This window comes from Microcoleus sp. Pol17C6, from assembly GCF_036701145.1.
Classification (GTDB): domain Bacteria; phylum Cyanobacteriota; class Cyanobacteriia; order Cyanobacteriales; family Microcoleaceae; genus Microcoleus.
In genome coordinates this window covers 157,477-198,145 of the sequence record NZ_JAUBQH010000004.1, presented here as the reverse complement: position 1 = coordinate 198,145, position 40,669 = coordinate 157,477, and the positions used below count along the sequence as shown (strand labels likewise).

Genomic DNA, 40,669 nt, shown 5'->3' with positions numbered 1-40,669 from the left:
TTTTGGCTGGCATACATTCTAACTAATGAGCGCTTATTTTATATTTATATTATACAATCTAGCTGCGTATCAGCTTAACTATAAGCCCAACCTAGAGGGGTTAGGTGGATTGAACAGCCATGAAAACGAAGAAAAAAAAGATAAAATTGTTAACAAAGCTGTTAAAAATCGAGAAATAAAAGTAATTTTATATCGCCCGTAGGAAGGAATTAGAATCATTTTACAGGTGGCATAAATTGTCAGTAAATTAACTTTACACAGGGTAAAAAAAGTCATAAATTACATCAACATTCTCTATACCTAGTCAAAAAATTACCTGGGAAATAAGCTGTTCAGCATCTAAAACGCATATTGTATGGTATACTATAATAATTTTAATATAAAATTAATGCCTACTAAAAACTTCCTCAGTTCTGAAACAAAGGAAACTCTGCAACAAGCATCAAAAGACCATGAGCATCCAGATATTCGACAAAGAGCGTTAGTATTTTTATTACTAAATAACGGAAGCTCACAAGCTCAAACTGCTGAAGTAATTGGATGTTCTCTCCGAAAAGTTGCCTATTGGAGTGTTCACGGTGATCCTGAAAATTTAGACAGTTTTAAAGATAACAGGATGAAGGGTAATTACCGAAAAGCTACAGATAAATACATTAATTCTCTTTTAGAAACACTTGAAGTAGACCCGGAAAAATATGGTTATGAGTTCGGAAGATGGACAACAGCTAGACTTGCAATATATCTAGGAGAACAGACGGTAATTGAGCTGAGTAGTAACCAAGTAAGAAGAATTTTAAAATCAAAAAACTATGTTTAGCTTTGGGCTAAATACAGCTTGAAGGATAAGCAAGATGCCGTATAAAGGGGTTTATTAAAAGATAAATTAGTTGAGTATCTAAAAATAGAAAAAGCATCTCCAGACCTTTTACAGGTATGGTTTTGGGACGAGAGTGGATTTAGTTGAAGAGTGATTAGAAGGAAAAGCTGGTGTAAAAAAAGAACTCGAATTAACCTTCATAGGAGAGCGACTAAAAGGCCGTATTAATGTGATGGATGGAGTGAGATATTCAGACAAAAAAAGATGGGTAGATTTTATTCCCTCTGGAAATTATGCTAATTTTTATGCTGTGCTGAAAAATTTTTATGGAGATTTAAAAGCCGAGTGGATATTGCAAGGAAATTTAGTGGAAGATTTTCAAGATAAAGGCTGTAAGTTTATGATAATTTTGGACAACGCTAGTTTTCATAAAAAAGCAGAGACTTTGCAGAAAATAGCCTCAGAAATGCCCAATCTCATCATAGAGTTTTTGCCCAAATATAGCCCTGACTATAACCTAGTTGAATTAGTATGGCATTCTGCCAAGGAATATGTTGCCAATAGATTATTTGAATACATTGAAAAACTAGAATTAGTGTTACATAAACTTTTAAATGAAGGAGTAGTAATTATGAAATGGAACAGAAAAATAAAAAATAAAGGTAACGCGAGTTAATGCAGTTTAGATGTCGAACAGCTTATCCCCTATTTTGTTAGGTAGCCACTAACAGAGTAAAGCGGGGGTCCAAGGCAGCCTACTGGTAGCCCAACCTGGTAAATGTCGAGCAATAGTTCATGTGTAGCGAAAGCAAAGATGTGGGTGAATCATCGTTATATTGAAGTGGTCTAATGGCTGATTAACACCATGCCAAAAGGCAAGGATATGGCATAGGCGATTTTAACTTCTTCCTATAAGCACTGCCCAGAAACCCAGTGGATAGCATCACACTAAAAACTCTACCAATTTGTATTTGGAACGAAGTAACTATCATGTATTCTGGAGAAGAACAGGTGGATCACCCAGTAAGTAGCTAACGAAGAGTACATGAGATAGGGAGTGTATCAGACGCTAATGCTCTATTGTAATGACAGAGATACGCAGACAGATGCCCGGTAACTTCAAAGATGGGAACTATCGTAGCAATGAATAAGTCTACAACGCGAGACAACCGGACGCTGGAATGGAATCAAATCAATGGGCGCCAAGCCGAAAAATTGAAATTCAAGTCGCAAAAACGTATCTATCGAACAAGTGAACATGGTGATGTTAAAGCAGTTGGTAAGCTTCAAAAGAGCTTGATTAATTCATGGTATAATAAGGTTCTAGCGGTACGACGGGTTACACAAGACTATGCTGGTAAACGTAAAGCCGGAATGGATGGTATTAAATTACTAACCCGGAAGCAACGAATTAAGCTAGTAAATGAGCTCAAAACAACTGGTAAAGCACAATCTACACGTAGGGTAATGATTCCAAAACTAGGAACTAATGAGTCAAGACTATTACGCATACCCACAATGTACGACCGCGCCTTAGAATCAGTTGTAAAAGCACCGCTTAAGCCAGAATGGGAGGCATCATTCGAGCCCAACTCCTATGGTTTTCGACGAGGAAGATCATGTCACGATGCGATAGGATCAATCTTTAACAGTATCAGATATAAAGCCAAATATGTGCTATATGCTGATATTGCCAAATGCTTTGACCCCATTAATCACAAAGCGTTACTTGACAAAATAAATACTTATTCACGACTCCGATAACAAATTAAGTCGTGGCTTAAAAGTGGCCTGTTAGACCAAGGTAAAATTTTTTCTACCAAGGAAGCTAAGCCACCCGGAGGGGTTATTTCCCCGCTGCTGGCTAACATGGCCCTACACGGAATGGAAGAAAGGATTAAGCAATATGCGGAAACGCTAACAAAAGGGTACTCACGAATCAATAAAAAAGAGAAACAATGTTCCCTAAGTTTAACCCGATACGACGATGATTTTGTGATAATGTACAAAGACATTGACGTAATACTCACCTGTCAGAAGATAATTGCCTACTGGTGGAGTGATATTGCCTTAGAGTAGAAACCAAATCCAACAAAATTAACCCACCTTCTCAACAAATATAATGGAAATGTTGGGTTTTAGTTTTTAGGATTCCATATACAACAGTATCCCGTAGGTAACTATAGAGATGCCAAAACTACAAATGGAAAGCCACTAGGTTTCAAGACAATAATCACCCCGTCCCAACCAAAAAATTCAGGCTCATCTCGTAAAAAGAGCTGAAGTAATAGATTGCTATAAACACTCCCCTCTATCTGTCTTAATTAAGAGGTAAAATGCAATCATCCGGGGATTGTCAGACTATTACTCAGCATTAGTAAGTAAGAAAATCTTCCAAAAATTAGATAATCTTGCTGATCACAAGCTAAGAGGATGGGCAAAAGGACGAGAAAAAGGTAACATCAACAAAGACAAATACTGGCGAACAGTAGGCGAACTAAATTGGTGTGTCAGCACAGAAATAGGTTTTGAGTGAGTCCAATATGCAACAACGAATATCGTAAGGCACGTAAACGTAAAAGGCAATTCAACACCCTATAATAGTCAGTAGATTTACTGAAGTAAACGACTTGGAGAATACCATGACACACCAACAATAGTAGGAATACTCATTAAGAAATAAAAAGGTAAATGTAGCCACTGTGGTTTGTACTTTACACCTACAGACATTGTAGAAGTTGACCATATCTAACCCACCTCCCTAGGTGGCAAAGATAAATTTAAAAACCTCCAACTTCTACATAAACACTGTCACGACACAAAAACGGAAAAAGACGGTTCCTTCCACAAGAACCATGATTAAAACCCGTTTTGAATTGTACCCATAACAAGGGTGAAGATATCAAGGATCCGGATGAGGCGAAAGTTTCAGGTCGGGTTCTGAAGTAGAGGTAGGTGGAGAAATGCCCCTATCGAATCTAACAGCTAGCATAAATTTTGCCGCTAACCATCCCTGGGTGCAATTAATCGAATTAGAAGATGATCATTCTGTGGGAACTTTCCTAGCGGAAAGGTGGGAAGCGATTCAAAATTTTTGCCAATTCAAAAATTAAAACCTGACCAACTTTCAAGTCTTAACAATCAAATGACTGAACAAGATCGATCGACTCGCACCTTAGCCGTTGACATTGGCGGAAGTGGCATCAAAGTTATGGTTTTGGACAATGAAGGCGAACCCCAAACGGAACGCAGCCGTGTAGAAACGCCTCAACCACCGAAACCGGAACCCGTACTAGAGGCGATCGCCTCTTTAGCGAGCGGACAAGGGGAATTTGACCGAGTATCCGTCGGCTTCCCAGGCGTCGTGCGTCTAGGCGTCATCAAAACCGCAGTGAATTTAGATCCGTCTTGGATAGATTTTGACTTACAAACTACCCTCAAAGATCGCTTGGGAAAACCTGTGCGAGTGGCTAACGATGCGGATATTCAAGGATTGGGAGCAATTGCTGGGACGGGGGTAGAATTAGTAATTACCCTGGGTACAGGTTTCGGTTCTGCCTTATTTGTCGATGGTATCTTGGTACCCAATTTAGAATTAGGACATCACCCGTTTCGCAAAGGGGAAACTTACGAACAGCAATTAGGGCGATCGGCATTAGATACAGTCGGTTCCAAAAGATGGAATCGCCGTCTAGAAAAAGCGCTCACCTCTGTGCAAAATCTCTTTAACTGCGATCGCATTTACATCGGCGGTGGCAATACTAAAAAGATAGCTTTTGAGTTACCGCCACAGGTTAAAATAGTACCAAATGTGAGCGGTTTATTGGGCGGGATTGCTTTGTGGCGTGATTGAGTAAACTTGGTGGCAAAAATTCCCATCAATATCAAAGAAACCGGATTTTTTGCTCGGATTAAAGGAAATAATCCACTCTTTAGGTAAAAAACCCGGTTTCTGAATCCACGACGGTTGATTTGGTTTTTGGCTTGTGTGATGGTCGTTTAAAAAATTATTCGCCCATCGGATCGCGGTAGCGTTTAGGTTCATCCTTGCGAAACAGATTAGCCAAACCGAGTATGCCCAACAAACCCAAAGCACCCCAATGATTGTTGTCGTTTTTGCTTTCTTGAAAGGGAGTTCTGTCGAGAACGACTCCATTAGAATCAGTATTGTTTTGGGTCGGAGCTGACTCGGTTTGAGCTGAGGCAGGCATAGCTGAAGGGAGAATAGCCAAACTCAAAGCTATGAGGGTAGCGGCGGCATTTTTAGAGATCTCTGACGGCTTGACTTTCATACTTGGTTTCCACATATTAGCAGTTACTTTCTAAGAATAATCAATTGGGCGCGCCCCCGGCATCAATCGAGCGACAGAAACTAAATCCCCCTCTCCTCTTGCTTTCGAGATAGAAGACGCTCTATGCTAAGTTCAGATGCTTCTAAGCAGATTATCTAAAATAAAAAGTCGTAAACTATACCATGCTTCCCTTTATCCGAAAAGATTTAGCCGAACTTACCGCATACACTCCCCATCCGGGCGGCACATCAGGAGAACCAGCGCATTCGGAAAGTGCGATCGATCGCCTTGATACCAACGAATGCCCCTACGAGTTGCCAGAGGAATTAAAAAAAAAGCTAGCTTGGACTTACCAGCAATTAATTGAGACAAATCGCTATCCCGACGGAGGACACGCAGCCCTCAAAGAGGATCTCGCCGAATACGTCAATGAATCCCTAAATGTCCCCGCCCTTAACAAGGGGGGGCTAGGGGGGGTTACACTGCCCAAAACCGCCATTACAGCCGACAATATTTCTGTGGGCAACGGTTCCGACGAACTAATTAGATCCATCTTAATAGCTACTTGTTTAGGCGGTACTGGCTCTATTTTGGTTGCGAATCCTACCTTTTCGATGTATGGAATAATTGCCCAAACCCTCGGCATTCCCGTTGTGAGTGTTCCGCGAAAAGAGGAGAATTTTGAAATCGATATCGAGGCGGCTAAAAAGGCGATCGCCCAAAATCAAAATCCCCCCGTGCGCGCCGTCTTTGTCGTTCATCCCAATTCTCCCACAGCCAATGCTTTGACACCAGATGAAATAGAATGGTTGTCAAATTTACCCGAAGAGATATTAGTAGTAATTGACGAAGCCTATTTTGAATTCAGCCAAAATACTTTAGCAGACCAATTGCACAATCACCCGAATTGGATAATTTTACGCACATTTTCCAAAGCATTTCGGTTAGCGTCAATGAGAGTCGGATATGCGATCGCCCATCGCGAACTGGCAGCCGCCTTAGAAAAAATTCGCCTCCCCTACAACCTCCCCAGTTTCTCGCAAACCGCAGCCGAGTTTGCCCTAGCGCAGCGGCAGTTATTGCTGGCAGTAATTCCCGAAATTATAGCAGAGAGATCGCAATTAATTGCAGCGCTAACTCAGCATCAAAAATTGCAAGTTTGGCCGAGTGCGGCTAACTTCGTCTACCTGCGGGTGAAAGCTGGCGATCGTAATTTAGCAGAAACTGAACACAAACAAATCATGCAGCAGCTAAAAGAGCGAGGTACTTTAATTCGCCATACTGGGGGAGGTTTGCGAATTACGGTGGGTAGCCCGGAGGAAAATCAGCGAACAGTCGATCGAATAGGAGAAATTTTTGACAACTCATAATATTCTGTCTCCAGTTTCTGCTTAACACAAAAATAACTTTGGAGAAGGTATATATGCTTCAAGGAAAGGTTTTACGGGTTGCTCGTCCAACGGATTGCCTCGATCGAGTTGTTCATTTCTACACAGAGGGTTTAGGGCTGCAAATCCTCGATCGTTTTGAAAACCATGAAGGTTTTGACGGAGTAATGGTTGGGATGCCAGGAGAAAGCCACCACTTTGAATTCATCCATCAACGGGGACATATTGTAGGTGGCGCTCCAACTCAAGACAATCTTATCGTCTTTTACCTTCCTAACCAACAAGAATGGCAGCAGGCTGTTGAGCGAATGAAAGCAATGGGATTTGATCCTGTAAACTCCTACAATCCTTACTGGGACAAAGATGGAGTGACCTTTGAAGACCCAGATGGCTATCGAGTCGTTTTGCAGAATGCCGAGTGGAGCTTGTAGCAGCCCGATCGCAGCCTAAGGTATCTACACCAATTTATAACTGATCATTTCCTTGCCGTGCCGCCCGAATGGTTTGGGGAAATACGCCTACTAAAAGTGCCAAAGCTTCATCGGGAATTTGTGCCACTATTTCCGAATCCAAATATTGTTCAAACTGAGTTAAAACCATTTGTGCGCGTTCCAAAGCTGTAGGCTTTGCCGTTAACTGTTCCATTAACCGCACCCACTGCCGCCGAATTCCAAAAGCTTTCTGTATTTCTTCGGGAGATTGAGGGCAAACCAAACAAAAATCGCCCACGGGAATCGCCTGCTGAGAGTCAACATCAAAAACGCCCCCAACGGCAGCCCCAGGTCCGGCAAACTCCGCGTGGAAGCGTTTAATCAAAATTAGGCCGTTCCGGCGACGGCTATCTACCATCAACAGCTTACCGCTGTTGATTTCTGCGAGAATGTCAGAGGAGTGGGGGTATTCTGTCAAATCTGTGCCAAGGTTTCGATGTCGCAAGTCCGGGCCAGCAGAAAGGCCGGCGCGGACAATATAATTAGAGGTAATATTAGAGCTGGATGAAGTATCAATTTTTTTCTCATCCCGCTGCCGATCGAGATTATTCATTTAAAGTTATAAATTAATACTGTCACAAGGTGGTAGTTTGAGCGCGATCGAATATCAAATGCAAGTAGAACAAGCAGTAGACACCCTGAAAGCGGATCTCCCGACGCTTTTTGAAAAAGACATCTCCTACGACATCTACACAAAAGATGTTTATTTTCAAGACCCGGTTAACAAATTTAAAGGAAAAATTAACTATCGCATTATCTTTTGGACTCTTCGATTTCACGGGCAGCTATTCTTTAACGAGATTTACTTCGACCTGCACGACGTAGGTCAGACAGCCCATGATACTATTGTGGCAAATTGGACTGTTCGCGGGAAACTGCGGGTTCCCTGGAAAGCTCGGATTTTTTTTAACGGCTACTCTACTTATAAACTGGATAAAGACGGCTTAATTTACGAACATATCGACACCTGGGACAGAGAGCCCGGAGAGATTTTAAAGCAGTTTTTCCGCAAGGGGGATGAGGCGACCCAAGTATAAGCCAAAAAGGTCGATCGCGCCGAGATCAGGGCCAGCCACCCAATTAACTTATAATGGCTAAAATAATCATCATCCCTCCGATTCATTTTCTGCTATTTGTAAATTGCTAAAATGATTGTCGCCTCTGATTCATTTTCTGCTATTTGCACTCCTGAAAAACATCATGGCTGATATTGTCCAGACTGCCACCAATGCCAGCTCTTTCAAAACCCTCGTGACTGTTATTGAAGCGGCTGGTTTGTTAGATTTATTGCAAAGTCCGGGACCTTATACCGTCTTAGCACCAACTGATGAGGCATTTGCCAAAATTCGTACGAACACTATTACCTCTTGGCTGGAAGACATACCCAAGCTCAAGAAAATTCTGACTTATCACATTCTGTTTGGCGAGGTACTAAGTGAGAATTTGCTTGAGTTAAGTTCTGCTGAAACAGTGGAAGGTTCTGTAGTGGGAATTGATACTTCTGACGGCATTAAAGTGAATGATGCTAAAGTTCTCACTTCAGATATTCTTGCCGACAATGGCGTCATTCATATGATTGATGCGGTGCTAATACCAACATTGCTTGCAGCATAACCAAACTTGTGACATCTCTAAATTTAGTAGGGTGCTTATGGGCGCACCTGACATTTTAAACTAGAGAACTTACGCAAGTGTTACAATTAGTAAGGTGCGTCATAACCCAAACCATAGCTCATCCGTCCATAACTCGGTCGGACGCACCCTACAAGTCGATTTGATCGTGACACTTGCGTAATTGCTGAACTAATTATCCGAACCTAAAATCAATCCTGAGCGCGCCGGCAGCATCAATTCTAAAAGCCGATTTTCCCCGTCACCTTTCCAAACAAACTCGCCTTTCCCAAACAGCAATTTCTCGTGAGGAGATTTCAAATTAGCTGCCTCAAAGCTAATATTAGCTTCTTCGGTCGCGACATTGATCGCAACAACTATTTCCTCATCCCCCAAAATTCTGGCAAAAACGTAAACCGTTCCTTCAGCAAACAGAACTTGGTACGATCCAGTGCGGAGGGCCGCGTATTTGTGCCGCAAAGCTATCAACTGCTTATGATAATCTAAAACATCAAGTTCCCAGCGAGATTGTAAGGGAAAACCGCGGCGAGAATCGGGGTCTAGAGCACCGGGTAAACCAACTTCATCGCCGTAGTAAATGCTAGGAGCTCCCGGAAAAGTTAACAGCAGCAAAGTAGCGAGTTCGACGCTAGCTTTATCGCCCCCAGCAATTGACAGCAACCTCGCTGTATCGTGACTAGCCAACAAATTAAGTTGAGTTAGCTGTATCGGCCACGGGTAGAGTTCCAAAACGTGCTGAATTTTGTCGCCGTACTCTTTAGCAAAAAGCGGCGGATAGGGATGGTAAGAACGACCTTCAATTTGAGCTAAATCAACTCTATCGCCCGCTGTAAAAGCAATAGTCGGCGCAGCAAAAAGATAATTCATTACTCCGTCAAATTGACTGCCGTCGAGCCATTCTCTCGCATCTTCCCAAACTTCGCCAACAATATAAGCTTCGGGATTAATGGCTTTAACTCGGTCTCTAAATTCTTGCCAAAATCCAGGGGTTTTAATTTCAAAAGGAACGTCCAGCCGCCAGCCATCAATGCCGAATTTTATCCAATATTCGGCGATTTCCATGATGTATTCTCGCACTTCTGGATTATCGTGATTGAATTCAGGAAGTGCTCGATTTCCATCCCAACCGGCATAATTAGCAGGAAAATTGCCGTCGTAGGCAGATAGGGGCCAGCCTTCAATTTTAAACCAATCTACCCAAGGAGAATGGGGGCCGTTTTCGAGGATGTCGTGAAAGAAGAAAAAGCCGCGGCTAGCGTGGTTGAATACGCCGTCGAGGACGATTTTGATGTTGCGATCGTGAGCGGCGTCTAGAAGCTCTTTAAAAGCCGGATTGCCACCCAACATCGGATCGACTTGATAGTAGTCGTGGGTGTGGTAGCGGTGATTGCTGGCCGACTGAAATATGGGGGTAAAATAAATTGCGTTAATGCCTAAGTCTTGCAAGTAGTCTAGCTGTTCCATCACGCCCCACAAGTCGCCGCCTTTGTAGCCTTGCAGGGTGGGGATTTCGTGCCATTCTTCCCACATGAAGTTTTGCAGCAGGCGTTTGCGAGGCTGTTTGCTTTTGGCGAAGCGATCGGGGAATATTTGGTAGAATACCGCGTGTTTAACCCAGTCTGGCGTTTGAATTTGCATACACTTTTTTTAGCTTTTAGGGGTTAGGCTACAGTAGCAGATGTTTGTTGCGGATCTAGCTTTTGGTAGAGAATAGACATTTTATCCCATTTGGTCGATCGACAAATTGTAAAATATTACACAAATTTGCGGTCAATCTTAAAATAGAAAACTGACTCTACCTAGAAGAAATTTATCGTCCCGACGGGGGGCGCTTCCTGAGTGCTGTGGAGTCGGACAAACTCAAATAACAAAAACGCCCGCAAAAAAAACCGGCTCAAACTCAAGCAGAACCAGAGCGCGAAGAAGGGCCCATACAGAGCGTCAGCGCCCGTGGTGGCGCGATCGACCTGCCTTGAAAAAGAACAACAGCGCCATGAGCCTCGATTGATAAATTGTGAAAACGGGGAATTTACCCAAAAGACTTATTATTAACAGCCCAAACCCCGAACCTTATTCTTTCCTTAAACTGCCTTTATTTATTGAAGGGTATTTTAAGTCACAACTCAAAACTTTTTTAAATATCCATTCTGGATAGATGGGTATTTTAACTCACAACTCAAAACTCCTAACTCCAGTCCCGGACGCACTCCAACTCTTCTAAACCGGGTTTTTTAACTGTTATTGAGGATTTGAAGAAGTATTTGGATTAAACAACCCGGTTTCTGTGTAGGCGACTCAACTGATAACTCAAAACTCAAAACTTCCTTGCTCCCCCCCCTTGTCAAGAAGCCCTCACCATCCGACACTGTACTTGGAGAGTTAATCGACCCTAGGGAGAAAGTTCCTTGAAAAAAGTCTTAGCCATCATCCTCGGTGGCGGTGTAGGCACCCGCCTTTACCCCCTAACCAAACTGCGAGCCAAACCCGCAGTTCCCCTCGCAGGCAAATATCGCCTCATCGATATTCCTGTCAGCAACTGCATAAACTCGGAAATAGTCAAAATCTACGTCCTCACCCAATTCAACTCGGCATCCCTCAACCGTCACATCTCTCGCACCTACCAGTTTTCCGGCTTCACCGAGGGATTTGTTGAGGTACTCGCCGCCCAGCAAACTCAGGAAAACCCCAACTGGTTTCAAGGGACAGCCGACGCAGTTCGCCAATATCTCTCGCTGCTAGAACAGTGGGACGTTGATGAATACTTGATTCTTTCGGGCGATCACCTCTATCGCATGGACTACCAGAAGTTTGTGCAGAGACACCGCGAAACCAACGCGGATATCACCCTCTCGGTTTTGCCAATGGACGAGAAGCGGGCCTCGGATTTTGGTTTGATGAAAATCGACGACACCGGCCGCATTGTTTCTTTCAGCGAAAAGCCAAAAGGCGATGCGCTCAAACAAATGCAGGTGGATACTACTACACTGGGACTAACAGCGCAGCAGGCTCAGGAAAGTCCTTACATTGCTTCGATGGGGATTTACGTCTTCAAAAGAGAAGTTCTGATTAAACTCCTGAAAGAATCTCCAAATCAAACTGATTTTGGTAAAGAGATAATTCCGAATTCTGCAAAAGACCACAACGTTCAAGCTTATTTGTTTGACGATTACTGGGAAGATATCGGAACCATTGAGGCTTTTTACGAGGCTAACTTGGCTCTGACAAAACAGCCTAAGCCGCCTTTCAGTTTCTACGATGAAAAGGCGCCGATTTATACTCGCCCGCGTTTCTTGCCGCCGACTAAGCTTTTAAATACTCACGTGACTGAATCGATTATTGCTGAAGGCTGCATTCTCAAAGAGTGCCGGATCGACCATTCTGTGTTGGGAGTTCGATCGCGCATTGAAGCTGGATGTACGATTCAAGACACCCTGGTCCTGGGTGCTGACTTCTACGAACCCGACGCCGAACGGCATTCGAGTTTGGACAGCGGCGGCGTCGCCCTCGGTATCGGTGCAGATACTACAATTCGCCGCGCGATTGTGGATAAAAATGCCCGCATTGGCCGCAATGTTCAAATAATTAATAAAGACCGAGTGGAAGAAGCAAACCGCGAAAACCAAGGTTTTTACATCCGCAGCGGCATTATCGTAGTCCTGAAAAATGCCACGATTCCTGATGGAACTATCATTTAGTTATTAGTCATTAGTCATTAGTCGTCAGTCATTAGTTTTTTAAGTTAAAATCTGTTACCTGCTTTTCAAGTGACTGATTATAAATAATGAAATTAGTGACAGATCACCAATGACCGATGACTGATGACTGATGACAAAATTCATTCTTTTTTTGTTGATTATTAATTTCCACCGCTGATGCGAGGTTGTCGAAATACTTGGCTTTATTCAAAGGCTCGCGCATTATTAATAAGCGACCTTCTCTGTTACTGTCTGCCGTGATACAGATATGTCCGCTCGCCTGCGTCTGGCGAATAGCTTCTGATTCTTGTATTTGCGCTGGTAGCACGACTGGCAAATGCGCTGCCCGTTTCTGAGTAAAACAGAACTCTCGGAACTATCTTTCCAATCGTCGCAGCAGCCACAAGGCCAACTTAGCAAATAATTCATAATGTTAGCACCCTAGTAGCGTTAAAAGCTTATCGCTCTACTATCCTATCTTAATGTTTTATACAAGTGTGTGATGTAGCTAACAGACAGCGGAGAAATTCTGTTATATTACTGGGATTTAAATCTCTTCAAAGGTTGTAAAAATAAAATTTTATAGGACGGGTCTGGGGTTAATAAAAAATATCTAGAAATTTTGTGGGATAACGGCGCAATTTAGGGTATTATATAGTCACAATTTAGACATCAGATTGGATCGAACTTGCTGATGAAAACCTGCTAAGATTTGGATGGGGTGATAAAGCTCAGATCGAGAAGTTAGATCGCACCGCGCCCCGGAAAAAAAGACCAAAAAGATCGATCGTCCGCGCCAGTCAACCCTCCTGGTCTCCCGCCCGCAACAGCAGCAGCTTTCCCCGCCTCATCTCAACCGGGCTGCTGCCTCTCGACAGCCCTAAGCCTCATAACTCCCCACAAAGTTTTCGTCGCAGGAGTTTCCCCGTCTCACAGCTCACAGGTATAGCAAGGGCATCTAGGGTAAGGACGTTCTTAATTGATGAAAGCATTGTTTTTGCTGTCGAATCCCAAAAGCATTTCTAGAGGCGGCTGCTCTGGCTCCCTTCAGCACGAGAGATCCGAATGCTATAAAATCTTAAACAGCAGCGGAGTGCGGAAATTGCGATCGAACGCCAAGCAACAACCGAACTCGATCGAGTCCAAACCTTTGATAACCTATAATTTGAATGAGATGCCGCAGGCACTTCGGCTCCTGGCATTATACTAATGCGCCATCCTGCGGCTAATTTGGGATTTATTCTTTCTAACAACTAACAACTAACAAATAACAACTAATAAAGAGGGGATTGCTTAATGGCTGCAACAGATTTTAAAGACTATTACGCTATTTTGGGACTCAACAAAACTGCCAGTTCTGACGAAATTAAAAAAACTTTCCGCAAACTAGCCCGCAAATATCACCCGGACATGAACCCCGGCAACAAAGAAGCCGAAGCTCGTTTTAAAGAAGTAAACGAAGCTTACGAAGTGCTCTCAGACCCTGAAAAACGCAAAAAATACGACCAATACGGTCAATACTGGAAGCAAGCTGCCACCACTCCAGGCGGATGGCCGGGGGGGGGCAGTACGAATGTAGACTTTGGCGGGGTTGACTTCAGCGAGTACGGCAGTTTTGACGAATTTATCAATGCCTTGCTAGGCCGCGCAGGTAGTAGTCCCGGTAGTGCCCGCAATGCCAAGTGGAATTACAGCAACTACCGCAGCACCAGCGGCGGGCCCACAGGTTTTGGCGGATTTGAAGATTTCGCGGGGTACGAAAACCGCACCGCAGGAAGCTCTCTCGACACCGAGGTCGCCATTTCCCTGACTCTGGGGGAAGCATTTCGGGGAACTTCCAAGCGAGTCGCCACGGGGGAAGTTTCAATTCCAGCCGGAGTGAAAACCGGCAGTAAAATTCGGATAAAAGGCAAAGGTCAAGTTGACCCCTACACGAAGCAGCAGGGAGATTTGTACCTAAAATTAGAAGTTTTGCCTCACGCTTTCTTCCAGTTTGAGGGAGAAAATTTGGTCTGCGAAGTGCCTATAACTCCCGATGAAGCGGTGTTGGGAGCTTCCATTGAAGTGCCGGCGCCTGAAGGTATGATCACTGTGAAATTTCCAGCCGGGATTCGTTCGGGTCAGTCTTTGCGGTTGCGGGGCAAAGGATGGCCGAAACCCAAGAAAGACGAGCGGACTGATTTGTTAGTAAAAATTGCGATCGTGCCACCGAAAGAACTCACCACTGTCGAACGCGAGTGCTACGAGAAAATCCAAGCAAACCGTACTTTTAATCCTCGCAGTAATCTCAATCAGATGGTGCTTTGAAAAAGCGTGCATTTCTCGGGCGCAAATAAGATTCTTTCTTCACTATTTCCTCGGGACACAGCATTGTTGTGTCCCTACTGTATGCAAGCGCGCTCTCATTTGAAAAATACCCTGTTAATAACTCAACTTTTCTTCGCCCGTAATTTGCACTTTCCAACCTTCTCAAGACTCTTCGCTAGCTCTTAGCTGAGTAGGTTGACTACCTTGTTTGAGGTTGATGGTAATTTTTTTAGCTCCTTTGTTCTCCAGATCTCGGATGTAGCCGGTCGATCTGTCAGAAGCTTCCTGTCTGCTGTCATAGGGCCCAAAGTAATAGGTACCCTTGGGCGAATCTGTATCCACTTCTACCCACCATTCGTCGCGTCGAGTGCTGCTAGCAGGTTGAGCTAGCACCCAAAAAGCCGTGAAAAACATACCCAACATAGAGATTTCAAACATATTTACCTCGGGGAATACTTAAGTAGTTTTTACTATTCTCAATTTATCAAGGCAACGGGAGCGATCGGCTCGTCCTCAGTGCTGATTTGATCCCGATAATTTTGGGCAGTTAATGCTGGCTAAACTCTGCATTTTGGTGGAGAAGATGCCGACTTTGAAGCCACCACTACAAATACAAAGTCCGCCCGGTAAGGACTAGGACAAGACGATGCTTAATATTATTGTTGAGGCTTCAGTTAATGAAAAATTCAAACAGAACTTACACACTCTTGACGCTCAGAAACCGCGTTGCTTAACCCATACCCCTCGCTATAGACCGAGTATTTTCGTCAAAAAACCCGGTTTCTGCCCCCTGGAGTATCAAAATTCTTAAGCCGCGATACCCTCTGAAAATTCACTATCGCAAATCGTGAGTTCCGAAGGCTGACAGCGTTTGATGCGGATACTAACCCTTTTAGCTCCCTCGCTTTCCAAGTCTTCGATGTAGCCTGGAGTATTGCTTGAGGCTTCTTTGTCGGTGTCGAAGGGGCCAAAATAGTAGGTACAGTGGGGCAAATCGGTGACAATTTCTACCCACCATTTCTCAGACCGGCGGTGGCTTGGCCCGGCAAACACGGACAAGACTGCGACGTAGATACAAAATAAATAAAATCCGAGCATCTTTATTCTTGAGGGAGGTTTAATTTATTATTTAAATCTATCAAAATAATTTGTCCGATCGAATCAACCTCAGTGCTGATTTTGCCTCGATCGACTTTAGATGCGAGATTTTAGATATTAGATTTTTCTTCCCATCTAAAACCTAAAGCAAAACCCGCCGGTGCGGGTTGTTTGCTAACTGAAAAATGCTCTTTTTCCGAACTAGATGGCTGGGCAAACCTCAGCCTGCTGAGGTTTAGCGCTTGCCTTTGGGGAACTGTTCGATACCAGCCCAACCGTAGAAAACCAGCTCGTCGTTCTGAACTCGGCAGCGGTCTACTCGCAGTTGAGTGCCTTCTAAGGCAAATTTGTCTAAGTCTAGCAAGTTATTTACGTGGGCAATTATAGCTTGGCCCAAGTCTACTGCTTGCTCGTCACCGCCGTAAGTAACGCTGACAAATTGGATTTTGCGTCTGTCTTCTACTTGCAATTGAGCAGTAATATCTATTTTGACCGGTTCGCTGGCATCGCCTACGGTAATTTCGGACTGAAGCCGAATTGATTTGTCAGTTCCGAAGCTGACTTCAGTGTTTTGAAAGTGCAGAGATTGCTCTTGGTACTTCAGCTTCTGGAGTTTTTCAACTACAAAAGGTGTATTGAATGAGGTGGTTAAATCCGATCGACTTAAGACTACTCGCATATTTGCCTGGGTAGGCTGCCGCAATTTCACTTGACCTGCAAAAATCGCTCCAAAATCAATGGAGAGTGCTTGCAGGTAGAGTTCCATCACTTCTATGCGAAGGCCGTTGTACATCAACATACCTTTGCCAACGAAGTCGAAACCGTCGATGCTTCCCTGCAAGAGTTTGGCTACTGGTTCGACTCGGATGTTGGCCTCGGCCTTTTCAGAACGCTTGAATAAGGCTGCGATCGCAGCTCCTGCTACTTTACTAACAAGGCGATCGCCACTTTGACCTTGAAAGGATGTACCGCTAAACAAAGCTGCTACCATTTATTCGTTTGCTCATCTACAGTCGCCATTATAACCTCATATTAAGAAATGTAAAAATCGCTTGTGCTTATTCACCTCATAAGCAGATCTTGTTTTTTGTCTGTCTTCAAAACAACATTGTTGAAATTTAAACGCTCAGGGGGGTGCCTTGGAGACAGGCGCGATCGAGCAAAGCTCCATCCCAAAGGGTTTTTTCCATCATGGCGCAAAGCAAATTAGCTCCCGTCAGGTTAGCGCCCCGCAGTACGGCTCCATTCAGGATCGCTTCTTCCAAGTCAGCTCCTGACAAATCAGCGCCGGACAAATTGGCATGGCTCAAATCGGCACCAAGCAAAATTGCCCTAGCCAAAGCAGCGCCCCGCAAATCTGCGCCGCGAAAATCGACACCGCTCAAATCCAAATTGCCGATGGATGCCGCCGTCAAAAAAGCACCCCCAAAACTTGCGTCGCGGACTAAAGCGTTAGCGAAGGAAGCGCCCCGCAAATCGGCATTGCGAAAATCTGCGCCTCGCAAGTCAGCGCCGCTCAAGTCAGCGCCGCGGAGGTTGGCTCGCAATACTGCCCGCTGCAAGTTAGCGCCGGCGAGATTAGCTCCACTCAAGTTGGCTTGAGACAAGTTAGCACCCGCGAGATCCGCTCCCGCTAAGTCTTTGCCGGCTAAATCAGTGCCGACCAACATCAAAATTTTGCCTTTGCGTATGGCTTCGAGGTCATTAGTCATTAGTCAGTTGTCAGTTGTTGGTTGTCAGTTGTTGGTTAACAGTCAACAGTCAACAGTCAACAGTCAACAGTCAACAGTCAACAGTCAACAGTCGAGTTATTTTATAATGCCGGAGCGGCCGAGGTCGTTCGATCGCCCTCCTCCAACCACACGTTAGGCAGTTGGCTCGGGCGAGTTGGTAACTCCATCAAACCCATTTCTGTCAGTCTGACGACGTTGCTGAGAGTTTCCAGCAAAGCCGGATCGAAGCGAGTGCCCGACAGTTCGCGGCACTCTTCCAAAGCTTCGCTCAAACTCAAAGCCGGACGATCGCCACGCGGTTGAGTCAGTTCTTGAAAATAAGCGACCAACCCCAAAATCCGCGAAGTCATCGGTATCGCTTCGGCTCGCAAACCCTCTGGCCTGCCGCTGCCGTCCCAATATTCGAGTTTATGCTTGACAATTTCCGCTACGGGTGCTAATTCCGGCATTGCTTGCAGCAGTTGGGAACCAATGAAACTGCGATCACGCCAAAACGAGAAAGTTGCTTCGTCAAAAGCATCGGGAGTGCGATCGAACACCTCATTCGGGGCCGAAACTAAGCCGACTCGAAATAGCAATCCAGCCAGCCGCAGCCTCCGCAACTGCAAAGCCGGCAAATCCAGCATTTGACCCAAAGTTTCCGACAAAGCCGCCACCTGCAAAGACGCTGTAGGATTTGAGGTATCGCGTTCGTCCACGCGCTGGGCCATTCGCAGAAAAGCTTGAAGTTTGTTAGCGTTCAAATTGCGGCTGACGCGCAAAGCTTGACCTTCCAATTCCCACAACTCGCGGGTTTGGCGGTTAATTGCTACCATTTGCTGCTGAGAACTTTGCAGGTAAGTGACTATCCGCGATACCACGCCACTAATGTCTGCCAAGGGCGGGCCTTTGGTAGCCAGGATTTCGTGGTACATTTCCAGCAAACTGTCGGCCAAGGGAGAGTTGTAATATCGCGTCTGTTCTATAAAAATTTCCGCAGCAGCCGACACCAAAGACTGGTCGAACGACCACAAACCGTAGAACTTTCGTTCTGTATCTACTTCAGGCTTGCCCTCGGGCAAGTATTCCTGGTCTGAAAGTTCGCGACAAAGCACCATTGCTTTGTATGTCGGGGCGAGGATGATTAAATTCCATTCTTGGATTATGGGGTCGTTCTCATCGAGATTTATTAAAGATACATTTTCTAATTGCCCGGTTTTGTGGGTAGCGAAACCGCTGTCGGCTACTGCACCTATGACAACGCGCCGAGAGGCATTAGCAATATCTAGGTAGCGATCGGCTTCCTGTAAATACCATTTACCCTGCTGAAACGTCACCAAAACTAAGGGTTGGAGTTCGCTCTTGTCCCCGCCACTGGTTTGCAAAATGTGGTCTTCTAGGGCGTGACATAGGGCTACTAGGGTGTTTTTGAAGTATACCCCGTAGCTAGAAGGCAGTTTTCCGTCGGGAAGTGTAGCTTGTAGTCTAGCGAGAGTTGATTCTGAATTCATTGCAAAAAGCGGTGCCGGCTCTTACTTATTGTAGCGGGCGATCGAACTTCTCGAAAAGACTTTTGGCAAAAATCCGAGTTTTTGATTTTTCACCGCTTCGCAACCGAGTCAATGTAGAGTGCGCCGAAGAGTACCTGATTAATTTTAGTAATTTTCTGAAAACCCTCTGTCTTTGGCTGAGTTTTTTTTCAGACGATAAACCTGCCGGGAGGAAGACGGTAAATAACTTAGGTATTAACTACTATTTTTTAAACAAGATTATTAGGAATTCTGAGCGTGCTTCAACAAAATAGAAGTTTAGGGGAACAGGCGATCGACAAAGTGGCCGAGATTGCTATTGCTAGCAAATTAGACGAATCCGAAACTTTGTCTGTGACAGTTAACACCGATCCGATTCAGCTCGCGCAGGGTTCAGTAGAGGCCGTTGCCGTGGAGGGCAAAGGATTGGTAATGCAACAAGATTTGCGCGTGAAAGAATTGCAAATCCACGTCAAGGATATTGCTGTAAATCCCCTCACCGCTATGTTTGGCAAAATTGAACTGAACGGGCCTGCCTTCGGTGGCGCGCGCGCAGTTTTAACAGAAAGCGATATCAACCGCGCTTTTAATTCCGAATACATCAGCAGGAAACTGAAAAACTTAAAAATTACTGTTGAGGGGCAACAGCAGACAATAGACGTTAAAACTATTGAGTGCCAATTGCTAGCCGGAAAAATAGCTTTAAATGCTGAGGTATTGGTGCGGGAAACTGCCTCAACAGAAAAAATTTATTTTACAGCAAAACCTCAGATCGCAGCGGACGGTTGGGCAATTTCTCTTCAGGATGTCGAGTATCCTGAAAACAAGGAATTTTCGCCGGAGTTAACTGAAGCTTTGGCGGACAAAGCTGGTGAAGTTTTAAACTTGCGAAATTTTGAAATTGAGGGAATGTCCCTGCGGGTTCAGCAGCTAAATGTGGAAGCTGGTTTGCTGACTTTGCAAGCTGAAGCGAAAGTAGAACAATTCCCTAATTAGGAGGTTCTAGGGTGTGTCAGAAACAAAAAAGCTCTTCAATTCCAGCAACTATTGGAACTGAGGCACCCTACCATTATGCTTTGCTTTGGAAAAAACTCCGCAGTTTATGAAATCCCTCTAAAGTTATAAAAGAGTCGATAGCAACCCGCACCAAAATATCACCGCCGTTAGAGGCAGGCATGGGGAGTTTACTTTTACTCTTAACAAGTGGTAGTAAAAAATCGGAAAAATTTTGTGAAGACTGTAACTGCTTTTTTTAAAAGACTACGTATCGGTCAATTTTTGACTGTATTGATGGCAGGTGTGCTGCTGTTTACCAGCACCGCTTGCAATTCTGGCGATGTTCGAGGTGCTCGGCCTGACAATCCTCCCGTTCAAGCTGGAGGAATGAATAATCCTCACAAGGGTGGCGGTGATGGATACACGAATTATAAAACATCCACCGATCCTAAAGTAAATCAGTCGCCTGCTCAAGCAGAAAAGAATCGGGCTGATTTGTCGCTCGTGGGCGATCGTCTCCTGGCCTCGACTACCGCTGAATCTAATTCCTCAAAACTGCTTTATCCTGGTTCTGCACCGATGGAAACTGACAAGTTCGACCTCGAACTCGGCGGAGATAAAACTCTGTTAGAAGCGCCAGACGGACAGCCGGCTAAGGCTCAACCCGTATTCGACCGCAGCGATCCCGATGCCAATATTTTAGAGAGAGTAGGCGCAGCATTTAAGGATGCTTCTGGTTTCCTAAAAGATAGCGCTGAAGATGCCAAGGAAAGTTCCGTTACGAAACTCAATCCGCTGCAAAAATAAGCTAGCAGAACCAAAAACTATGTAGGGGCTGTCTGAAATTAGCCCCTCCATAAATAATATAATTTCTTGAAACCAGATAAACGCTTGTAGAGCTGCTACCTGCTCTACAAAATTTACACTTTTTATGCTTTTTTGATAGGATGCAGAGCAATATGTTTTACATTTTCGGGGATTTCGGCGGCGAATTCCCAACAGTATTTCTGGTAAATTTCAATCATGTTGAATAAATCTCAAACATATTGAGCAACATGCACTATTTTATGATAAATTAAACTGACTGGGTTGTTAATTTCGTGAGCGACTCCAGCGACTAACTGTGCTAAACTCGACATTTGTTCGGAGTGAATTAGCTGACAATGCCAACGAAAGTTCCGTTACAAAACTTAAATTTTAAAATTATTTTACAGTTCAATAAAAAAACCCAAACACTTTTAGGCGTAAAGAAGGATTGTAATGATGGATAAAATACCCGATCGCTCCCACATGATTGGAAAGCTTTTTATAAAATGACCGAGTTTTTATTACAATAGCGAGAGTTCATTGGCATCAGGGTGGTATTGAATCTTTCTATATCAGAAGTTTTGCCCTGATCTCTCCCGACACATTGGTGTCGCTTGCGAGGGAAAACTTTTTCCTATCGCCCTCCACGATGAGATTGCTGAGTTCATCAGTCAGATTTCAATTGAGCTACAGCTAGGAGATGGTATCGTACTATATACCGATGGTATTCCCGAAGCAAAAGACATTCACAAAAAACAATATGGCGTGGAGCCGATGTGTGAAGTCTTGAGCAAAAACTGGCATTTATCGCCACAAGTAATCAAGCAAGCGGTGATTGACGATGTGCGGCGACATATCGGCCATCAAAAAGTGTTTGATGACATCACATTTTTGGTTTTGAAGCGGAGGGAATTAGGTCTAGAAAAAAAGTAAAGTCACAGCCTCCAGTCACCGCATTGCTTTAGAGCGATCGCAAATACGTCAAAACAATAAACTGATGACAGGAAACGGGAAAAGGGTTGGCGGGGCGATCGCCTTAGCAATCAAATTTACGAAGAGGTGGTGAGATATCTCAAACGCAGCCCCCCAAAAGAGGTTTAATTTCCAGAGAACTCCAAAGCTGTAGTCAACTTCTAAATTTCTATGATTAAATCTATCTAATGATATATTGCATCAATGTAAAGAAAGCGATCGATCGTGGGATGAGCGCTCCCTTTATTGACATTAGTGCTTTCGGTCAATTAAAACTATTCACTCAAAGCCTTTCTACATAGCGTAAGGCGCGCCAAGGCGCACCCTACCGGATCGATTTGCCAGGGTAATTCCTATTCCTCTCAAAGCTTTTTCCGAGCTAAAACAGCTTTATTCTATTTTTTCTTTGACTCAGAAACATCAGCAATCAAATCGTCTTTATCAACTTTGGGTACAAAATCAGGGCGTTCTTTGGATTCCCAACCGGGGGGGCGCTTGGAGTTATACCAGGCGATCGAGCCGATCGTAACTGCAGCAACAAAGCCAACACCAAGAACTGCTATTGGAGCGGTCAAGCTGACACTTGATTCCGGCACTGGCTGCTGCATGAGCAGCTCAATCATTACTCGCTTGATGGGTGCAACAACAACTGCTATGGGAGTGGTCAAGCTGATATCTATCATTAGGCTAAATCCTTATCTACTCTACTTTTACATTATTTTAAGTGCTAAGGACGTTTGGTTGATATATCTGAAGGCTGAAAAATTGGCAGAATTGCGGTCATAATGTTTAGAGCTTGAAAATAGGAGAGCTGGTTTTATGCCGTTGGGGACAATAGCATTGCTGTTGGCTGCTAGTTTCAGCTTGGGTGCTTTACCGCTAACGGGATGGGCAGTGCGAGTGTTTAGCCGCCGAGATTTGAGGGCCCTGGGTACGGGGAATGTGGGCGTGTCTGCTGCTTTCATTCACGGGGGGAAATTAGCGGGAATTGCTGCGGTGTTGGCGGAAATAGCCAGGGGTATTTTGCCGGTTTTGGCGGGGCGATTTTGCTTCCCGGATGCACCTGCGATCGCGATCGCCCTGTTAATTCCTCTAGTTGCGGGCAGATATGTGATCGCCCGAGGTGGAGGCGTGACCAACGCGGTTTGGGGTCTTTTGGTATTTTCGCCGCCGGTGGCTGTATCGTCGGGCCTTTGGGGGCTGCTGGTGTGGGGTTTGGCACAGCGGTGGTGGGGTGAGGGCGATCGGGCGAGACTCTTTGCTTCCCGTTGCGGGTGTCTGTGTACCCCAATCTGGGTTTGGGTGTGGCGACAATCAATGCCCGAATTTTTAGCAGCAGCAGGATTAGCCTTTTTACTCTTCACAATTAGTCTTCGTCAGGGTGATGATATGGCTTTATCTAAATCAGACCAATTGTTTTCTCTTGATGACTCGTTAGATTCTGCAATCTGTGGCGATAAAGCAGCTAAATTGTCTCAACTCAAACGAGCCGGGTTTAATGTACCCTCTGGTTGGATATTATCACAAAAAGCGGGCATCGGGCATCGGGCATCGGGCATCGGGCATCGAGGAAATAGTGATGAATTGTCAATTCCCAATGCTTTCATTCAAAATCTAAAATCCAAAATCCAAAATCGCATAATTGTCCGTTCTTCTGCTGCGGGAGAAGATGGCGATACCAGTTCCGCCGCCGGACAATATCAAACTATTGGCCCTGTTTTCACTGAAGCAGAATTGCTCGATGCAATTAATCGCTGTCGCCAGTCTTATTGGACTTCCGAAGCTGTGGCTTACCGCCGACAGCGACAATTGCCCGACACCCAAATGGCTGTATTAATTCAGCCTTATATTGACAGCGAATTTGCGGGAGTCATGTTCAGTCGCAATCCTTTAGATGGTGGTTCCCAGGTAATTATAGAAGCTTTACCGGGAGGAGCCGAAGCTGTTGTCGGCGGACAATGTACTCCGGTTCATTTAGAAATAGATTTTAGTCAAGCTGAATCATTAGAAAAAAAATTAACTGAACTTCAAAGTAATTCAATTATTGCTCAATCGATTTTAGCAGAATTGGTGAAACAAGCCCAAGCAATTGAAGCATTTTTTCACGGAATCCCGCAGGATATTGAGTGGAGTTGGGACGGTGAAAAAGTTTGGATTTTGCAAAGCCGCCCAATTACTAATTTGCAGCCTTTTTGGACGCGCACTATTGCAGCGGAAGTGATTCCCGGTGCAATTCGCCCCCTAACTTGGTCGATTAACCGGCCCCTGACTTGCGGGGTTTGGGGAGAGATTTTTCAGGTGGTTTTGGGCGATCGCGCGATCGGCTTAAACTTTAATGAAACGGCAACTTTGCTGGGTTCTCACGCCTATTTTAATGCGACTTTGTTGGGCGAAATTTTTCGGATGATGGGATTGCCGGAGCAGGGTTTGGAATTTTTGCTCAGAGGGCAAAAGATGGGCAAGCCGCCTTTGGGGAAGATTTTGCCGAATTTGCCTGGTTTGTGGCGTCTGGTGCAGCGGGAGAGGGCGCTCAATGCAGAATTTAAGGGCGATCGTACTTCTATTTTCCTCCCCGCACTCCAAAGCCTGGAGAAAAAAGAGGGAAGTTCGGCAACGGATTTAACGGAATTGTTGGAGAGAGCGGAGCAAATTCAGGAGTGGCTGAAACCGATTACTTACTACAATATATTAGGGCCGATCGGGCTGGCTATTCGCAAGGCAATTTTTCGCGTTTCCGATGAATGGCTCGACAATGACAGCGCTCCTGAAATTGCTTCTGTACGAGCTTTGCAGCAGTTGGCTCATAAATTGCGGCAAGCTGCTGTTTCGCAGCATGACGAAACTGTTTCAGTCGCAAATTTAGCACAGACATTTGCAGAAACTCCGGCTTTACAAGAAGACTTTGAAAAGTGGCTTGATGTTTACGGATATTTGAGCGAGGTGGGAACGGATATTGCTGTTCCTACTTGGCGAGAACAGCCGGAAATTTACCAAAAACTGCTAATAACTATGGCTCAAAAAGCGGAAACTAATTTAGTCGAAAAGCGGAAATTAGGCTTGACTTTTGGGCAGAAGTGGCGACTAGATAAATGTCAGGCAAGAGCGATCGTCAAAAACGAAATTAGCGAAATTTACGCGCGGTTGTTGGCTCACCTGCGTTGGACTTTTTTGGAGATTGAAGCTTGCGGATTGGCAATGCAGGTGTTTCAGGAAAGCGGGGATATTTTTTATCTGGAATTTGAGGAAATTCAGCAGTGGATTCGCAGCGGTGCGAGTGTTTCGTTTAAGGATACAATTAGGGAAAGGCGCGATCGCCTGCTAGCCGATCGCGATCGCCCGATTCCCCCCGTGGTCTACGGCAATTTGCTGCCAAATTCTCAGACAAGGGCGATCGAACTGGCAACATCGGAAACTAATATCATCCAGGGAATTCCAGCAAGTATTGGTCGTGTCGAAGGCTTTGTCAAGATTTGCCGCACCGCCAGCACGGATTTAGGAGAAAATGCGATCGCAGTAGTCCCTTACACTGATGCAGGTTGGGCACCGCTGCTGTTAGGAGCAACAGCAATTATCGCCGAAGTTGGCGGCCAACTATCTCACGGAGCAATAATCGCTCGCGAGTACAAAATTCCCGCAGTTATGAATATTTCTGAAGCTACCACTCGCTTGCGAGACGGTCAAAAAGTCCGAGTAGATGGGTATCTCGGCACTGTAGAACTGCTCGAATAAACGGAAAGAAAAAGGTAAAAACTTGTTTGTAGGTAGGGAGACGGCAGTGCCGTCTCCCTACAGCTTCATAAACGTGGAATCTGCTGTATCTCCAAGTCCTAGTTTCTTAGACTAAGAAATTCTCGACAACATAGTTCCCCACATTTCTACCCACACTTAAACCATTTACGTTAGCACTCATGAAATGAATGCCTCCGTAAAGGCGACTCATGCCCGATTCGTCGGCCGCTTCGCTGAAGTTTTGAAAGGTTCGCAAAGTGTTGACAGTCCTGTCTCCCCTATCTGCAAAGCCAAAATCTGAACCCAATACAGAGGTCATAACTGCATCTGCTGCACCGCTAAAGGTACTGTGGCCCGACGTGTACTCAGGGAACGGCGGAGTAGTGATCAGCGGAGTCCATAGGGGGTCGGCTGTCGTGTTCGGATTGTTGTCTGTGTCTGCTTGGCGAATAGCTGTCACCGGCCGCCACAAGTTGTACTCATACTTGGCATCCCAGCAGCTAATAGCTGCATCGGCAAGGGCAAAATTTAGCAGGGCGAACAAGCGGGCGCTATCTTCTAAGGATTGGCCGGTGAGAGTCGCGGTTTCTTCGGCGATTTGGTTCCAGTGGCCCGGAGGCGTAAACGTCCCAGCGCCGTTGGCCCAGAATTTGGCGATGGCTGTTTGGTCTGGGGTGCGCGTGAGGCTGTCACTTTTGCCGATTTCTTTGACGTAGTTAACTTCCTCTGCGTACTTGGCGCTGTCAAGGGCGGGCGGGCCGGCCGGGCGGAACTGAGAACCGCTAGTCATGGCAAAGGGAGTAACTTCTGCCCACTGTGGTGCCAGCGCCGCGGCAAGGGCGGGGGGAGTCGGTACCCAACTGCCAAGGTCGGTTTTGGGGGTGTACTGCACTACTTTCGTGATGCCGTCTGTACTCCGCGAACTGATAATTTGGTCGGCAACTTGCTGTCCGAGGGCAATCCCGTCTTGTTTGGCTTTGCCGTCGGTAATTTTGGCTAGAGACGATGCGTATGCTTCGTCAAATGTGGCTGCTTGCGCTGGGTAGAGGTTGACTAAGACGCGGTGGGCGGCCGCGGCGGTGGCTGCTTCTGCTGATGTACCTGCGGGTGGGTCTATTTCCACGAGGTAAGGGGTGTATTTTTTGCTGATTGAGTTAACAGCATCGTAAATGGCTGCGTGAACCATTGCCATGTTGCGGGAGGCGAGGGGAGGCGCAGTGTTGCCTGTCCGCACTGCATTCAGCATGACTCCGTTCCACTCGATGACAGGGTTTGCCGATAGCTGATTTGTGAATTGGTCGCGGCTGATTGTACTGCTGTTGACTCCCGGCAAGACTGCTAAATACTCGCCCGTGAGTTTGTCTTGAATTACGGTGCTGTTGCTGTTGACTCCGGTGCCTTGCTGGATGTTTAAAGCTTCAAAGGTGAGGCCGTCTAGCAATCGAATTTTGTCATTGCCGTTGCCGAAGTCGGCGATGTAGTCGGCGGCAGCTACAGTTGGGCCGCCGCTGCCTTTAGCAATGGCAAAGATATCATCGCCTGTGCCGCCGCTCACGGTATCGCTACCTACGCCCGCATAGATGAGATCGTTGCCGGAATCGCCACTAATTAGATCGCTGCCTTTGCCCCCCCAGAGGATGTCGTCGTCTGCACCACCAACAATCGTATCGTTGCCTTGGTCGCCGCAGATTTTGTCTTTGCCTACATCGCCTTCGAGATAGTCGTCTCCGCTGTTGGCATAAATTATGTCGTTGCCCTCCAAGGCGTTAAATCTGTCTGGTTGGGTGGTTCCTTCAAGATAGTCAAATTTAGGACTAGGGGTGAGGGATGCCATGTTTATTTATTGGATATTTTGATTAAAGCGCAAAGGTTCGTACCATCTGTAGATGCTTAGGTGTGTTTACCCCTTATTTAATAATATTAAACTTTCTGGTTGAGACGTAAACGCCACAACCAAGCTTTATTTAATATTTAACGGGCTTTTTATGAATTTTTGCGCTTTGAATATGCGTAAATATACAGACATTAAAACTGACTAAGATACTGCAAGGTTGCTAATTTTTCACAAAAAAACAGTTTTTTTTATATTTAGAGCAAGATACTTTTTACCAGCATAAAAGGCGCGGATTGTGTAACCGACTAAGTATATATTTATTAAGCACTCCTCAAAGCTGCGATCGGGTCGAGTTTGGCGGCTTGGCGGGCGGGGACAACGCCGAAGAACAGGCCGACTGCACCGGATACGCTGACAGCAAGGGCGATCGCCACGGGTGATATTCCAGCTTGCAAGGGCGTGAAATTACCTACAAGCAAGATACCACCGACACCTACGCAAGTACCGACTATCCCTCCGGCAGCGGATAAAATCACAGCTTCGACAATAAATTGAAATAAGATATCTTGTTGAGATGCGCCGATCGCCTTTCTGAGTCCAATTTCCTGAGTGCGTTCGCTAACGGATACCAGCATAATGTTCATAATGCCAATGCCACCGACTAATAGGGAAATGCTGGCAACAGCAGTTAACATCAGAGTCAAAGCGCCGGAAATGGCCCCCATTCTTGCCATTAAATCCTTCTGATTTCTGACAGTAAAGTCATCTTCGGTAGTAATTTTGTGCCGCAGTCTCAGCAGGTTTTCCACCTGAAATTGCGCCGCATCCATTTGCGATTCATCTTTAATAGAAATATACATCGACGTGACAGCTAAACCGTAGGGAGATTTCCGCCCGACAATGCGGTTTGCCATTGTGGCGATCGGCACAGCGGCGGAATTATCAAAATTCGTACCAAAAGATGTGCCTTTGGGCGCCAATACTCCAATTACTTTGAGGCTGACATTTTGGATACGCACCTGTTCGCCCAAGGGATTTGTATTGCCAAAAAGTTTCTCCGCTAATTCTGAACCGAGAACTACAACTTGATTACTTTGCTTAACATCTAGTTCGGTCAGAAACCGCCCTTTTGCCATTTCAAAGCTTCTGACTTCTAAAAATTCTGGAATCGTACCAAAAATTAGGGCCGAAACATTTTTGTTGCTGTAGCGAACAATCTCTGAACTGTTAAGTTCTGCTGACACGCCTTGAACGGATGGGACTTGAGTTGCGATCGCCTTTGCGTCTGGCAGTACGAGAGTTTGAGGCGCACTTGAGATGGTACTTCGCCTAGCGTTCGGTACTCCCGGCCTCACGATTAATACGTTTGTACCCAGGGATTGAACTTGTCCTGCTACAAATTTTTGAGCTCCTTCTCCAATTCCAATCATGGCAATTACTGAGGCGTTGCCGACAATCATGCCAATCATTGTTAAACTGCTGCGAGTTTTGTTTGCTAGCAGTGTTTGACCTGCCATTTTGACGCTTTCAATAAAATTCATATTTTCTTTAAATGAACAAGAAGGAAGAAGAAAAACAGGCCAATGTCATGGTTTGCTGTGCGTCCAAATCCCAGGTGATTGGGATTGCGACGCACAGCAAACCATGACACACTTAATAATGAATTACTACAGTCAACAGTCAACCGTCAACCGTCAACAAACTGATTAAGCACTTCTCAATGCCACAATCGGGTCTAATTTAGCAGCTTGTTTTGCAGGTACGATGCCGAAAAATAAGCCGATGCTGCCGGAAACACCGACTGCAAGTGCGATCGCCACTGGGGAAACGCTAGCTTGCAGAGGAGTAAAAGCACCTACTAAAAGCACGCCGCCGATACCGAATCCAGTGCCGATCGCCCCGCCTGCCGCCGACAAAATCACAGACTCGATCATAAACTGAATTAAGATATCTTGCTGAGAAGCTCCGATCGCCTTTCTCAATCCTATTTCCTTCGTGCGTTCGGTAACAGAAACCAGCATGATATTCATAATCCCGATGCCGCCCACAAACAGCGAAATTGCTGCCACGAAAGCCAACATCAACGTCAAACCGCCAGTAATGCTGCCCAAAGTTTTCATTAACTCTTTCTGATTTCGGACTGTAAAATCATCTTCTTTAGTGATTTTATGACGCAATCTGAGTAGATTTTCTATTTGGAATTGGGCAGCTTGCATCATAGTTTCATCTTTGATGGCAACCGAAATAAATGTTACTTTTGTACCGTAGGGAGACGAGCGACCTACGATGCGATTTGCCATTGTTGTCAGCGGCAAATAAACATTCATATCTTGATTGTCGCCAAAACTTGAGCCTTTCGCCTGCATGACACCAATCACTTGAAAAGTCGAGTTTTTGATGCGAATGTATTGACCAAGTGGCTGTGTATTTCCAAATAATTGTTCGGCTGCTTCCGATCCTAAAGCAACCACATTTTCTTGTCTTTCTAAATCTAATTTGTTTAAAAAACGACCTTGACCAACATCAAAGCTTCTGACTGTCAGAAATTCTGGGGTAGTTCCGACAATGGAAGATGAGACATTTTTGTTGCGGTAGGTAACGATTTGACTATCATTGAGAGTTGGTGCGACTTCTTGGACAGAAGGAACTTGAGATGCGATCGCCTCTGCATCTTCCACTACTAAAGTCTGGGGCGGAATCACCGGCCGGCTTTGCGCTTCAGGACTGCCGGGAATAATAAATAGCAAGTTTGAACCCAGAGAGTTAACTTGTCCCTCGATAAATGTTTGAGCTCCTTCTCCGATACCGATCATCGAAATGACAGAAGCATTGCCTATGATAATTCCTAACATCGTCAAGGTGCTGCGAAGCTTGTTTGCCATCAAAGTTGTGACAGCCATTTTGACGCTTTCAACAATATCCATAATTCGATTTTAGATTTGGGATTTTAGATTTTAGATTAGGGAATTGGGATTATTGGTGTCAACTTAATATTTAAACCCATAATAAATGTCGCTTGTAGTCGAGTCTCGATCCCCCTAAATCCCCCTTAATAAGGGGGACTTTGAATACTCTTGTCCCCCCCTTATTAAGGGGTTTTAGGGGGGATATCGGGGTTGGAAAACACCCTAGAGCGCTCGATATAAATAATCCCCCATGCCCTATGCCCCATGCCCTATGCCCCATGCCCCATGCCCCATGCCCCATGCCCTATTTCTGATTCTTGATAATATCCTCCAGCTTTTTACCTTGAGGAAGTTCGGTAAAAACGCGATCTCCCGCTTTCGCACCCTCCAAAATCTGAATTTTGTTACCAATAGTCGAGCCAACGGTAACAGGTTTAAACTTCGGCTGTTGTTTCTCATCAGGAACCAGCACACCCGTTTGGCCTTTATTAGTCACAATTGCCACCGTCGGCACAACTAAAGCATTGCTCAACTTTTGACCGACAAATCTCAAATCTACATTCATCCCCGATTGCAGCGACTCTTTACCCGTATCGATCGCAACTCGCACTTGAAATAGCGTCACATCCCGTTCCTTAACAGCTTCCGGCGCAATTAACTTAACGCGGCCTTTAAACACTTTATCTGGATAAGCATCGGCGACTATTTCAACTTCTTGACCGGGTTTAATTTGACTGATATCAGCCTCCGGGACTTTCGCCAAAACTTCCACATCTCTAGCCAAAGCGACAATCGATGTCGAAGTTGCCGAAGTAGCTTCCGAGGCCGAAGTTGCCGGAGTTACAAAAGCTCCTTGGATGGCGTATCTTTGGGTAATAATTCCAGCAAAAGGAGCGCGAACTTTCGTATCTTCTAACTGCACTTCTTGAAAGCGGACTTGAGCTTGAGCTTCCTCTAATTCAGCTTGAGCTTGAGCTATTTCTTCCGGGCGAGAACCATTTTCTTGTGCTGCCAATTGGCTTTTTGCTTCAGCAACTGCTGCTTCGGCTTTGGCGATTTCTTCTGGACGGTTGCCGTTTTCTACTTGCGCTAATTTGCTTTTAGCTTCGGCAACTTCTGCTTCGGCTTTGGCAATTTCTTCGGATCGCGTGCCGTTTTGCAATTGGTTCAATGCTTGCTGCTCGACTTGCACAGCAGCTTGCAGTTGCTGAATTTGCGACAGCCGATTTTCTTGCAGTTGTTGCAGGCGTCTTTGAGATTCTATTAATTTAGCTTGGGCTGTACGATTTTCTTTAATTAATTCATCCAGTTTATCTTTAGCAAGAGCACCTTCTTCCACTAGCGGCCGATTGCGTTCCACCCGTTGAGCGGTTAGTTCGGCTTGGGCTTTACTCGAGTCAATTTGCGTTTGTGCTTGGGCAATTTCTTGTTTGACACTGCCGGTTTGAGCGTCTGCTAAACGAGCTTGAGCTTGGGCTAAACGAGCTCGCGCTTGGCTGACTTCTTCAACGCGGCTGCCGGCTCGCAGTCGCTGCAAGCCAGCTTGAGTTTGCTGCAAGCGGGCTCTGGCTCCTGCAACTTCTTCAACGCGGCTGCCGGCTTGGGCTTGCGCGAGACTGGCCTCGGCTTGATCTAAGCGCGCTCGGGCGCTGGCGATGTCTTCCGATCGATTCCCGGCTTCGATTTTTGCGAGTTTGGCTCGCACGCTGGCTTCGCGGGCTTTAGCTTGAGCTAGTTGAGCTTCTACATCGCGGCTTTCCATGCGAGCAACGATTTGTCCTGCTTCGACTTTATCGCCCTGTTCGACAAATAATTCTGCGATCCTGCCGGAGCCTTTGGGGCTGAGATTCACGCGCTGTACGGGCTGCACCGTCCCGCTGGACGTGATCCGCACCGTGAGGTCTTGCGCTTCCACCGGCACTGTCATAGTTGCGATCGCATCTACTTTGGGCTGCGATCGACTTTTTGCTACATATATAGTGGTCGGTACAGCTAGCAACCCGGCTGCAACCAACCCAATCGCCCACCGCTGCGGTTTGCGCGCGGGTTTCTTCGGAGACTGCTTTTGGGCGGTTTTATTATCTGCAATTTTGGTCTCTGCGGCCTTGGTGTCTAGAGTCTGAGAATCTTCCACTTTGACCTGAGCAGTTTCCTTTTTAGGGCTAACGATCATACCGACTCACCTAATTTAATCTCAGGATTACCTTAAAGGTAAAATTTTTGCTGATGCTTGGCATCGTCTTTCAGACTCATCCGATCGGGTGAATTTAAAAAAGTTCCCCAACCAGCACCTGTAAACAATTATAGCTAATCTTTGCAAGTTATTAAAAAATGTTAAGTTTTTTCAGCCTAAAGAGGTGGGATCAAACAGAATCGCTTCCGGTTGCTGCCAAAAAAAAATGTATTTTAGCAAAAAATATGATTTTTGGGATCTAGGAGCGCGCTCCTCACCAGCAAGAAAAGCCGATCTGGCAGCGGGCGATCGACCGTCACTAGGTAATTGCGGACTCGTGATAGCGATCGCAGCGGGATCTGCCAGTCCTAAGCTCGTAACGATACAGTATGGACACACTTAATTCTCATAAACCCAGTTTCACGGATAGCGGTGCGTAAGTCCTGAATACATATCCGCCCTGTGTCCACAACAGGTTAAAATATTTTTCAAATTCGTTAAAAATGGACAAAAAAAACAATGAATCGTCCTCAAAGCGTTACTGTTTTGGCAATATTGCAGCTAATTAGCGGCGTCTTCAGCCTCCTTGACGGCTTGTTCATCTTACTTTTTGCTGGCATTTTTGGCGGTCTTGGTGCGGCTTTCGGCGGGGCAAAAGTTGGCACGGTAATCGGTGGTTTCATTGCAATTTTTGCTGCGATAAGTTTTATTTTAGGCCTCCTCTCCTTACTCTTAACTTGGGGTTTGTTTCAACTCAAAAATTGGGCATGGACGGGAACGTTAATTGTCCATATCCTTGCCACCCTCACGCAAATTGTCAAAATGTTGGGCAGCGGCGGTACAGCAGTCAATTTTTTAACTCTGGGTTTTGCAGTGGCTAGCATTTACTACCTGCTGCGGCCGGATGTTAAACAAGCATTTCGTGTCTGATTTCCTTTTCATTAACGGTACTGAATTCTCGGATCGAAAAAAGCATAGGAAATATCAACCGCCAGATTAATCAGTACAAAAGTCACAGCCACAAAAATTACTCCTCCTTGGACAATTGGGTAATCCCGCGTCAGAATACCGCTATAAATCCAAGAACCAATTCCCGGCCACGAGAAAATCGTTTCAGTCAGAATAGCGCCACCTAAAAGAGTGCCGAACTGCAAACCGATAGTTGTGACGATCGGTAAAAACGCATTTTTCAAAGCGTGTTTCAAAATCACCCAATATTCCGGCAATCCCTTAGCCCTTGCAGTGCGGATGTAATCTTGAGAAAGCACTTCCAGCATCGCAGAACGAGTGATGCGAGCTATAATAGCCAGAGGAATAGTTCCTAAAGTCAAAGCTGGAAGGATTAAATGGGCGATCGCATCCCGCAAAGCCGCTAAATTCCACCTCAGCAAAGAATCCAAAATATAAACACCCGTAATCGACTTAAAACCAAACCCCAAATCTACACTAATCCGCCCGCTAGGAGGCAGCCATTTCAGATAAACAGCAAACAAATAAATCAATATCAATCCCAACCAATACACTGGCAAAGATACGCCAATTAACGAACCACTCATCGCGAGATTGTCCAGCCAGCTATTTTTCCGAACAGCCGCCAAAATTCCCGCCGGAATTCCGATAACAAGTGCCACCAACATCGCCACCACAGACAGTTCAAAAGTAGCAGGCCAGCGAATTCTAATTTCATCAATTATCGGAATACCGCTAATAATGCTATTTCCCAAATCAAAGCGGATCAAACTCCATAAAAAAGCCAAATATTGCAAAGGCAAAGGCTGATTCAAACCTAATCTCGCTCTCAAAATTTCCACCTGTTCGGGAGTTCCCCGTTCTCCCAAAAGCACTGTAGCTGGGTCTCCCGGTATCAAATGCAAAAAGATAAATACTAGCAGAGTGATTCCGAAAAGGACTGGCAATAGTCCCAGCAAACGTTTAGCAATATATTGAAACATCAGTTGAGCTCATTCACCTTGCAAATTTGCCAAAATCCGATCGACCGTTTCTTCTACCGTTAGATGGGTTGAATCCAGCCAGTAGCCAAGGCGAGGAGTTTCGGTACGGAGAATGCGATCGAAGGCATAAACCATTGTTTCGTTGGCATATCCGGTTTTCGTTCTGGCTGCATCCCGTGCAGCCAGAACTTCTGCATTGGGACACAGAACGATCGCGGACAACGGCACATCGTGGAAAGTGGCAAGTACCTCAGCCAGTGCCGAACCAATGATGATGTCTTGATAAACGACCGTAAAACCAGCCTGGAGGTAGTGTCGCGCTGCCATTGCTGCCAGGTGATACCGCAGTTGAAGCTGCTGATATGCCTCTGCTGACAAATTTAACGCCATTTCCGCCTGTCCATTCACAATCATGCGACGAAAGATATCGCCGCGAAGGTGGACACTTTTGGGCAACCGTTCGGCAAGTGATTGGGCCACACTTGATTTTCCGGCAGCCATGTTCCCGGTAATCAAAATAATTTGTGGCTGATGATTTGCAGGTTGCTGATTGCTCTCCATACCGTTTGTTAAGGTAAATTCATGTAAAGTATGATAACCCCGGAGAGGTGTCTCGATCTAAACTCTCAATTTTTGCTCATTTCCTCAAAAGACTCAGAACCCAAAGGACTCGGAATCCAACCTTGAATATTCTTGCGTTTCCCTAAAAGCGGCTGCGAATGTACGATCGGCAAACGCACAGCTTCCTCGTACAAAATCTCGCTAACTTCCGCATAAATTTTCGCCCTAGCTGCTTTATCCCCACTCGCCCTCCCCCGATCCAAAAGTTCCAGAACTTTCGGATTTTTCCAATTTCCCAAATCTCCCGTGGAACCAGGCCCGAAGTGAGGATAATAAAAATTGTCTGGATCGCCATAATCTCCAGTCCAACCCATCATAAAAGCTTGAAAGCCGGGAGGTTTGAGCCGATCGGCTAAATAAGCAGACCAATCCTTTGTCAGCAATTTTACCCGAATCCCGATCGCGCTCAAATCCGCCGCCAAAGCCTCAGCGATCGGCTTCGGCGTGGGAAAATAGGGACGGCTGACGGGCATATACCACAAATCCAAATCAAAACCGTTCGGATAACCGGCTTTTGCGAGAATTGCTTTAGCTTGCTGCGGGTTAAATTCATAATCTTTAACTCGATCGGACGCCGCCCAATTCAGGGCAGGCGGGATAAATTGCGAATCATGTTTTCCGAGTTCTCCCCAGAAAGCTTGGACTATTGCTGGCTTGTTAATTGTTTGGGCGATCGCCCGCCTGACTTCGGGTTTTGACAAAGGTTCGTAACTCGGATTTAACGCTAAATAACCGACATTAAAAGAAGGTCGCACAACAGCTTCTAAATTAGGATCTCCCTGAACCTCTTTCAGTTGATCCGGCGTTAAATCCACAGTAAAATCAAGTTGACCAGCTCGCAACTGAGCCAGTCTCGCCGCCGGATCGTCAACAAAACGAATTACCAATTGATTGACTTTTGGCGTGCCAGTTTTCCAATAATTCGGATTTTTCTCTAAAACAATGCGATCGCCCGATCGCCATTCCTTAAACACAAAAGGCCCCGTACCCACCGCCAGCGACCCCGGAGTGCCGTAGTTAGCACCCGCTTTTTTCACCGCCGTCGGACTCGCCATCCCGAAATAACCAGACCCAATCGCCGAGGGAAAAGCAGCAAAAGGTTGATTTAAAACAAACTTAATTGTAAACTTATCAACAACTGCCACATCTTTTACCAGGGAATTTTTATCTCCCTTAAAACCACCAAAAAAATTCTTCCAAATTGGATAAGTTTTGCCAGATTCTCGATAACCGTTAGGATTGTTCGCATCCCACCAGCGATCCACATTAAACTTTACAGATTCCGCATCAAAATCCGTACCGTCGTGAAACTTTACCCCCGAACGCAACTTAAAAGTCCAAGTTTTACCATCTTTAGAACTTGACCATTCAGTAGCCAGACTCGGTTCAAGTTCCACAGTTCCCGGTTTAAAATCAGTCAAGCGATTGTAAATTTGGTCGATAACAATCACCGAATTACCATCAGTAATATTTCCCGGTTCCAGATTGACCGGCTGCCCCCCCGCACCGTAAACCAAAGCCCCGGCCGGAACCGCAGCAGGAGTTGTCCGAGTTGGAGAATTATTGCTAACCGTGTTTGAGGGCGTGCCGCAATTTGATAAAATTACAGCCATCCCAAAAACTAGACTTAATAAAACTAAACGCCAGGGTTTTAACAATCTCATTTCCATCGCTCCGGTTTAATAGAAAATTGTACTCATATCAATAAATTTCTAATGTGCTCTTTCTCTCACCTCTGTAGTTTCTGCCTTCTCGGCAGTTCATTTAGTAAATTCTATATTAAAAGCTAATCTCAACTAACAAACCAAATATAGCAGCCTGATGATATCATGCCGGAGGGAAAAATCTCAACCCACACCTTTACATTAGACGACGCAAGCAGCATGAAAGCTAACTTTGGCGCCCCAGCTAGAGCGGTCATTCGGTTTTCGGTTTTAGATTTTAGATTTTAGATTTTAGATTTACTCCATGAATCTGGGGGGATAATCTCATATTTGTAAAAACACTTGTTATGGCTCGTTTCTTCTTCCTCTTTCCTTCTGCCTCCTGCCTCAAAACTCCACTTTCTAGCTTAGCTGCTTTCATTGAGATGCTTCCAATCTGGGAGCTTGAACTAATAAATCGCAGAGTGCGTAAGCACCCTGCGATTCACTCAAAACTACTCGTCAATTACTGCGGTTTTTGACCGTTTTGCATCCGGTTTTTAGCATTTTGCCGGCGCTGCTGCATCATTTGAGCTAATTGGCTGCGCTGTTCGGCAGTGAGCACTTCTCGCATTGCGAGTGTAATTTCAAATTGCACCTCTTCAAACTGCTGTCTCAATCCCATTATTTGACGGTGTTTTTCACGGATTTCGCTGGCATTTGCTGTGCCGGACATCATCGTGTCCAATTCTTGTCTGGCTTGGCGGACTGCTTGCATCCGCTGGGAAACTTGGTCTTTGTAGCGATCGCGAACTGCCTGCATTTGCTGCTTTTGGTCTGCGCTTAAATTAAGTTTCTCGAACATCCCACCTTCCCTGCCACCTGGTCGATTGGGACGCTGATTTTGTGCAAGTGTTTGGGGTTCTAGGGGATTAGGAACTGCTATTGCTGCTGCTGTGCTACCGAGAGTCAGCATTAAAACGGCTAGGGCAGAAATACGACGAATTGACATGAAGATTGCCTCTTTGATATTACTTATTTGTTGGCGGTTCACTGTCAGCACCCTGGCTGAAAGTCAACCAGTCTGTTTGTGAGCGATCGGTCATATTTTCTTGGGGAGAATCATGCAGTACGCCCTCCCAGTTAGTAACTAAAAATGCTTCTAACTGAGCTGTTTCCTTATCTGGCAATTGTGCAGTCTCAAACGGACGGTAGCCCGACCAAAAAACTAGCAGGGTAGCAGCAATCGCAGACGATAAAGCCCACTTAGAAACAGAGGATATTTTTAACCTGTCATCAGACTTAGCTGAGGCACTGGCTCGCGTTTTTTGGCGGTGGGTTTCATGGAAAACACTCGCCTGATTACTTTCGATGGCTGCTAGAATTTTTTGCTCTAAATCTGGTACAGCTTCAGGAATATTGGGGCGATGTCGCTTCAAGAAATTAACTAACTCTTGGTCGCTGCTTGGGTTATTCATAGCTCGCTGACACCTTCTTTTTGCAAAAATTGCCGCACAGCATTTCGGGCATAAAACACGCGAGATTTGACGGTTCCTGCAGGCAGTCCCAAAATTTGGGCTACTTCTTTTTGCGGGATGTCTTCTAAGTCGTGCAGCACCAAAACGCTGCGGTGTTCAAAGCTCAATTGATCCAGTCCCCGCTGCACTAAATCTTGATAGTGCAACTGCATCAAGTCCGATGTGTTATCTTTGACAATAACCCGATCCATTGTTTCTTGATTTTTGAGTTGGGAGTCAAAAGAATGCTGTTTAGCAAATGCTTGTCTTTGGTCGGAAGCCACATTCCAAGTGATTCGATAAAGCCAAGTAGAAAAGTTTTCCTGGTGCTTGAGTTTGGGCAATCCTTTCCACACTCGCAGAAATACTTCTTGTGCTAAATCGTCAAGAAGTGACGGGCCGCAGAGTTGGTAAAGGGTTGACCTGACTTTGTGTTGGTAGCGTTTGTAAAGGTAGCGAAAGCAAGTGCGATCGCCCTTTAGACACTCAGCAACTAAGTCGGAGTCGGAACAGTCATCGGTTAAAACATTGGCTGGCACACCTAACACCTGTGAAGTCTCCCTCACCAGTTCGTTATCTGAAGTGTTTAGACAGGACAGCTCTAAAAAAGGTTCAAATTATTTAAAATATTATTTTGAGCATTAATCCGTCTGGGGCGGAAAACTGCACCAAGGTCAGTAACAGGCTTTCCGGCCTCTTCCAAAACCAATACAGCAGATTGTGGGTCGTGGGTCTGAACAAGTTCTCCGACCCGTTCTACAAAAATTTAATTTTTTTGTGGGGCGTATGGTTGGCTGTGGCGGCAAGTCCCAAATATAAATTCTAACTATTTACAGCTTTTTTCCAATAAGTATAAGTTTCTAAACCAATACTTTCTTTGTCTTCATTATAAATCTCATCTAAACACTTGAAAAGAGCTAAAGCGTAATTTTTCAATCCCAACTCGGTCAAACTTGTAAGAATCCTAGTCAGCCGCAAGTAATTGTGATTAAATTTTTCAATCCACTCTCTTTTTCTTGAGAAATATTCGGCGGATTTGGCAATTACAATTTCTGCGTTGTCCCCTTCGTGGCATTCCAATCCGTAAAACGCCAGCATGACTTTGAACGAATGGAGTAAGCGATTTGTCAACTCTTCACTTGTTCTAAAAGCTTGAATCACATCATTATTTAAAGTAGGAGCAGTGGAATTAAAGCGACTCTTTTCCCTCAGCGGAAACAGCCATTGAATGTAATTATGCACAGATTCCAGCTTCTGGTAATCCCACGACCAAATATTCTCGATCGCCCGACCTTGTGAATCAGGCTGCTGACCGAGATAGAATGCTAAAATTTTGTTTTGTTTGGTTAAATCACTCATTAATCTGCTATACAAAACATCAAAACAATGATATTCAGTCGGTTAAAAGCGACTTTAGCTATTAGCCAGGGGTTTAAACCCCTGGCTGCTTCCCCCGCTTTACCGCAAAGTAACAAACTCTTCAGCAGTCGATGGGTGAATGCCAATAGTCGCGTCGAAGTCTTTCTTCGTAGCTCCCATATTAACAGCGATCGCCATTCCTTGAATGATCTCGCCCGCGTCTTTCCCCACCATGTGCACGCCCAAAACTCTGTCAGTATTAGTCTCAACAATTAACTTGACAAAAGTTTTCTCGTCTGCACCTGTCAAAGCGTGAAACATCGGTCGAAACTTGGCTGTGTAGCACTTAATTGAGTCGGGAAACTTTGCTCTAGCCTGCACTTCGTTTAAGCCGACTGTAGCAGCTTCCGGCTGGGAAAATACCGCTGACGGCACATTTTCGTGAGTGATTGCTCTCGGATTGTTGCCAAATTCAGTATCTGCAAAAGCGCGTCCTTCGGCGATCGCAATTGGCGTTAAATTGATGCGGTTGGTGCAATCTCCCACTGCAAAAATGTGCGGCTGACTGGTGCGGCTGTCTTTGGTAACTGCGATCGCACCTTTATCTGTTTCTACTCCCGCATTTTCTAAACCCAATTTTTCTAAATTAGGCTGACGCCCGGTAGCGCACAACAGCGCGTCTACTATTAGCGTTCCTTCGGATGTCCCCGACAGAGTTAATTTTAAGCCTTCTGGGGTTTTCTCAATGTGGTTGATCGAGCTTTCTGTCAAAATGTTTATTCCGTGCTTAATCATGCCTTCTTGCACGTTGGTGCGAATTTCTGTGTCAAATTCGTTCAAAATTAAGTCGCGGCGGATGATTTGAGTTACTTGGCTCCCCAATCCGTTCATAATGCAAGCAAATTCGACGCCGATGTAGCCGCCGCCCCAAATTGCCAGCCGTTTTGGCTGCTCTTTTAGGAGGAATATTTCGCGAGAGGTAATCGCGTGTTCGATGCCGACAATTGGGACTCTTTGCGCTTCTCCGCCGACTGCAATTAAGATTTTGGCTGCGGTAAATTTCTTGTCACCAACTTCGACGGTGTGGGGATCAATAAATTTGGCGTATCCTGAGATTAATTCGACTCCGGCTTTTTCGAGGAAGCTGATGTGCAGTTTGCTCAGCCGCCGCACTTCTGCGTCTACGGTGGTGATGAGTT

At 45.4% G+C, this 40,669-nt stretch carries 35 protein-coding genes and 3 pseudogenes (1 of these 38 cut by a window edge); 17 read left to right on the top strand and 21 right to left on the bottom strand.

Features of this window, described 5'->3' with window-relative positions; genetic code table 11:
• The first annotated feature begins 25 nt into the window (after positions 1–25).
• The 6 genes and pseudogenes from QUA25_RS04005 (at position 26) to QUA25_RS03980 (ending at position 4,670) form a co-directional block, all read left to right on the top strand.
• Complete coding sequence (locus tag QUA25_RS04005) at positions 26–202, top strand: hypothetical protein (RefSeq protein WP_333035751.1); 177 nt, start codon at positions 26–28, stop codon at positions 200–202.
• A gap of 186 nt (positions 203–388) precedes the next feature.
• Positions 389–1,493: pseudogene (locus QUA25_RS04000) on the top strand (IS630 family transposase).
• A 449-nt stretch (positions 1,494–1,942) separates the two neighbouring features.
• Positions 1,943–2,896: pseudogene (locus QUA25_RS03995) on the top strand (reverse transcriptase domain-containing protein).
• A gap of 274 nt (positions 2,897–3,170) precedes the next feature.
• Positions 3,171–3,353, top strand: coding sequence for a group II intron maturase-specific domain-containing protein (locus QUA25_RS03990; RefSeq protein ID WP_333035749.1), 183 nt, complete (start codon positions 3,171–3,173; stop codon positions 3,351–3,353).
• Between the two features lie 252 nt (positions 3,354–3,605).
• Positions 3,606–3,680: pseudogene (locus QUA25_RS03985) on the top strand (hypothetical protein); the annotation flags it as partial.
• A gap of 282 nt (positions 3,681–3,962) precedes the next feature.
• Positions 3,963–4,670, top strand: a complete 708-nt coding sequence (locus tag QUA25_RS03980) for an ROK family protein (RefSeq protein WP_333035747.1) — start codon at positions 3,963–3,965, stop codon at positions 4,668–4,670.
• Between the two features lie 154 nt (positions 4,671–4,824).
• Here the strand turns inward: QUA25_RS03980 and QUA25_RS03975 are convergent, their stop codons facing one another.
• Positions 4,825–5,124, bottom strand: a complete 300-nt coding sequence (locus QUA25_RS03975) for a WGxxGxxG family protein (RefSeq protein WP_333035745.1) — start codon at positions 5,122–5,124, stop codon at positions 4,825–4,827.
• 167 nt (positions 5,125–5,291) lie between these two features.
• On the opposite strand from QUA25_RS03975, the gene QUA25_RS03970 reads away from it, so the two are divergent.
• Positions 5,292–6,479 (top strand): histidinol-phosphate transaminase, encoded by a 1,188-nt coding sequence (locus QUA25_RS03970; protein WP_333035744.1) that lies wholly within the window; start codon positions 5,292–5,294, stop codon positions 6,477–6,479.
• Positions 6,480–6,532: 53 nt separating this feature from the next.
• Positions 6,533–6,928, top strand: a complete 396-nt coding sequence (locus tag QUA25_RS03965; protein WP_333035742.1) for a VOC family protein — start codon at positions 6,533–6,535, stop codon at positions 6,926–6,928.
• Between the two features lie 34 nt (positions 6,929–6,962).
• Here QUA25_RS03965 and QUA25_RS03960 read toward each other — a convergent pair whose 3' ends face one another.
• The gene (locus QUA25_RS03960; protein ID WP_333035741.1) at positions 6,963–7,541 is read right to left on the bottom strand and encodes a hypothetical protein; all 579 of its coding nucleotides are present in this window, start codon (positions 7,539–7,541) and stop codon (positions 6,963–6,965) included.
• Positions 7,542–7,599: 58 nt separating this feature from the next.
• Between QUA25_RS03960 and QUA25_RS03955 the strand changes: the two genes are divergently transcribed.
• Together QUA25_RS03955 and QUA25_RS03950 are read left to right on the top strand one after the other, a co-directional pair.
• A complete protein-coding gene (locus QUA25_RS03955) occupies positions 7,600–8,025 on the top strand; it encodes a DUF2358 domain-containing protein (protein ID WP_333035761.1) in 426 nt (141 codons plus the stop codon).
• Between the two features lie 163 nt (positions 8,026–8,188).
• Positions 8,189–8,602 carry a fasciclin domain-containing protein gene (locus QUA25_RS03950; RefSeq protein WP_333035740.1) on the top strand — a complete coding sequence of 138 codons (414 nt, stop codon included), beginning with the start codon at positions 8,189–8,191 and terminating at the stop codon, positions 8,600–8,602.
• Between the two features lie 189 nt (positions 8,603–8,791).
• Here QUA25_RS03950 and QUA25_RS03945 read toward each other — a convergent pair whose 3' ends face one another.
• Complete coding sequence (locus QUA25_RS03945; protein ID WP_333035738.1) at positions 8,792–10,258, bottom strand: glycoside hydrolase family 13 protein; 1,467 nt, start codon at positions 10,256–10,258, stop codon at positions 8,792–8,794.
• A gap of 767 nt (positions 10,259–11,025) precedes the next feature.
• Here QUA25_RS03945 and QUA25_RS03940 point away from each other — a divergent pair.
• The gene (locus QUA25_RS03940; RefSeq protein WP_333035737.1) at positions 11,026–12,315 is read left to right on the top strand and encodes a glucose-1-phosphate adenylyltransferase; all 1,290 of its coding nucleotides are present in this window, start codon (positions 11,026–11,028) and stop codon (positions 12,313–12,315) included.
• 1,296 nt (positions 12,316–13,611) lie between these two features.
• On the top strand, positions 13,612–14,622 hold the full coding sequence (locus QUA25_RS03935) for a J domain-containing protein (RefSeq protein WP_333035736.1): 1,011 nt from the start codon (positions 13,612–13,614) through the stop codon (positions 14,620–14,622).
• Positions 14,623–14,784: 162 nt separating this feature from the next.
• On the opposite strand, the gene QUA25_RS03930 is transcribed toward QUA25_RS03935, so the two are convergent.
• The 5 genes from QUA25_RS03930 to QUA25_RS03910 form a co-directional block, all read right to left on the bottom strand.
• Complete coding sequence (locus tag QUA25_RS03930) at positions 14,785–15,060, bottom strand: DUF1816 domain-containing protein (RefSeq protein WP_333035734.1); 276 nt, start codon at positions 15,058–15,060, stop codon at positions 14,785–14,787.
• Positions 15,061–15,429: 369 nt separating this feature from the next.
• Positions 15,430–15,720 (bottom strand): DUF1816 domain-containing protein, encoded by a 291-nt coding sequence (locus QUA25_RS03925; protein WP_333035732.1) that lies wholly within the window; start codon positions 15,718–15,720, stop codon positions 15,430–15,432.
• A gap of 235 nt (positions 15,721–15,955) precedes the next feature.
• Entirely contained in the window at positions 15,956–16,711 is a 756-nt protein-coding gene (locus QUA25_RS03920) for a DUF2993 domain-containing protein (RefSeq protein ID WP_333035730.1), read from the bottom strand.
• Between the two features lie 127 nt (positions 16,712–16,838).
• Positions 16,839–17,432, bottom strand: a complete 594-nt coding sequence (locus QUA25_RS03915) for a pentapeptide repeat-containing protein (RefSeq protein ID WP_333035729.1) — start codon at positions 17,430–17,432, stop codon at positions 16,839–16,841.
• Positions 17,433–17,533: 101 nt separating this feature from the next.
• A complete protein-coding gene (locus QUA25_RS03910; RefSeq protein WP_333035728.1) occupies positions 17,534–18,943 on the bottom strand; it encodes an HD domain-containing phosphohydrolase in 1,410 nt (469 codons plus the stop codon).
• Positions 18,944–19,219: 276 nt separating this feature from the next.
• On the opposite strand from QUA25_RS03910, the gene QUA25_RS03905 reads away from it, so the two are divergent.
• From QUA25_RS03905 to QUA25_RS03895, 3 genes are all read left to right on the top strand, one after another.
• The gene (locus QUA25_RS03905; RefSeq protein WP_333035726.1) at positions 19,220–19,957 is read left to right on the top strand and encodes a DUF2993 domain-containing protein; all 738 of its coding nucleotides are present in this window, start codon (positions 19,220–19,222) and stop codon (positions 19,955–19,957) included.
• Between the two features lie 234 nt (positions 19,958–20,191).
• A complete protein-coding gene (locus QUA25_RS03900) occupies positions 20,192–20,764 on the top strand; it encodes a DUF6658 family protein (RefSeq protein ID WP_333035725.1) in 573 nt (190 codons plus the stop codon).
• A 561-nt stretch (positions 20,765–21,325) separates the two neighbouring features.
• Entirely contained in the window at positions 21,326–21,697 is a 372-nt protein-coding gene (locus QUA25_RS03895; protein WP_333035760.1) for a SpoIIE family protein phosphatase, read from the top strand.
• A gap of 434 nt (positions 21,698–22,131) precedes the next feature.
• Here the strand turns inward: QUA25_RS03895 and psb35 are convergent, their stop codons facing one another.
• On the bottom strand, positions 22,132–22,344 hold the full coding sequence (gene psb35 / locus QUA25_RS03890; RefSeq protein ID WP_333035758.1) for a photosystem II assembly protein Psb35: 213 nt from the start codon (positions 22,342–22,344) through the stop codon (positions 22,132–22,134).
• 211 nt (positions 22,345–22,555) lie between these two features.
• Between psb35 and QUA25_RS03885 the strand changes: the two genes are divergently transcribed.
• A complete protein-coding gene (locus tag QUA25_RS03885; RefSeq protein ID WP_333035724.1) occupies positions 22,556–25,465 on the top strand; it encodes a glycerol-3-phosphate acyltransferase in 2,910 nt (969 codons plus the stop codon).
• A gap of 106 nt (positions 25,466–25,571) precedes the next feature.
• On the opposite strand, the gene QUA25_RS03880 is transcribed toward QUA25_RS03885, so the two are convergent.
• From QUA25_RS03880 to QUA25_RS03865, 4 genes are all read right to left on the bottom strand, one after another.
• Positions 25,572–27,299: a phosphatase PAP2 family protein gene (locus QUA25_RS03880; RefSeq protein WP_333035723.1), complete on the bottom strand. Its 1,728-nt coding sequence runs from the start codon at positions 27,297–27,299 to the stop codon at positions 25,572–25,574.
• A gap of 320 nt (positions 27,300–27,619) precedes the next feature.
• Positions 27,620–28,840 carry an ABC transporter permease gene (locus QUA25_RS03875; RefSeq protein ID WP_333035721.1) on the bottom strand — a complete coding sequence of 407 codons (1,221 nt, stop codon included), beginning with the start codon at positions 28,838–28,840 and terminating at the stop codon, positions 27,620–27,622.
• Between the two features lie 165 nt (positions 28,841–29,005).
• Positions 29,006–30,223, bottom strand: coding sequence for an ABC transporter permease (locus tag QUA25_RS03870; protein ID WP_333035719.1), 1,218 nt, complete (start codon positions 30,221–30,223; stop codon positions 29,006–29,008).
• A 286-nt stretch (positions 30,224–30,509) separates the two neighbouring features.
• On the bottom strand, positions 30,510–32,378 hold the full coding sequence (locus QUA25_RS03865) for an efflux RND transporter periplasmic adaptor subunit (RefSeq protein ID WP_333035718.1): 1,869 nt from the start codon (positions 32,376–32,378) through the stop codon (positions 30,510–30,512).
• A 519-nt stretch (positions 32,379–32,897) separates the two neighbouring features.
• Here QUA25_RS03865 and QUA25_RS03860 point away from each other — a divergent pair.
• Complete coding sequence (locus QUA25_RS03860) at positions 32,898–33,308, top strand: hypothetical protein (RefSeq protein ID WP_333035717.1); 411 nt, start codon at positions 32,898–32,900, stop codon at positions 33,306–33,308.
• 11 nt (positions 33,309–33,319) lie between these two features.
• Here QUA25_RS03860 and QUA25_RS03855 read toward each other — a convergent pair whose 3' ends face one another.
• The 8 genes from QUA25_RS03855 to gor form a co-directional block, all read right to left on the bottom strand.
• The gene (locus QUA25_RS03855; RefSeq protein ID WP_333035716.1) at positions 33,320–34,330 is read right to left on the bottom strand and encodes an ABC transporter permease; all 1,011 of its coding nucleotides are present in this window, start codon (positions 34,328–34,330) and stop codon (positions 33,320–33,322) included.
• 9 nt (positions 34,331–34,339) lie between these two features.
• On the bottom strand, positions 34,340–34,891 hold the full coding sequence (locus tag QUA25_RS03850) for an AAA family ATPase (RefSeq protein WP_333035715.1): 552 nt from the start codon (positions 34,889–34,891) through the stop codon (positions 34,340–34,342).
• Positions 34,892–34,956: 65 nt separating this feature from the next.
• Complete coding sequence (locus tag QUA25_RS03845) at positions 34,957–36,615, bottom strand: ABC transporter substrate-binding protein (protein WP_333035713.1); 1,659 nt, start codon at positions 36,613–36,615, stop codon at positions 34,957–34,959.
• 505 nt (positions 36,616–37,120) lie between these two features.
• Positions 37,121–37,606, bottom strand: a complete 486-nt coding sequence (locus QUA25_RS03840; protein WP_333035712.1) for a Spy/CpxP family protein refolding chaperone — start codon at positions 37,604–37,606, stop codon at positions 37,121–37,123.
• Positions 37,607–37,625: 19 nt separating this feature from the next.
• Positions 37,626–38,072, bottom strand: a complete 447-nt coding sequence (locus QUA25_RS03835; RefSeq protein ID WP_333035710.1) for a hypothetical protein — start codon at positions 38,070–38,072, stop codon at positions 37,626–37,628.
• Entirely contained in the window at positions 38,069–38,659 is a 591-nt protein-coding gene (locus QUA25_RS03830; RefSeq protein ID WP_333035709.1) for a sigma-70 family RNA polymerase sigma factor, read from the bottom strand. The genes QUA25_RS03835 and QUA25_RS03830 overlap by 4 nt, the downstream gene beginning before the upstream one ends.
• 274 nt (positions 38,660–38,933) lie before the next feature.
• The gene (locus QUA25_RS03825) at positions 38,934–39,470 is read right to left on the bottom strand and encodes an opioid growth factor receptor-related protein (RefSeq protein ID WP_333035708.1); all 537 of its coding nucleotides are present in this window, start codon (positions 39,468–39,470) and stop codon (positions 38,934–38,936) included.
• Between the two features lie 99 nt (positions 39,471–39,569).
• Positions 39,570–40,669, bottom strand: the 3' portion of a protein-coding gene (gor, locus tag QUA25_RS03820; protein ID WP_333035706.1) for a glutathione-disulfide reductase. It continues 244 nt past the right edge of the window; only the last 1,100 of its 1,344 coding nucleotides appear in the window; its start codon lies off the right edge, out of view; the stop codon is at positions 39,570–39,572.

Coding starts and splice junctions, on each gene's coding strand:
- QUA25_RS03835 (WP_333035710.1), bottom strand. CDS start 38,072: ATGAATAACCCAAGCAGCGACCAAGAGTTAGTTAATTTCTTGAAGCGA.
- QUA25_RS03870 (WP_333035719.1), bottom strand. CDS start 30,223: ATGGATATTGTTGAAAGCGTCAAAATGGCTGTCACAACTTTGATGGCA.
- QUA25_RS03845 (WP_333035713.1), bottom strand. CDS start 36,615: ATGAGATTGTTAAAACCCTGGCGTTTAGTTTTATTAAGTCTAGTTTTT.
- QUA25_RS03850 (WP_333035715.1), bottom strand. CDS start 34,891: ATGGAGAGCAATCAGCAACCTGCAAATCATCAGCCACAAATTATTTTG.
- QUA25_RS03950 (WP_333035740.1), top strand. CDS start 8,189: ATGGCTGATATTGTCCAGACTGCCACCAATGCCAGCTCTTTCAAAACC.
- QUA25_RS03875 (WP_333035721.1), bottom strand. CDS start 28,840: ATGAATTTTATTGAAAGCGTCAAAATGGCAGGTCAAACACTGCTAGCA.
- QUA25_RS03880 (WP_333035723.1), bottom strand. CDS start 27,299: ATGGCATCCCTCACCCCTAGTCCTAAATTTGACTATCTTGAAGGAACC.
- QUA25_RS03980 (WP_333035747.1), top strand. CDS start 3,963: ATGACTGAACAAGATCGATCGACTCGCACCTTAGCCGTTGACATTGGC.
- QUA25_RS03925 (WP_333035732.1), bottom strand. CDS start 15,720: ATGCTCGGATTTTATTTATTTTGTATCTACGTCGCAGTCTTGTCCGTG.
- QUA25_RS03885 (WP_333035724.1), top strand. CDS start 22,556: ATGCCGTTGGGGACAATAGCATTGCTGTTGGCTGCTAGTTTCAGCTTG.
- QUA25_RS03860 (WP_333035717.1), top strand. CDS start 32,898: ATGAATCGTCCTCAAAGCGTTACTGTTTTGGCAATATTGCAGCTAATT.
- QUA25_RS03825 (WP_333035708.1), bottom strand. CDS start 39,470: ATGAGTGATTTAACCAAACAAAACAAAATTTTAGCATTCTATCTCGGT.
- QUA25_RS03975 (WP_333035745.1), bottom strand. CDS start 5,124: ATGTGGAAACCAAGTATGAAAGTCAAGCCGTCAGAGATCTCTAAAAAT.
- QUA25_RS03930 (WP_333035734.1), bottom strand. CDS start 15,060: ATGTTTGAAATCTCTATGTTGGGTATGTTTTTCACGGCTTTTTGGGTG.
- QUA25_RS03935 (WP_333035736.1), top strand. CDS start 13,612: ATGGCTGCAACAGATTTTAAAGACTATTACGCTATTTTGGGACTCAAC.
- QUA25_RS03945 (WP_333035738.1), bottom strand. CDS start 10,258: ATGCAAATTCAAACGCCAGACTGGGTTAAACACGCGGTATTCTACCAA.
- QUA25_RS03965 (WP_333035742.1), top strand. CDS start 6,533: ATGCTTCAAGGAAAGGTTTTACGGGTTGCTCGTCCAACGGATTGCCTC.
- QUA25_RS03955 (WP_333035761.1), top strand. CDS start 7,600: ATGCAAGTAGAACAAGCAGTAGACACCCTGAAAGCGGATCTCCCGACG.
- QUA25_RS04005 (WP_333035751.1), top strand. CDS start 26: ATGAGCGCTTATTTTATATTTATATTATACAATCTAGCTGCGTATCAG.
- QUA25_RS03960 (WP_333035741.1), bottom strand. CDS start 7,541: ATGAATAATCTCGATCGGCAGCGGGATGAGAAAAAAATTGATACTTCA.
- QUA25_RS03840 (WP_333035712.1), bottom strand. CDS start 37,606: ATGTCAATTCGTCGTATTTCTGCCCTAGCCGTTTTAATGCTGACTCTC.
- psb35 (WP_333035758.1), bottom strand. CDS start 22,344: ATGCAGCAGCCAGTGCCGGAATCAAGTGTCAGCTTGACCGCTCCAATA.
- QUA25_RS03910 (WP_333035728.1), bottom strand. CDS start 18,943: ATGAATTCAGAATCAACTCTCGCTAGACTACAAGCTACACTTCCCGAC.
- QUA25_RS03915 (WP_333035729.1), bottom strand. CDS start 17,432: ATGACTAATGACCTCGAAGCCATACGCAAAGGCAAAATTTTGATGTTG.
- QUA25_RS03920 (WP_333035730.1), bottom strand. CDS start 16,711: ATGGTAGCAGCTTTGTTTAGCGGTACATCCTTTCAAGGTCAAAGTGGC.
- QUA25_RS03855 (WP_333035716.1), bottom strand. CDS start 34,330: ATGTTTCAATATATTGCTAAACGTTTGCTGGGACTATTGCCAGTCCTT.
- QUA25_RS03970 (WP_333035744.1), top strand. CDS start 5,292: ATGCTTCCCTTTATCCGAAAAGATTTAGCCGAACTTACCGCATACACT.
- QUA25_RS03865 (WP_333035718.1), bottom strand. CDS start 32,378: ATGATCGTTAGCCCTAAAAAGGAAACTGCTCAGGTCAAAGTGGAAGAT.